Source organism: Chryseobacterium sp. CBo1, assembly GCF_001693475.1.
Lineage (GTDB): Bacteria > Bacteroidota > Bacteroidia > Flavobacteriales > Weeksellaceae > Chryseobacterium > Chryseobacterium formosense.
Window position 1 is genome coordinate 1 of sequence record NZ_MAUH01000015.1, and the last position, 57671, is coordinate 57671.

Sequence of the window (57671 nt, forward strand, 5' to 3'; positions counted from 1 at the left end):
GATGTCTTTTACGAATTTTTCGGAACTTTTCTTTTTAGGTGTTTCCATAATTAAATGTAATTCTTTTTTTGAAAACACTCCTTAACTTTTATACTATATAATGTCTACTTTTTGCTGACGATTTACAGAGTTAATTCATTTTTATTAAATGAATAGTTAGCACCTATTGAATACGAGAAATCTTCACCTACCTTATCCGACCAATTTAAAGATGCTTCTATACCTTTATTGGTTACAGAACCTACATGAGAATTAAATTTATCGCTTTGTCCCGAAGTTAAATAGTTTGAAACATCTAAAATAAGATTTTTTGTTTCCCTATTATAAACATCAAACGTACCCGTTAATTTATTATTAAGCACACCAAAATCTAATCCTAATGATGATTCTTCAGTAATTTCCCATCCCAAGTTAGGATCAAGACCTTTATTAATAGTAACTCCATTACTAACAGGATTAGCTCCAAATGCATAATTATAAGAATTGCCTGAAGCCAAAGGAAGATAGTTTAATGGTACATTCTGATTACCAAGTCTTCCCCATCCTCCTCTTAATTTAAGTAGGTTAAAGAAACCATCTTTCATGAATGATTCTTCAGAAATAACCCATCCTGCTCCGAATGATGGAAAAGTTCCCCATTTGTTACCGTCAGCAAACTGGGAAGATCCATCTCTTCTAACGGTTGCACTTAGAAGATATCGATTCATAAATTTATATTGTGCTCTAGCAAAATATGAATTAGTAGTATTCTTATTGTATTTTACAGAATTAAGAGATAAAATATTATTAATATATTCCGTTCCTGAAAGATCCCAATAGTTAGAAACAGTTCCTAAATCTTTTCTTTTTACAATTAATTCTTCAATTCCATTTTTAACAAAAGACTCAGTTCCTAACATTACATCAATATTATGACTGCCAAACGTTCTGTTATAATTTAAATAATTCGTTAGAGACCAATTATAGTAATCTTGTTTAGTATTTGTCAAAGTATTTTTTGCGTTTCCATCAAATAAAGTAGGAACTCTTGTAGGATCAGCAGCTAACCAAATAGATAAATCATCTGAGAAATTATATGCTTTGTAATTTGAGTATTCTCCGGAAAACTGAGAAGTAAATTTCAATCCCTTCATAATTTCTACATCCAATTTTAATCCCCCTTGCATCAGCATACTTTTATTCTGCTCATTGTTAAAATTTAACTGACTAACAGGATTTCCTACATTATTAAATCTTCCACCTGAATAACTAATGTTCCCATTAGCATCCCAAATTGGCTGTCCATATTGCCCTGAAGGATAATAAACAGGAACTAATGGTGATTGCTTATAGGCATTTGTAAAGGCACTAAATGGTTTTGGAGTAATATTAGTGAATGCAACGCTTAAATTTTGAGATAATGTTATTTTCTTTGAAATCTTAAATTCATTATTTGTTCTAATCGTTGTTCTATTATAATCAGTACCATTTAATATAGATTGTTCATCATAGTTACTTAAACTAAAAAAGTATTTAGCCGCCTCAGATGAACCAGATATAGCAACGTTATGTTGATTGTAAATACCTGTTCTTGTAATTTCTTTAAACCAATCTGTATTATATGGTTGATTTGTTGAGAATGATCTTCCGGGAGGGGTTAGAAAACTGTTCGCGGTATTATTATAATTTACAAATTCATTAGCATTTGCCATCTTTACCGTTTTTAATGGAGTTCTTAGTCCTACAAGACCATCATATTCCACATTAAGCTTTCCTCTACCAGATTTCGTAGTAATAATAATTACACCATTCGCAGCTCTGTTACCATAAATTGCTAATGCAGCAGCGTCTTTTAAAATATCATACGAAAGAATGTCATTGGAATTGATATTATTAATATTTTCCATGAACATACCATCTACAACATATAATGGAGTTCTTCCACCTAAAACAGTACCTAGGCCTCTAATCATCACTGTTGGCGTTGAACCAGGAGAATCTGAAGCCGTGACCTGCACACCCGCTGCTTTTCCCTGAATAGCTTGTGAAGCGTTTAGAACTTTCGTTTTAACAACTTCATCAGCTCCAATTGAACTTATAGAAGTTGTATTATCAACTTTCTTACGGCTACCATACCCAATCATCACAACCTCCTCAATCTTTTGCTCTTTTGGAACGGTGTCTTGAGGAGTAGTCTGTCCATTGACATTCATACCGAAGTAGAGAACAGCAATAAGACAAGAATACTTTAAATTAGTTTGTTTCATATAGTTTAATTTTATCTTGTACATTCATATTATTGGAAAGTCGATTTACATCTTCATCCTTCCATGTCTCAAAAGTAGACATTAATCAAAAATAGAAAAAATATCCAATCTTGTTAAAGTTACTTAAAAAAATTTTGATAATGCGTTTAAGTTTAATTATTTGTTAAGATATTATAATATTTATTTAATTTATTCTTAAAACAGAACATGATTTTTATCAAATTAATATCGTAAAAAATTTCATTTTTTCACATTGAAGCAATAATTTTCGCCAAAAAAGGTAGTCAGAAGGATATTTTTAAGATGATCTTTAAAAAACTTTTAATTATGGTACAGAAATAGTGAATTACCTAAATACACTTTTTGTGAAATTAAAAATTTTGTAACAAGCACATTAAGTAATTAACTTTGGTGCAGTTTAAAATATAAATTAAAATGAAAAAATATATCATCGCAGCAATCGTTATTTTAAGTACAGGAGCGATTATCAATACAACGCTACAGTCTTGTACGTCGATAGCTACCTCGGATTTAGGATTGGCGGTCATAAAAAGAGTTTTGCTGGGCGGAATTAATAAAGGAGCAAACATCTACGGAAACAAAGAAGCATTTCTTCAAAATAATTTAGTAGATAAAGCTTTACCACAACAACTTCGTGATATTAATACGACCTTAGAAAAAATAGCCCCGTCGATCGTGGCAAAAGAAAGAGAATATATTGCTGAAGCTGCAGTTTATACAGTCGGTATTTCAAAGCCTATTTTGGAATCTGCGGTTAATAGCTTAAATGCGCAGGATGTTACAAGAATTATTCAGGGAGAGAAAGGTACGGCTACTTTAATTTTAAAGGAGAAAACCCAGACTCAGCTTGTTCAGGCAATTGCTCCGAGAGTTGAACAGGAACTAAATAAATATGGGATCGTAAAAACAATCAATTCGGCATTGTCCGGAAGCAATTTATTAGGAAGCTTGTTGGGTGGAAACAAAACCAACGTTAACGCAGGCGGATTGAGTATGCTGGCTTCAGAACAGATTGTAAACGGTCTTTTTAATATTATTGAAGACCATGAAAAGCAAAATTCCGGCTCGCTATTGGGAGCGTTTGGAAAATAGCTTTTTTTTCATTATATTTATATAAATAAGGTAGAAAAGATGGATATATTACAAGGAAATCAGCATGCAAATCCTGAAGAATTTTATAATTCTCTAAAGGAAAAACTTGAAGGTCACCACGACTTTCCGGAAGATTATTTATTTAAATTTATCATTCCGACCGATGAGGCGAAGATTACTGAGATTTATAAAGTTTTTGACGGCATAAAGTTCACGATGGGTAACAGGGAAAGTAAAAACGGTAAATATACAGCCTGCAATATCAATGCATTTGTTCTGGATGCGGACCAGGTGGTAAAAATTTATCAGGAAGTTGCGAAAATTGAAAATGTAATTTTACTTTAATTAAAATTTTGCTGCTATAAAAGAGAAAGGTTAGTTTGAACAACTAACCTTTCTTTAATTTATAAATCTAATTTTAATATTTTACTTTTCGATAAAAAACTTCACATTTTCCAAAGGTCTTCCCAACATGGCAACTGATCCTTTAATCAATATCGGTCTTTGGATTAGTGAGGGGTTTTCCGATAAAATCTTAAGCCATTCTTCTTCCGAATAATTTTGGGAAGCAAATTTTTCAAGATACAGTTTTTCTTCTTTTCTTATAATATGAAAAACGCTCTGATTCAGTTTTTTTAAAACCGTTTTAAGCTCCAGAACGCTTAACGGATCTTCGACAATATTAATGATTTCAAACTGAATTCCGTTTTCATCAAGATACTCTAAAACCGCATTTGATTTTGAGCAATTTCCGTTATGAAGAACTTTTACCAACATTTTAGTCTGATTTTAAAGATGAGAATATATTTGCTTCAACAAATTTAGAACCAAATATTATGTTAATTAGAAAATTAAAACAATCCGTTCAGTTCTGTCTCGATCTTTTCTAAAATCAAGCCGAAATCTTCAGGCTTTTCTACGAAATCAAGATCATCAACTTCAATGATCAGCAATTTACCTTCTGTGTAATTGGAAATCCATTTTTCGTATTTTTTATTAAGTTTTGAAAGGTACTCAATACTTATTGTGGCTTCATATTCTCTTCCTCTTTTATAAATTTTCTTTACAAGATTCGGAACATCAGATTTCAAATAAATCAACAAATCGGGTGCTGAGACAAAGCTTTTCATCAGATCAAACAAAGAAGCGTAGTTCTTAAAATCTCTGTCCGAAAGCAGCTTCATATCATTAAGGTTTTCGGCAAAAATATGGGCATCTTCATAGATCGTACGATCCTGAATAATATTTCTCCCGCTCTCTCTGATTTCCTTTACCTGACGGAACCTGCTGCCCAAAAAGTAAATCTGTAAAGCAAAACTCCATTTGCTCATATCAGCATAAAAATCTTCCAGATAAGGGTTGTGATCTACATCTTCGAACTGTGCATCCCAATTGTAATGTTTTGCAAGCATTCTTGTAAGTGTCGTCTTTCCTGCTCCAATATTTCCCGTAACCGCAATATGCATATCTTCTTAATTCTTTATTTGTCGTTATTAAAAGCCTAAATCCTCAATCTCATCCATCAGCTTAATAATATCTGTCTTCTCAGACTTTTCTTTTTCAAGTTTTTCTATGGATTTTTCCAGTTCTTTTTTCTGGTTTTCTGCGTCTTTGAGCTTTTTAATATTTGCTATATTTTCAAGGGTGTAAAGATAGAGTTTGTTGTCTTTTACTTCAAAATAAGCCAGTGAATTTTTATCCACAATCTGTGCATCGGGATCTTCGAAAATTTTGGTCAAACCTTTTTCCGGATTATATTTGAAAATTGTATTCTTTGCGACAATCAGGATGATTTCGTTTTCTCTTCTGAATCGTTTTGCATTTTCAACAGGTGCTTCAAAGAGTTTTTCAAATTTCAGATTGTAAACCCTGAACTGGTTTTTAGATAAAATATAAACTTTATTTTCAAAGACCAAAAGATCGATCAGATCATCAAAACTTGCATCAAAAGGAAAAGAATTGATCGTTGTATCATTTCTGAAATTATACTGAATCAGCCTTTTCATGCTTTCATCCATCAACCAGATCTGCTGAAGATCTTCTGCATAAGCATGTTTGATAAACGTAAATTTCTGTTTAAAATCAAGCTTCTGAATTTCATTCAGATTCTGATCCACAAACTTCATTTCCTGAGCATTTTCCGAGAAAAGAGCTATACTTAAAGGGTTCTGCACTCCCTGAACTTTGAAGGGAACCGTGAACATCATTTTTCCCAACTGCTTTCCTAAGGAATCGTATTTCGTGAAGCTGAAATCTTTGTTTTTGTAGAAATAAAGACTTCCGTAATCATCCGCAAACATATCTCTTGTTTCCTTAAGCTTTAAAGAATCAAAAGGAAGGGCTTTCTGCGCAGAGAATGTACAGAATACCAAAACAGATAAGAATTGTAATAATTTCAAAAAATCTTTTTTACCAAGATAGCGCTCCTTCGGAGCGCTACCAATTTACATATTTTATTTCTGGATGAATGAACAGTCATTCAATTTTAACTATTTAATAGCAACTTCATAAATTGTCGGCCAGTTTTTCCCTGTAACCAACATATTATCCCCTTTGAAAGCGATTCCGTTTAAAACATCATCTTCGCCTTTCGTATTTTTTTTAGCAATTTCTGAAAAATCAAATTTCCCTACCACTTCACCATTTGCAGGATTGATTTTTAAAATATAAGGCTTTTGCCAAACATTGGCATAAATAAATCCTTTGTAATATTCGAGTTCGTTTAGCTTTTCATAGACAGAATTTGTACCAGCAACCGAAATAAACCTCACCATTTTTGAAGGATCTTTAACATCTAAAAAATACAAATTTTTCGTTCCATCAGATGCAATAAGATTTTTCCCGTCATACGTTAATCCCCAACCTTCGCCCATCACATTCGGATAAGGAAATTCAGACTGTAACGCTAACGTGTTCTTGTCATAAATGAAACCTTTTTTATTTTGCCAGGTTAACTGGTAAACTTTATCCCCGACAATTGTACTTCCTTCAGAGAAAAATTCTTCAGGTTGTGTAGTCGATGTAATTGGCTTGGTATCTCCTAAAGTGTATTTTAAAATTTTCGAAGAACCGTGTTGCCCATCACTTTCATAAATGGTATTTCCGTCAATCTGGAAACCTTGTACAAAGTTTTTAGGATCATGTGGATATTCTGCTATAACTTCATAATTGATTGTCGTTTCCGGACTTTTGCTATAGACGTTGATCGTTGCGTCCTGATAAAGGGTTTCGCCGCCTTTTGTTTTAATATTAAATGTAACTGCGTTGTCGCCAAGCGTAAAATATTTCGGATCGATGGTGAGATTTGAAGATTCTTTTTCACCAAAGCTGATAACAATACTTTCCGCGTTATCTGTAACTTCTTTCGGAAGTTCGATTTTGTCACCGAAATGATAACCTTGCGAAACCATTTCATTATTATAATCGGCCAATGCATTTAGTACTTTATCATTATTATTACAAGACATCACCAACATTAAAGCTGCAAATCCTACAATTATCTTATTTTTCATTTGTTATTTCTAAAATTTCATCAAAAATAGCAATTTTTATAACGCTCTGCTAATATGAAACCAGTCGATTACTTTGATTTAACTAAAATTGACATTTTTTAAGTATTTTAATGAGCAAAACCAGTAATTTTCGCTTCATCAAAATCCAGCTGCATTTCAATGGTTCTCATTACATGATCATCGAATATTTTTTCACGTTTCATACGATGAAGTTCATTTCTTTGTGCCTGAATAACCTGTCTTAAAACATCTTTATTTTCATTCATCGCTGCAGCATAATCTACCGTTGAACCCATACATTGAGCTTTATCGGCGATCAGCTTCATCTCGTTTTCGAGTTTGTAAATCTGGTGTTTTACAAGACTGTTGTTTTCAGAGAGTTCAGAGAAATCTGAAGTAAGCTTTTGAAGTGCTGTTTCTTTTAATTTTTTCATTAAAATAGCTTCCTGCTTTTCTTCCGGAAGATCGCTTCCTGCATCTTCAATTTTAAGGAATTTCAAGATTGGTGACAACAATAAACCTTGTCCGACCAAAGTAATCAGAATAATCACAAAGGTTACGAATAAAATAATATTTCTGTGCGGAAAAGCTTCTCCCGGACTGATATACACCGGAATCGAAAGTGCCGCTGCCAATGAAACAACTCCCCTCATTGCCGCAAAACTGATGATGAAAGGTTCTTTCCAATCAGGCTTTGGTTTTTCTTCCCGCATTTTTTTTGACAAAAGCCACGGAATATAAACGATAGCATAGCTGTACGCTAAACGTGTAAAAATAATCGCCCCACCGATAACAATACTATAAAAAATACCTTCTGAAATCGTGTAATCTTTCATTGCTGCCACAACAATGGGTAATTCTAGCCCGATGAGAATGAAAATAATAGTGTTCATCAGGAAAATTATAACACTCCAGACATTTCCGGTCTGAATTCTTGAAGTATGACTTAAATAACAATGTGAATTGTAAGACATCAACAAACCTCCCGCTACAACGGCCAAAACTCCCGAAAAATGAAAATGTTCTGCCGCAACATACATCACATAAGGAACTATAAGTGTAATAACTGTATCGATATTAGAGTTGGAAGGAATTAATCTTAAAAATTTCCCGAAAACCAAACCCGTTCCGATTCCTACAGCCACTCCACCAATTGCCATTGTGAAAAAATCTGTCACTGCCTCACGAAAGATAAATTGTCCAGAAATTACTGCAGCCAGAGCAAATTTAAATACAATTAAACTCGATGCATCATTGATCAGACTCTCACCTTCCAAAACGGTCGTAATTTTTTTAGGAATTTTCATATTCTTTAAAACGGAAGTGGCTGCAACTGCATCCGGCGGAGAATTGACACCTCCCAAAAGAAATCCCATTGCAACAGTAAGTCCCGGAATGATAGATGAAGAAAGGTAAGCAACAACTATTGAAGTAAGGAAAACCAACCCAAATGCCATTGAGAAAATCTGTTTTCGCCATTTATGGAAATCCTGCCACGAAGTAAACCAGGCTGCTTCAAATAAAATAGGAGGAAGAAATATAAGAAACACAAGATCCGGCTCAATTTCGATCTGCGGCATCCCCGGAATAAAGCTCACGAGTAAGCCTGCAATCACAAGAAAAATCGGATAAGCCACTTTGAGCTTCTGCCCTACCATCACCAAAATCATCACTGAAAGAAGTACAGCAATGGAAATAATTACATAGTCGTGAATCATGGTTTGTGATTATTTAGTTATTAAAAAAGTTTTAATTTTTTGAGTTTAAAACTCTTCAGATTCTGTTTTTAAAGACCGAATCTGAGGGTATTTTACTTTAATTTTTTGTAAAAGGAATATTGTTGTAAAAACCGATTTGTATTTGTCCGCGGTTTTTATTTTCCTGAAGCTGATTCATGTAACCTGCTTCAACTCTCATGTTTTTATTAATGACAAATCCTAAAGCTCCATACACTCGGTTTCTATCAAAAACCGGACTGTCTAAGTGAAGGAAAATCTCATTATAAACCGAGGCATAAAAAGTTTTCGGCAACATCTCTTTATTATTGATCGGAATATTAAATCCTAATAGATAACGGAATCTCATCCTGAAATCGTTCTGTAAAAAACGTTCTTCAAAACGATAACGGTGCTGCAGATTGAATCTCCCAAACTTTTGCTTCGTAATATACTGCTGAAAAATACGGTGTTCAATATTTTCCGACTTTTCACCATTGATATAAGGCCGGCTCAGGATAAAACCATATCCCAACAAAATATTATTGTTATTTTCTGTAAGATCATACCCGATTCCGGTACGAATTAATAATTGTTCTAAATCTCCGATCGCTTCAAAATTTCTGTATTGAATCTCATTATGGAAATTCAGCTTTTTGCTGATCTTATTATTCCCGAAATACATATACCAAGCGCCAAGATCATTTTCCTGAGCAAAAGAAAAAATACTTCCTAAACACAAAACTGAAACAGCCAACTTCTTCAGAAACTTCATAAATCTTGTTATTAATTTATACAAACTATCAATAAATACAAAATTAATAATAAAAATCTATAATAACAAGCTGTTTGTTATCTCTGTTTTTTATGAAGGAACTGTTTCCACTAAAATATCATTTCCGTTTTTATCAAAATAAGTACAGGTCATTTCATTTAAATCCATCTTCCAGCCTTCTACTCCGTTCTCTGCGCAATCTTTACAGAAAGTAGGATAATCTGTTCCTCCTTGTTGGTGGAGTTTTAATCTGAATTTAAACTGTTCAGGATTTAAATTTTCAGAAATAATTAAATTCTCATATTTACTTCCTGTTTCGGCAAAATTTTCTTCAGCATCAAAATATTTTGTATTTCCATTCGCCACAAGAGCGGTGTAATGAGAAACGCCAAGATCTTTTATTTCCTGAATGTATTTTGGAAAATCTGCACCGCTTTTTACTTTTTGGTGTGCTTTTTTAATTTCATCAATTGTAAATTTCATTTTGTTTGTTTTTTAATGATATTTTTAACGCTAAGAGCGCATAGTTTTTTATAATTTTTGAAAATATTTTCCGTCCGCAAAGGCGCTTCGCTCAGCAAAGTTTAAAATATTAAGCAAATATATTGTACAATTAAAACCGACAAAATACTCTGTCGGTTATTTATAATGATCAATTACATTCAGAAAAGAATGAATATTAAGGATGTTGCTGCATTTTTGCAGGGTCATCATAATTTACCATCCAGTTGATTCCGAATTTATCCGTGAACATTCCGAAGTAAGCTCCCCAGAATGTATCTGCCAAAGGCATTGTAACATTTCCGCCTTCAGAAAGTCCGTTGAAAAGTTTATCTGCTTCTTCTTTTGAATCTGCATTAATTGAAACCGAAAAATTATTTCCCACCGTCAGACTTGAAGCCCATTCTCCGCCTGTATCGCTTCCCATTAGAAGAGTTTCTTTTGAAATAGGAAGGGTAACGTGCATAATTTTGTTTTTGTCTGCTTCAGACATTTCCATACCTTCCTGCGGTGGCATCTCACCAAAAGTTCCGATGTAAGGATATTCTCCGCCAAAAACTGATTTGTAAAAATCGAAAGCATCCCTACAGTTTCCGTTGAATGTAAGGTAGACATTTACTGTTGCCATAATATATAATTTAGTTTGATTTGAAATACGTGATTTGAGGTTTGAGCTGTAAAACTCGGAACACAAAACTGGGATTAACGATGCTGATCGATAAGAATCATATTTCCGTCGGGATCTTTCAGGAAGATGTGTTCCGGACCGGAAGTGGTTTCGTCGGCTTCCTTATCAATTTCCACCTGATGATTTTTAAGATGCTGCTGAATTGCTCTTACATCATCAAACTCATCAAGATTTTGGGCATTTTCATCCCACCCCGGATTGAAAGTCAGCATATTGCCATCGAACATCGCCTGAAAAAGCCCAATTAATGTGCTTCCGTTTTTCATGATGAGATAATTATTCTCCATACTTCCACCCATCGATGAAAAGCCCAGTTTTTCGTAAAACTCTTTAGATTTTGCAAGATCTTTCACACTTAAGCTCAGTGAAAATACGCCTAACTTCATACTTTTTTTTATGTTTTATTTTTGAACTCACACAGATTTTGCAGATTTAAAAAATCAAAATAAATCAGTATAATTTTCAAAATCTGTGAAAGAAATTATTTTTTATTTAAAGCCAATTTAGCGCCCAGGAAAACAAGTCCCCAAACTACAATCCCGAGAACCCAAAACCAAACAGTCGTTGGCAAAACGGTCATATTATAAATTGTGAAAATCATGAAAATAATTCCACAAATTGCTGCCGATGTAAGTTTTCCGTTTCTAGCGATTTTTGTTGATACAAAACCTGAAACCACTGCTCCTACAGCGTAACCTACAATCACCATAAATTTCCCCAGAAAAGGTAAATTTTCAACATAGCTTTTAAAACCTTCCATATCATTCGGTTTTATTCCTTCCGGGAAAGGATATAAAATATGATTCAGTGTTTCAATCAGCCAGATGCAGATCGATCCGGTAATAATTCCGGCAACTACTGCCAATATATTTCTTAACATAATTATTGGTTTTTTAAACGGGTTTTAAAATCTAAGGTTTTATCATAGCTTTTCCAGTCACCGATCAGCTCGATCTCCTGACTATCAATCTTTTCTGAATTTTTATCCCATTTAAAAGTATAAACGAACTTCCCGGTAAACATACCTGAATGTTTTCCTTTCGCTTCTTCTGCCAATTCATACGTTCCGTACACCACTCCCTTTTTCTTGGAATCTTTGTATTTTGTAATCGTCAGTTTTCCTTCAAACTTTGTGTAATTGGTATCTACCAAAGAATATCCTGCCACAAAATATTCCTGATCATTTTTTTTGTTCTGTTCCGAAATATTGATTTTCAGTCTGATCTCCTCACCTTTGTTTCCGATTGTTCCAATGTAAGGTTTGCTGTTGTTTTTCCACACTGTTTCAATGTTCGGCATCTGAGCAAAGCCGAAATTGGCTGCGAAAATGAGAAATAATAAAAGTTTTTTCATGCTTAAATCTTTAATAAGTTAGGCTAAAGCCAAAAAGAATTTATGTTTTTTTGTAAACGGGCTAAAGCCCATTTCTAATTAATTTATTAATGCCAATTTTTTAAACTCCGAACTGGCTTAAATGGTGGTTTAAATGTTTAGCAAACATATTGTTCCATTGCTGAGAATTCAGTTTTCCGAAAGAGAAAGACTCTTTTCCGTCGAAAGCTTCTGCACCAAGTTGCTGCGTTTTTTGAATATAACCAATCAATCTCTTTTTTTCTTCTTCGAAATTTCTTCTTTCTTTAATCAAAAACTGAGGTGCGGTAGGAGAATCATGAGGGTATGCTTTTTCGCCAACCACTTTTGGCTTTACGAAAGTTTTTAAAATAAATTTGGCAATAGCACCGGGTTTTTTGTGTCTTTCAGGTTCGTAAACCATTTCATAAGACACACAGCAGTGCGCCAACATCTGATCTACCGTCATCCTTCCCCACAAACCATGAGTTTCTTCTACCAGATTATTTATTCTATTGATGTAATTCTGAGCATCTTTTGCATCAAAAACGTTTTCCATAGTTTATTAAATTGTATAAAAACAAATATATCAGTTTTTTTGTTTGATTTAAATATTTTTTTAACATTTGAAAAGGTGAATTATCAAATTTAAAAACTTCTTATTTTGACATAGGTTCATAAAAAAACTCTCTGCATATTTGCAAAGAGTTTGTATGAATAAGTTTTACTGTTTATTTCTGAACCGCTTTTTTCATCGCATCCGGACGAAGAATTCGGTAACGGACTTCCATATCTTTAGGAATGTAGAAAACCAGTGGCAATTTGCTGTTATACCTCACCGTTTCCGGCTGAAGAGAAACAAATTTCTTGGTAAGTTTCTGATCCGGACAAGCCATCAAAGTTCCGCCTGTTTCCCCTTTTGATTCTACTTCGTAATAATTGTAGCCCCATCCCTGAAGATCCAGAGTATTTACTTTTCCGATCAGAAAATGCTTATTACAGTCAAGCATTTTTTCTGTACCTACGAAAAATTCTACTTTAAGGTCATTCTCGTTTTTTGCAACCGGAAGCTGAATATAAACCTGCTTAAATCCTTCTTTAGCCTTCGGAAACATATCAATCTGAAGCTTTTCAAATTTCTCTGTTTTCTTCTGGGCAAAAACATGAGCTCCCATAATCATCATAAAAACCGCCAAAATAACTTTTGAAAATTTCATAATTATACTATTTAAATTTTATAAATTCCATAAAATCAAAAATCATTCCAAACTAAACAGACGTTTAATTTTTAACATCATATTTGATAGTTAAAATGCAGTAAAATCTCCAGCTGAAAAATCAAACAAACAGTAATATGACTACAGCTTTCGTCTATTGATAGATTCATTATTCCGAAATTATCACGTTGGTTCCTTTTGTGTGTGCATTCATTTGCGGTGCATAATAATTTTGGATCGTCGTTAAGCCATTTGAAAAGCTTCCTGAAGCATTACAGATCAGATCATATTCAAACACATATTTCCCTTTTGGCATATATTGAATGTAAAAATTCGTCGAAGCATCTTTTGTAGACTGATAATATCCTAAAGAATTTTTCCACTGATAACCCGAAATCACATCAAGCGGCTCAAATCCGGCTGCTCTCATGTCTTTGATATGAATAAATTCCATAGCACGATCGGTGTTGAGAATCATTCTTACCGTTACTTTATCACCTATTTTTAATGGCGTTTCTTTGGTAATCGGTTTCAACTCTTCACCATTTACCGTTTTTACTTTTTTGTACAGTTCCTTATTAACTGAAAGATAATTCTCAGAAGATTTTATTTTATCCAGATCTTCATAATATTGCCAGAATAAACCACCCTGAACAATTCCTGCACCTGGTTTTGTTATGGTAACGGTGGCTAATTTTCTATCTAAAACATCAGTTTTAACAGCAGATTTCACATAACCTGTTGCTTTTGTTTGCGACTGCAATTCTTTTCCGCCCCAAACAATGGTTGCTTTATCACTTTCAGGATTTGTCCAGGATTTGCCGGAGTTTAAAATTGTGAAAATTACTTCTGAAGTTCCTCTTGAGCTTCCCCAGGAATTCACTTCTTTTTGAGTGATTAACCAGATTTTCATGTCTTCAATAAATTTCTGATCGTTTGATTTCAACTTATTGAAAGCTTCCAAAGCTCCTGCATGATTCACCACTTTTGAACTGAACCAGCCCCAATCATCAAGATTCTGTTTCCAGTAAACACCCTGAGTTTTTGAATCTACCGAAGTTTCTTTTAGATAATTCATAAGTTTATCCGAAACATCTTTCAAACCATAATCGTTCATCAATAAAGCTGCACGATGCAATCCGAAGAATGTAAAATCGGTAAGTTTTGCAGATTTCGCTTTTTGCTTCACAAGGGATTTCAAAGTTGCTCCTTTACCTTTTAGCGGATATTCTTTTTCCCAATAATTTCTGGTATCCAAGTAATCTAAAGACCAATTTGTCCAGATATTTTTTTCTTTAGAATCAACATATTTATTAATTTCATTATCGACATATCCGATCAGCTTTTTCACCAATTCTTTCTGTTCTGAACTTTGATAATCTTTCACATTATCTTTCAACCAGACATTGATTTTTCCTAAATTTTTAAGAATATACAACGATGTCGAATATGAACTCGGGTAACCTTGATACCACGAAAACCCTCCGTCAGGATTTTGAAGTTTACTGAAATCGCTCCAGTCCTGATTGATCGAATTTTTCATGGTATTTGCATCAAACAATAAAGCTAATTTCTGCATTTGTTCATTTTCATTTGTACTTTCCAGAACCCACGGTGTTTCTTCCAGTAAAAGCTGTTTCAATTCCTGATTTTTTTCAAGATTGGAATTTAATAATCCTGCGTTTTGATATTGTTCAAAAACGGTTTTCATTTTCGGATTCGCTTTAAAAATTTCCGAAGCAAGAACATCGGCAAACCACTTATTAAAAATGACATCGGCAGAATTATTCTGATCATTTTTCAGACTTGGCAATGCAAACATAATTTCCCAAATCGGATTCGTCGTTAATTCCAAAGTATTTGAAACGTTGGAAATTGTTGTCGAAGTGGAATTTTTAAGATTTTCAAGTTCAAAAGTTTTGGTTTCGCCTTCTTTTACAAAAACAGGAACTGCTTCGGTTACCAACATTCTATTTGGGAGAACCGCAACTGCTTTTTGCTCGCCGTCTGAATATTGACCTGCTTTTGCCACGACTTTTACAATAATAGATGAAATGTTATTCGGAACTTTCAACCTCCATGTTAAAACAGAATTTCCGTTCTCATCAACAGAGAAAGCCTGTTCTTTATTGTAACCGGAAACGGCAGTTAATGTACTCAATCCAAATTTCTCTGAAATATCTTCGTTGGTAAAGGCATCTAAAATCTGTAATTGAGCAGAGCCATTCAGTTTCTTATTGGTAAGATTTGATAATTTTGACTGTAAATTCAATTCATCACCTTCTCTTAAAAATCTAGGATAATTTGGGGTAACCGAAAATTCTTTCTGCGTTACGACTTCTTTTTCCAAAGTTGCTGCTCTTGCATCTTTTGTATGAGCCAAAAACATCAGTTTCCATTTTGTTAAGGCTTCAGGTGAAGTGAATTCAAAATTTACATTTCCTTCGGAATCTGTTTTTAAATCTGGGTAGAAGAAGGCGGTTTCGTTGAGATTTTTACGAACAGGAACATTACTTAAATCTTCACGATCTAAAACACCATCAGAATCGGAATATTGTTTTTTCTCCTGTTCAGATAACTGTCTTCCTGAGGCAAGAATATCAATCGCTGCATCGTTTACTACTTCTTTAGATAATCTCATCATAGGAGCTGGAGACATAGCAACTTTTGGAGCTCTTACAGGTTCGGGAACAACATTTTGTGTTACTACAAGTTTATCTGAATTCCCACTATAATCACCTCTACCCAGCCTAAAATAATACAAATCTGAATTATCAAACCAGTTAAATTGAGGAACTTCTACATATTTTTGTTCTAAATAATTAAAATCTACACTAAGATATGTTGCCTCCAAATTTTGAGTAATACCATAAGAATTTACTACTAAATAAGGTCTGTACAAGTTTTGCCAGTTGAAACTGTTTACAGAAAACTGATCCAGCGACATATCATACATATTTGCCAATACTTCGGCATTAATCTTTTCTTTTTCGTTTCCTAAAATTTTCACTGCCCATTTCTCTTTCGAATTCGGTTCAATTTTGTCTCTGAAAGTAATGGTTTCAATTTTTAAAGGCTGTTCAGAATTTTTTATTTTCAGATTGACTGTTTCCGTCTGAACATCATTAAACGCTACAAGTTGAAACTGAAGATTCAGACTATTTACTTCTTTATCTTTCGGAATTTCAATTTCATATTCTAAAACTCCATTTTTAAGCTGATGAGTTTCAGAAATTGTTTTTCCTAAACCGTTTTGCACAAAAACATTTACCAAAGCATTCGGAACTGATGAATATGCGTAGATTTTTGCTTTTTCACCTCTCGAAACTTCATCTTTAGAATTTAAAACAGAAAGAAAAGTTTTCTGATTGTTTTTTAAAGCTTTTTTGTCCCATACACTGAAATTCTGTACGGCTTTTATTGTGTCTTTTCCTTCGATATTATACAATTCCAATTTATAATCACCGGATTCTAATTTTCCTAAATCCAGAGATTCTTCATTTCGTTTCTCTCCATTCAGAATGACAGATAACGCTTTCCAATTTTCTTGCTGGTCATTTTTGTCATAAAGATCATGAGGGAATTTAGCACTAAATTCTTCTTTCGAAAACTTCGGCAGATTCTGAACTTGAAATTCAAAATTACTTCTGAAAATTCTCTGTGGAGCTTCCAGTTTTGATAATTTAACCTGATATGATTTTTTTAAATTTTGCTCGTTATAATTTTTAGTTTCTACTTTCAACTTTATGTTTTCATCGTCAAAAGCATTATTAATTTCATCTGCTTTGATATAATGCGAAACCGAAGCAACTCTTAAATTCGTATTTGCAGTCTGCGTTTCACCGTTGATGTCGGTCACCGAAGCATTGATCTGATAATTATCAATCTGAATTCCTTCTAGTTTTTCATCTTTTTTAAGATCTAATTTTATAACAAATTCTCCTTTATCATTGGTTTTTGCTTCACCAAGAATCGAATTTTCATTATTATCATTTTGAGGATACCAAGGAAAATATCTCCAGCGAATATTTTGTTTTCTGATCTCGTAATTGACGTTGTTATTGCTTAATGCAATCCCAGAAAACATCATGGCTTTCCCTTTCAGTTCAATAGTTTGCCCATATTTATACTCATCTTTTACAGGTTCGAAAGTCACTTCAAATTTTGGTCTTTTGTATTCTTCTACCTGAAAATATTTATATCCGTTAGAATTTCCGTCTGTTGAAAGCGTAAAATTTCCGTTTAGTTTTCCTTTAGGCAAAATAAAGCTTCCGTGATAAGAACCAAACTCGTTTGTCGTAAAACTCTGAACAGAAACTTCCTGATTATTGGCATCTTTCAAAGTGATATTTTGCTTTAAACCAGACATTACAGCTTCTATTTCTTTCTCAATCCTTGTATTGATTACCTTAAAGTACACAGTTTGTTCGGGTCTGTAAATTGCTCTGTCTGTGAAAATCTGAGCCTTGTTCTGTGTTTGTTTATTCGGATTGTATTCTTCACGATTATTGTAGCCATACAACTGCATCATCTGGAAATCATTTGTTTTTGGCTGCTGAATTAAGATCGTTCTGTAATATTCTTTACTTTCTGTCGCCGGAAATTTAAAAATTCCTTTATCATTGGTTTTTCCTTCAACTTTATTCAAAGTTTTATTTTGGACGAATTCGTAAAAAGTAAGATTCTCATTTAAAGCAGGTTTTCCGTTTTCAGAATTAACCAGTTTTAGTTCATTTAAAAGCTGATTACCACTTTTGCTGTGATAGATAATTTTATGATTCGAAACTAAAAAATAAAAATTCTGTTCTTCATTTTTCATACCCGAAACCTGGTATTCTGCAACATAAATTCCCGAAGGAAGTGACTTTAGCTCCAATGACGTTTTGTGAACCTGATAATCTTTCGGATCATTCAGCTGAAAAACATCTTTTCGTACCAACGTCTTTTTAACCTTAGAAAAAGAATTATTGTAATGATTTTTTGAATATTGCATGAACGCTAAAAAGTTATCTTTAACTTCATAGATGTTCAGCGAAAATTCATTTACGTTTTTAAATTCAGCAACGAGATGAATCGGTAAATTGGGTTGCGTCTGCTCTTCATATTTAATATTCAGAGAAGGATTTGTGATCTGATTTTCTTTATTTTTAATATTATTGATAAAAGCAGATTTCGGATATTGGTTTTTAATGGAATTTCCGATCTGAATGGCTTCTTTTTCTTTATTTTTTAAAACCAATTCATTCATCATCTCTTCAGCGATCAGAACTTTGTAATCTCCCTCTACATTTGTTTTCATCAGATTCTGAAGCTGTGCTAATTTGTCTTTGCAAGAGCTGAAAATACAGTTTTCCACCACCTTCTGATGCATAAAATAAAGCTTTGAATTTCCGGTATTCTGAGCAATCAGTTCATCAAAAATCGCATCAATTGTTTTTCTGTTTTCGTTAAGCTCATTCTTTGTAAAAAGACCATTATCTGAGAGGAAATTCACTTTTTTAAGAGAATACCAATCGAATAATGTCGGGAAATAACTGATGTTTTCTGTATTCAAAAAGATGTCTCGATACTTCGCAAGAGAAACTTTTTTCATTGCCTGGCTTTGCTGATCAAGATCTTTAAAATTTTGGTTTAAATAGTTTTTAAAATCGAGCTTACTCCATGTTTCAATCTGAGTGAGATCCTGCGAATTGATGTTGGTTCTTCCATTGATTTTCCAGGAATTTTCATTATAATAATCCATCAGAAAACCCGAGAGTAAAGCTTTATACATCAGCTGATCATCATTTTTCAGATCTTTTCCTGTCGAAGTTAGTTTTGCAAAAAACTTTGATACAGTATCATTTTTTTCGTCATCTGTCGTCTGATTGATTAGACTGAACTCAGCTCTTAGTGAACGGATCAGTTGCACCCCATTATTTTCTTTCATAGCTTGTTTTTGAATTTCTAAAACAACAGGAAGATTAGATTTATACGATCCTTTTCTGGAATTCTCTTCTATTTTTTTCCATTGAGCATCATAATTATTCTGGGCAGAAACATTTGAAAAACTCAGTGAAATAAGGATCAGGAACAAAACCTTGGAAAATCTTTGCATAAGTGTTATTTTTGATAAATGAATTGTTTAAAAGTACTGAAAAAATCTGTCATAGACAGCCAAGTTTACGTATCCTTAATGGGAACTCTTTTCGCAGTATTTTTCATGCTTGAGCAAAACACATTCCGTTTTCCGACCGTGTTGCTTTTATTCATCACCTATTTCAGCGGTTATCTTTATACCAAATACCAAAAAACGAAGCATTTTTATAAAATCCTGATTCTGAATTTCTTTGCAGGACTTATTTCGGCAGCTTTGATCATCTTTAATCATAATGAAATACGTCTTTTAAAATGGTTCATCATTGTTGTGTTGGGTCTTCTTTACAACAGCTTTTTCCTCGAAACTTATATCCGGAAAATACCATTGCTGAAAGTATTTTATGTAGGTTTGGTCTGGGCTTTAATGAATTGTTGGCTTACTTTACCTGAGTTTGATTTACCCATTTTTCTCATCAGCTTTCTGTTTATCACGGCTCTAGTTTTACCTTTCGATATTCGCGATATGAAAAATGACACCGTAGAAACTTTCCCTAAAATAATCGGAGTGCAAAACACGAAATATATTGCTTATTTACTGGTGTTTATGGCATTTATTTTATCTGTTTTTTACTTAAAATATGAATTTGCGTTGAGCTTTTTCTTAACCTCAATCTTAACCTTTATATTGATCTATTTTTCTGAAAATTCAAACAAAGATTCTTACTTTTCTTTTTGGGTGGAATCCTGTTCGGCATTACCTTTTTTATTTTCACTAATAATGAAGTATTTTTGACAAATGATTATTAAGAAGCTTTCTTTATACAATTTCAAAAATCATTCAGAAAAGATATTTGAATTTTCGCCACAAATCAACTGTTTTGTTGGCAATAACGGTGTCGGAAAAACCAATATTCTGGATGCCCTGCACTATCTTTCTGTCGGGAAAAGTTTTCTCGGCAATAGTGACGTGAACAATATCCTGCAAGATGAAGATTTTTTTACCATAGAAGCTGAAGTTCAAAATGAAGATTCCGAAGATATTATTAAAATTCTTCAACCCAAAGAATCTAAAAAAACGATAAAGAAAAACGATAAAAGCTACGATAGAATGGCAGATCACATAGGCTATTTACCGAGTGTGATGATTTCTCCATACGATTCTAACCTGATTTCGGATTCTGGGGAGAGTCGCAGAAAGTTTTTAGATTCGATGATTTCGCAGACAGATTCTTCCTATCTATTTGATTTAATACAATATCAGAAAACGATTCAGCAGCGCAATGCTTTATTGAAATATTTTGCCAAAAACAGAGTTTGGGACAAAGATTCTTTAGAAATTTATGATGATCCGATCACCAAATCCGGAACTAAAATCTTTGAAAAAAGACAGGAATTTGTTGCAAAACTGAACCCTATTGTTCAGAATTTTTATCAGATCATTTCTGGTGGTAAAGAAAGTGTTTCGGTAATTTATGAATCACATTTGCTTACTGATTCTTTCGAAAACCTTTTGTCTGAAAGCCTGGAAAGAGATCGAATGCTCACTTACACTTCGAAAGGAATCCACAAGGATGATCTTCTTTTTGAAATGGATGCTGTTCTCATTAAAAAAATTGGTTCGCAGGGGCAGCAAAAATCGTTTTTAATTTCATTAAAGCTTGCTCAAATGAGCCTTATAAAAGAATTAACCGGTAAAACCCCTATTCTTCTTTTAGATGACATTTTCGATAAATTGGATGATTCACGAGTTTCTCAATTGATAGAACTGGTGAATCAGGAAAATTTCGGGCAGATTTTTATTACGGATACGCATAGAGAACGTACGGAAAATGTGGTGAAAAGAATTAATGAGGAAAGTGTTATTTTTGAAGTCTGATACCAGATGTGAGTTTCGAGATTTAGGATTGGAATTAGTAGTTATGGGTTTGCAAAACTATATTTTGATACTTCTGACTTAATAATTTAATTAAAACACAAATAAAATGAGTTATCGAAATTTAGATATTTACAAAATTGCTTTTGAATTGTTTCCAAAAGTTCATAAAGCTTCTTTTCTCCTTCCCAAATATGAACTGTACGAATTGGGAAGCCAGCTAAGAAGGTCTTCGGATTCAGTTATTACTAACATTGTTGAGGGTTATGGGCTTTCGGTTTATAAAAATGAATATTACAGATTTCTTGTTTTCAGCCACGCAAGTAACGATGAAACAATTAATCATTTAGAAAAAATAATAATTTTATACCCTGAATTTTCAGCAGAATTTGAAATATTAAAACAGCAATACGATTTTTTAGGTGGAAAAATTAATAATTATAAAAAATGGGTTAAAGAAAACTGGAACGAAAATAAATTGTAAAACTCTTAACTAATAAAAAACTCGGATCAACGAATCACGAAACCCGTATCTCCTATGAAAAGAAACAAAAAACGAGAATTTCAATCTTCAGAACTGGTAAAATCTTTTGCCAGAATTCATGGTTTTGAAGATAAGCTGATTGCTTTTGAAATTAAAGATTTTCTGGAAGATTATCTTGATGAAAGCCTTTTTCAGGAGGTTGTGAGTGTAAATCTGGATGATAAAATTATTCAGATCAGAATCAATTCACCCTTGCTTAAAAACGATTTTAAAATGCGAAAAAGCTTTTATCTAAAAAAGTTTCAGGAGAAATTTGGTGAAGAAAAATTTAATGATCTTCAGATTTTGTAGGAATTGAATTCTGAACCAGCGTGCTCGATTTCAGATCAAAATTGGATCGTAGCGGAAAGAAAAACTTCATTGGATTTCTTAAAAAATATCTGAAAATCTCTCTGTAAATCTCTCTTACTTCACCAAAGTTCATCTTTCTCGAACGGAATGCCAAAAACATCGACAAGCTGAAGCTCACCAGAAAGTTGAAGAATCCTATCAAGAATACAGTAAAAAAAGCAGTCCAGAAAACAGATGAATCAACGACAAAATCTTTTCCATAAAGACCAATTGCAAAATTTCCGGCAGCAAAAGTAATATGACGAATGTCCAAATCTAAACCGAAAAATAAACCAACAGGCGCAGTGGCTCCAAGAAAAACACCAAACCAGAAATTAGAAATAATTCCGGCCCAGTTTTTAGCATAATATTTTGAGAGATTTTTTGCAAAACGGGCTCCAAACAGCCTTTTTATAGGAAGATTTTTTGCGATTCTATCCGGAATCTGATAAAATACAGAGTTATTGCCAATATTTCCTGAAATAATTCCTGAAATAAAAAGATAAAACCCTGCAATACAGGCATGAAGGATCGCTTTAGATTTAAAGGGATCGAGATCTTTCAGTAACTTGTCTGATTTTTCAACCGCTAAATTCTGTGAAAAGAAAACATCAAGGCCGTACATAATCAGCATCGCAATCGGAAACGAAAGAAGTACATTTCCCACGAAAGCAATAAACTGACTTCGAAATAATTTTGAAACCAGATCGGCAAATTCGGTATAATTATTTTTTATATTTTCCTGTTCAGATAAAACTTTGGTCATTGTTGCAGCCGTCATTGCAGGCTGTTTTGTTGCGAGCGTAAATCCCATCAGATAAATCATTACAAATCCCATCGCATAATTAATCGAGTACAAAAACGCGTGAAAAAAGTCGCTTCCGGGCATAAAACCATACAACATTTTCAAAATACACAATGCACCGACAATAATTCCGCCACCGCTTGCTTTATAGAACATCTTCATGTACTGTTTACGGTTTGAAGTAATATAATGACTTCCGGTTTCTGCGGTATGGTTTGTAATTAAATGAGAAATTAATCGTGTGCTGTCATTGATAAGATCAGAAATATTGTTTTTATGAGATTTATAACTCAGAATATTAAAGATCAACTGTTTAGACTTTACAATAACATCATCAGTCTGATCAATGATCAAAAGATTGATGATTTCTGAAATTCTTTGTGTCTGTTGGCGGATTTTCAGAAGAGACTGATTAATTTTACCTGAAATACCATATTTTGACGAATTTTTAAAAGCAATATTTACAAAATCCTGACATTGTTCCGCATAAATTTTAATCTGCTTATATCGGCTGTCTTTAGAGTTAAGCTGAATTTCAGGGTTAACTTTAAATTCTTCAGCCAAAGCTTCCAGTTCGTTTTGTAAAGCCAGAAAAGGATTGTCGAAATTTCTGTATTCGGGAGCCATTCTTACGACATCAACTTCAAGAGCCATTCCGGTAACGCGCCATGAAAGGATGTTCATTGAAAATATCAGTTCGCTTTTCACATTCGGTTTCAGAATAAAATCTGAAATTCCTAAAATCCGCATCAAATCATTCACTTCTTCTTCGGGAAGATTATGAAGATACTCAAGGTCTTTTTTCGGGCTTAAACTGACGTTGTCGATTAGATACCAAACCGTATTTTCGTTTTCTACGGGCGGCAAAACTTTATTTAAGATTCTTTTTTTAAGCTCAGGAAAGAAGGCATTTTCGGAAAGAATATTGGCTTCCGTTAAAGAAAGATTGAAGGGTCTTCCCTGAAAAACATTGTAGATATAGTGTCTGAAATTCTCTGAAAAATTCTGATGTGTGGTGAAAAAACTAAGAACTTCTTTGAAATCTGTCTTTTTTATAGCCTCAAAAAACTCCGCCAAAGGTTCCAGCGAAGCCGTTTCATTCTTAAAGGAAAAATATTTTTTAAGAACAGCTTCAAAATTTTTTGTATTTGAACTCAGCAGTTTCATGAGTGCAAAGATACTATTTCAAACTCACATTCCTCATCTGTCTCATAATCCAGTTGTGTTTCTTTCTAAGATATGCAGAAGGATTTTTGGGATCATACTTCTTAGGGTTGGGTAAAACAGCAGCAATCCAAGCCGCTTCTGAAGTGGTAAGATCTTTTGAAGACTTCCCGAAATAATATTTAGATGCCGCTTCAACACCGAAAACGCCCTGTCCCATTTCAATAGAATTCAGATATCTTTCAAGAATAATATCTTTTGACCAAACTTTTTCTATGATAAAAGTATAAACCGCTTCAAGCCCCTTTCTGATCCAGCTTCTGCCCTGCCAAAGAAAAATATTCTTTGCGGTTTGCTGTGATATTGTACTTCCTCCTCTCAGTTTTTTACCTTTTTCGTTATTTTTCATGGCTTTTTCGATTGCTGTATAATCAAAACCATTGTGATTGAAAAATTTTTGGTCTTCTGAAGCAATAACAGCTTTTTTTACATTAGATCCCATTTCATCGTAAGAAATATAATCCCGGTGCAATTTTCCGTATTCAAAAAGACCACCAATCTGCGTAATCGTGATGGGTGGATTGAAAAACCTTCCCCAAATGATAAAAACGACATTCAGAATGAGAACAATAAAAATAAGCTGTTTAATTTTCTTCCACATACGCTAAAAAAGTTAGTGCAAAAATATAAAAATAACGGAACTTACCTTAATTCTTTCATATAAGTTAACTGATAATCGGGCAAAAGTTCAGGATGAAAGATTTTGATATAATCTTTTAAAACCAAATCCGAACGAACTACTCCACTTTCAAAAAAATCGTTGGCTTTTTGTTTTTCCCTACCCGAAACTCCATAAATCTTCCCTTTATTAAATACCTCAAGCTTTCTATAAAAAGGATTGATGCTCAACATTTCTTTCTTTGAAAGATGATTTCCGGCATTTACCCAAAACTGAATATTTTTTGATTTCGAATAGACCTCCTCAAAGCTCATCGTAACAGCTTTTTCTTCTTTATTATCTTTTAAAATGTAATGAGCATTGGCGTCTGAAATATAATTTGCCGTAAACGTTTTTCCACCGGGCATATACCAAAAATCACCGTACATTTCGTTGGCTAAAACATTTGGTTTTTTGTTGGATTTTAAAGCGAGTTCTTTTAAATCATTATAATTTTTCTGAATTTCATTAAATTTTGAATCTGCTTCTTTTTCTTTGCCTAAAAGTTTTCCGAAAAGCTTAATGTAAGAAGTTTTCACCATTGGACTTTGCTCTAAATATTCATCCAAAAATATCACCTGAATATTGTTGTTTTTCAAAAGTTGATAAGTATTGTCGAAGCTTGCAATGTAATTGGTGAAAATAGCATCCGGTTTCATTGAAATTATTTTTTCGACATCATATTTCTGTTCATTTCCTACATTCTGAATTTTCCCTGATGCCAGCAAACTCTGAATTTTTTCAGAATAAATGTATTCAGGGCTTGCAATTCCTACCACTAGATTTTCTGCTTCTAACTCGGTTACATAGCCCATTAAACTTGCATTTAAAAGTATAATTTTTTGAAACGGAACTTTGTTTTTGTCGAATTGATAAGTAAAATTTCCCGATTTAAGATCAATTTTACCATCATTGGTTTTAAATTGCACCCTTTCTGATATTTTTTCCCATTCAGAAAACGAATTTTTTTGTTCTCTTTTACAGTTGATTAGAAGAAAAAACGTGATTACCAGTAAAAATTTTGCTTTCATGTTTCAAAGAAACTAAAAAAGTATTATATTTGCAAACCTTTAAACATCGGCCTCGTGGCGCAACTGAATAGCGCATCTGATTACGGCTCAGAAGGTTACAGGTTTGAATCCTGTCGAGGTCACAAGACCGACATTAGAAGATAATTCACTTCTTTGTCGGTTTTTTTTATTCCCTAACTCCTTCTTAATCAAAAAGATACTATTAGCAAAACTATTGATTTTTGTGGTTTGAAAATTCTCTCCATCAAAGATTAACTTTTCAGGATATATCAAACCAACAATAGCCCTTTTATCCATTGTGTTCGCATTTTTATATCTTTCAGAAATATTTATAATGGAATCAAGTGCTTTATTTATCCTTTGTTCAAAATTATTATTTTCAGCTGAACTCTTTAAAGCATTTAACTTAACCTTCAGATTTTCTATTTCAATTTTGTATTTATTTTTTATGCTTCTAAAATCTTCTTCATCTAATTTATCTTCAATGAACATATCTCGTGCTTTTTCAATTCTTTGCTCTATTCCAGTAAGCTTATTTTGAAGTACTTTGCGTTCATCACCAACGCTATTTGACGCAACTGCAAAATTTTGAACAAATATTGCTTTCAATATTTTTGCTGCACCATTGTTAAAGGTGAATTTTGAAAGTTCTTCCACAAATAAATCATTGACAATTTCAGAATTGTGTCTAAAACCACAATCAACTGTACAATGGTAGTAATAATAATGTTTACTTCTTCCCTTTGCACTGCTGGCTGTCAAGTTTTTATTACACTTTGGACATAGTAAAAGTCCTCTCAAAGGATAGCGTTCCTCATTTATTATACGACCAGCAGGTAAAAAGTCATCTTGATTACTTTTTCTAAATAGAATGCTTTGTACCTTCAAGAATAAATCCTCTGAGATTAAAGCATCGTGCTTTCCCTCAATTATTCTCTCTTCTTCATCATTATAAGCTTTTAACAAAAGTTTGCCTGTATATACTATATTTCTTAAAGCTTCCATAAACGAATTTTTTGTAAGTTTCCTTCCTTCACGTTTATTCATTTCTTTAAGAACCACAGCAGTAGGAAGATGTCCTTTGGCTACCTGTTTAAAAGCCCAAATTATATTTGATGCTTCAGGTTCTTTGACTGCAACATATTTTCTCCCGTCCTCTTTACTTCTATTAATATATCCATACGGAGCTATTCCCATCATCCGCCCTTCTCTGATAGCTCTTCTCATTCCATAAGTCACATTCATTGCCCTACGATCATTTTCCACTTCGGGAGTAGACAAATAAATCGCAAGCAAAAGTTTATTTTCCGGCACTCTCAGATCAAGCGGTTGTTCAATAGCTTGTGGAGTAATATTTAGCTTGTTTAAATTGGAAATCATCTGATAGGCTTCACTCGTATTACGACTGAAACGATCCCACTTTGTGAATAATAACAGTCTTCCTTCTTTAATGTTCCTTAACCTTCTAAATCCATACATATACTTTTTCCATTCAGGTCTTTCAAATGTTTTAGCTGAGTGATCTTCATAAATTACATTACCTATAGCTATATTCAAAGAACTACAATGTTTTCTCAATCTTTCCTCTTGATCACGCTGAGAATATCCTTTATCAGCTTGTTCGTCTGTTGATACACGTATATATAAATCAGCAATTTTCATATTCATTTAATTTAAATTGGAAATAAAGCATAATATAAAACTTACAAAGTTGTTAAACTAAGTAATTATGAATCACTAAAATAAGAAATTAATCGTTATTTAAAAGAAACTCTTTGATCGTAACTTTAGCAAGAGTATGTAAAAGTGATAATATCTCGGAAGCTTCTTCCTCCGAAACAAAAATTTCTGAAGCTTTGAGCATTTTAATAGCAACCTCCAAAGGCATTTCTTTAAAATTAATAATCGACTCTACCTCAAATAAATTTGAAGCATTGGCAGACGGCCGTTTATTTTTTTTTGCTTTGGACATTTAAAAAATTTGAATACCGAGGAGATATAATTTCATCCTCTATCTTGAAGTTTGAATAAAATTCGTAATTAATTCGCAGAAAAAAGCCCTCTACAAGTGAGTAAGGGCTATTTAAGATTTGTCTGGTATAAAAAAGAATTCTTCGACAATATTGATTTGATTTTCATGTGATGTCTCTTCTATCTCTTTCGTAAAACATTTATAGGTTGATCTCCTATTTCACTATCTGCTGTTTGCCTAGCAACAACTTTGATGTCGATTGAAGCATCATTATTAAGTTTTCTATTTTTATGTGCAAAGAGCTTAAAATTTTCATCCATCCTCTCCTTTACATTATCTCTATTTTGACTCAGTTCTTGTCTTTTCTCCTTTTCAATTTTGTACTTAGTAATCAGCTGTGTCTTAATAGCTGGGAGCTCTTCCAACTTTTTGTCTAGTTCATCAATCCTGTCATTGGTGGTCATAGTTTGAAATTCTATTTCTGAAACATTCACACCTTTTTCAGCTAAGTATTCGATAGTTTTCTGAACTTCAGCTTTAGCCAAGTCAATAGTTTTCTGGTAAGAAAAAAGTTGGTTTTTCCAATATCCCGAATTTTCACCTTCATCATTTGAATATCCCAAAATCCTGTTATAAGAATGTTGAGCTTTAGTAACCATCTCCTGTACTTTTAAAAAATTCTCATATTTCCGCAGAACAAATGCACTATCAGCCAGGTGCTTATTTTTCTCACTTTCAATCTTTCTTTTTAGCAGTTCAATTTCAATATTTGCTCTTGTTTCAGGATTGGTTATGATGGATGTTTTAAGTTCCTGTGTACTGATATCAGAAATATCCAAAACATTGGCTCCTTTTTTCATTGCTTCCAAATATCTTGCTTGTTTTGATTGAAGCTTCTGAAGCATAAACACATCGATGCTATCATTGGTAAGCATAAAATTGACCCTCACATTTTCGTGCCTGTTTCCCTGTCTCCAGGCACGGCCTTCGACCTGTCGTAGAGTGGTAAAATTATAAGGAAGGGAAAGCATATATAAATCCGTGGTATTTTGCTAAAGATTCATCCCCTCCTGAATACCTTCGCTGCCGAGAATAATTTTGACTTTCCCGGAATTAAAATCATCCTGAATTTTCAGTCTGTTCGGTTTGCTTGTTGCCCCTGTAATGACGCCAATTTCTTCAGGTTTATAACCAACTTCCGTAATGAGATAATCTTTTATTTTCGGAAATTCTGAAACTGCTAATTCTGAATATATGATTTGACCAAAATCAGGCATATCTTTCTTATTTTGTTGTATCAGTTTCATCGTCTCTATCAGCTTAGGGGAATTCTCAATAAATTCTTTTACTGAAGGGAATTCTCCGTCATAATAAGGAGACAGATAAGGAGAAATAGCGATAAGTCGAGCATTGAGAATATGAGTAAGAATTGCTCCCTTTTGAGAATCGTCGAAATTCTCTGTGAGCAAATCATATTGTTCCTTAGTTAAGTCATTCTGCTCAATTTTATATTCTTTATTAATCTTGGTTGGACGGATTAATTCAGGATTATCTTCTTCTCCTTTAATATCAATAAACTCAGATAGGAGCTGTTGAAACAAAGAATTATTTTTAAACCTCCGAACATTAGCCTTGAACTTTACATCTCCTTTCGCATCAATTTCCATATCATTATCTGCCTCCATAAAGGTTTCAAAAAAGGTATTGACATTGAAGTACCCTGATTCTTCAAGACGCTTATTCGCAATTAAGGATAATATCGAATAATACTCCAGAGGTTTATTGGTAAAAGGTGTTGCTGAAAGAAGCGTAACATTTCTACCATCATATTTATCCTGAATATATTGAGATGCCATCCAGGTATTAATTCCTAATCTGGAAGTCTGTTGATTTTGACTTCTAAAATCAGAAGCAAATCTTCGATCCTCAATTCTTACCTTTCCAACAATGTGATTTGCATTATGAACTTCATCAAAAGTAAAATGATCAAAACCAAAATCCTCCCAGTCATAGATTTTGCCACGCTTCATTTTTCCCTGCAGCTCTTTTTCTTTTTCTAATTCTTTTTGAAAATCTCTTTCGCTGATGGAATTAACACTACGCAATTCACTCTCTGAAATGTAAGAAAACTTTGAAGCCAAATCTTGGGTAATATTTTCGGAGAAACCGATATTATTAAAACCCTCATAAGTAACAATTGTGATTTCACCATCTCTGTTATCAAATCGGGAAAGGTCATAATCCTTTCCTAGATTTCCCAAGACATTTACTTTTGCGTTCGGAATTGTTTCAAATATTGTTTCGACCCATTGTTTTAAAATACTGTCATTGGGTACTACAATCAATGGCCTTTTAGAATTTCCACGCTCCATCGCTTCGTGCATAGAAAATATTCCGGAAAGTGTTTTTCCGAAACCCACTTCGTGTGCCAATAAGCCAACTCCTTTTGTCGTCAGCCTTCCGATTCCTGCTTTTTGTACTTCGGTAAGGCTAAGTTCTCTCCTTTTAAAATTGAGATGAATTTTTGAAAATAGAGGAAATCTGGAATAGTCCGGAACGTAGATATTATTATAATTTCTGTTGAATTCTTTTATAAAACGCTCTCTTAATTCGTCTGATAGTTCTTCACGAATGAACTTTTCAAAAAGGTCATTGGCAGCAGCCTTCCTTCTTTCACGGACTAATGCATTCCTTTCTTTATCACTCCCTGTAACCGTTTCGTTATCTACGTAACTTCGAACTTCCCAGGCTGAAGAACCTGCAAAAGCTTCGCTGGATAAATTACCAACAAAATCTTTGAACTTCTCTGCAAGATTATAATCAAAAACAACTGTTTCAACCTGCTTTGTAGAATGATTATATTTTTCTTTCTCTACTTGTCCCAATGCAAATTGGTGTACAAATTCGTGATTAGGGCTGATAGAAATATCATCCAAAGACTTGGGAGTCGGAAGAACACTCAAGAGCAATTCCTTTTGCTTCTCATATTGGTTTTCAGTTCCACCGATGGCATATTTATCTGCAAAGTCTTTTTCCAAATGTTCAAGCTTGGAATAGATATTTCCTTCAGCATAATAAAAATCGTGCACCCATTTCCCATCAATAAAATTGGCAAATTGATAGTGTTCACCTCTATTATTCAACGTCCCATCATAATCTGTATCACGAAAAGCAGCGATTTGCTCTGCTGAAATATCTGAGCTGTTTTGTAATGAAGTGTTGACAATTTCGTCTGACTTTGAAAAAAGATATTTTAAAACACCTTTTTTTATCTCAGGTTTTGTCTGAATTCTGTACTCGGATTCAAGTTTCTTCTGGGATTGGATAAGCTTTTCAGATTTATCACAAATCTCCTTTAGCATTTCTGCAGAAAATGATTTTATATCTTTATCGATTTGCTCTTTTAACTCGAAATATTTCTCAATTTCTTTTACAATAGCAGGGGATTTAAATTTAATTTCTTGAAAGGTTGAAAGAACTTCATCTATTTTTTCTTTAGCTTCGAAAAGATACTTTTCAGCTGGAGTTTGAACTGAAACCTCTTTTTTAATCGCAATTTCCTCTTTTACTTCTGTTTCCGTATTATCGAAAAATAAATCTTCGAACAAATTACCAATGCGCTCGTTTTGCTTTTTAGTTCTGAGTTGTTCTATTCTGGCTAATGCTTCATCCAAAGTACCGTGGACATAATTTTCCATTCGTCCAAAACGATTACTTTTCTCTCGAATTTCCCCCAGAATATTTTCAGGGTTATTCTCGAAATAATCAGAAACATCTTGTGTGATTTTTTGTGAACTTTTTTTCAGAATGACGATATCGGTTCCAATCTGCGTTCCTGCGAAAGCACCTGTTGGTAAACGATAAGCACTGGAAAATTCTGCATTCTCTAATTTCTTTTGTCGATTGAGCCAACCAGAAGGAAGCACCATTGCCAAAACTCCATTCGGTTTTAATGAGTCTAAAGAACGCTTTACAAAATAATCTTCGTATTTGCTTATTTTGGGTTCTTCTCCCAGCCCTTTGTATAAACCTCGGTGTTCTCCGTACGGAGGATTCCCAATTACCAAATCATACTTTTCAGCGAATTCTTTCGATTCTCGCTTAAAACCTTTTTCGTCAATAAATTCAGTTTCAAATGAACGTAGGTTTACATCAGCTTCCGGATGAAGGATCTTAGAAATTTTAGCGGTTGATTCATTAATCTCAAAAGCAGAAATATTGATTTTTAAGCCCAGGTCTTTTACAGCATACAGAAAATTTCCAGTTCCAATACTAGGTTCTAAAACTGAAATTTCTTTTTGATTTTTGAAATGGTCTTTGATTAGGCTGCGAATAGTATCAACAATCTTAGAATCCGTGTAGTACTCATCTAAAATTCCTCGACCTTCTTTTGCAGTACCACCGCTTTTATATTGATTACAGATGTTTTTTAATTCATCAGTGACGTCCACAGCCGGATGAATAATAACTTTATTATCTTTAGAAACAAAACAAGCTGCAGAAACCACTTCTTCAACTTGGTCATTGGTCAGTTTTTGACCTTTGTATCTTGAAATGAGAAATTCTAATTCCTCATTATATTTAGAATTGTCTAATTCTCCTTCGTCTCCGAGGGATATAGTTCTCCCGGATATGATTCTGCCCAAACGTTTTTGCTTGTCTTCATTTTTTTCAACATTTTGCGGTTGTGTTCCGTCAATAGATCTTCCTGTTCCGTTTCCTGAATCGCTCCACTCTGAGCCTGTAAATCCATTTCCAGCATTTGCGCTGCCGACAGTTTTTCCTCCAGTGTAATCTCTGTTTTGCTTGGATTGGCTGTTTTGCAAAGTTCTACCAGAATCTCGTCCAGAAATTTCGGATCCCAGGTAATGAGTGTTGGATATTCTTTCTGATCTAACATTAAGGTTTGCATTGTCTGAATTTTTGGATTCAACTAAAGTACTATTTTTATTCTGATGATTTATTTTGTTTTTAAGATATTCAGTCAAGTCTATATTTCCTTCATCTGAAATCTCATACATCTTACGGATACCATTCCTATCATCAAGTATTTTTCGATTGATTTCATAATTTTATTCTTTGATATTTTCCTTGACTATGAGCTCCACTTCTTTATTGATTTTTCTGAAATTGGTCATCAGAACTTCCTCTTTACGGTTGATACCTTTCTTATCCACGAATGAATAGTAATTTGGCATTGTTGGGTAATTTTGTTCTTCTTCCATAATGGCTTTCATATCCAGATTTATTTTTCCTCTTATGGCAGAGGTCTTATATTCTTCAGTCGTGTTATCATTGCCTTGCGCTATCATTCCCACCATCTCTCCAGTTTTCAAGGCTGCAATTTTTCCCGCAGGAATCATAAAGTCCATTTTCTCATTAATGCTGGTCGTTGTTCCTTGTTGAGAGATAGATTGGGAATAAGATTTCTGCTTAATTTTTCCGAATAATTTTTCAAGCCATTCCAATGTATTCTTATCTCTTGCAGAACCGGAAAGTATGTTTCCGACAATTGCAGAAATGGTATCTGCAACCTCTTTTTTATAAAATTGACGAAGCTGTGGAATTTCCTGAAGTCCTAATACAACAGCAACTTTGTTACTTCGTGCCGTTGCAACGATATTGTCAATTTTATGAATATAGATTGTCGGAAATTCATCAGCTATAACTCCTCCAGGTAAATTATGTTTAGAATTGATCAGACGTAAAGTCCTATTAAGGATTGAAGAATACAAAGCTGAATTGATATCCTGCGTTGCAGGATCTGATGCCAAAATCATAATTGAGGGATTTTGTTTATCAGTTATTTTCAATTCTACTTCATCTCCTGAGAACACCCAGAAACTTTCCTTAGTTGCCAAGCGGGAAAGAAATATTTTCAATGTCCCAATCTGTCCTTCCAACTGATCGAAAGCTTTATTGTCATAAGCCGTTTTGAATGGAGAAAGCAAAGAAAAAATCTCTTCGTTCGTAAAAAGAGTATCAAAAATCTCTTTATAACTACGGTTCATAAAAGATAAGATATGTGGCAGATCCGAATATTTCCCATTCTCGAACGTGGCAAAAAAGTAGATACAGGATGACAGAAAGTTGATAGCTGATTGTGTAAAAAAAGCTTCTGAACCACCTCCAGAACTTGCTCCGCCCTTTTGTAATGATGACACCATTGATTCTGCCATTTCCTGAGCTTCCGCTAATGTTTGAATATATTTTTTATGAAATGCATTGACTCTTTTAGACTTTTCAACTTCGTTCAGATTAATGACGTGAAAACTATAATTGTATCCGGAGTCTTTACTCTTTTTCAGCAAATAATGGTAGTAAGCAATTTGAGCTAAATCTGGAAATTTAAAATCGTAAATACAAAGACAGAAACCTTTAGCAATCATTTGACGTATTGAAGGATTAATTATACCAAATGACTTTCCGCTTCCCGGTACTCCGATTACAATTGTACCTCGAAAAGGGTCTATGTTAATATAGCCATTATAGGTTTTGTTATTATATCGAAATCTGTAAGGAATATTAATAGAGGTTTCCGTATTGACTAGCTTTTTATTTTGATTAAAAGATTCCTCTTCCACATTCCATCGGTCTTTTCCCATCTTCTGCTGCATCAACTTTGAAATACTGTCTGCTCCCATCTGAAGAATGACTGCTCCTAAAAAAGAAAGGACAGCATAGATGACCTGGTAAAGATTAAGTCCCGGAAATATTTTTGGTAATGTGCTGCTTCCAGCTTCTTCTTGCCAACTCAATGACGAGAAAATCATTGCTAATCCAAGCACCATCGGAACAATGATTTCAGTGGCAATATTAAGGTCTCTCTTTTTCTTTGCCTTTGTTCCAATGGCAACAAGCCCTATAAGAATGACCGTTGCAATCTTTGCATTTATCGGTGGATAAATGAAACTCATTTTTGAAAAATTCTTCAATAAGTTCGAGATTACTGGAACGTCAGCATTCAGATAGAACAATGAAGCGCAATCCAATGCCACGACAGCATAAACAACTTTCTGTAGAAAGCCATAAATCTTTATTTGATGTTGTTGCTCTTGCATTTTCTTGTTAAAATTTAATATTTCGAGAATGATTAAATGGAAGTAACACTTTCGCTAGAATGTATCTGCTTTAAGGATGTCTGAATAATTGACTTTCATTTCAATGGTTCTTCCGGAAAGCTGTTCCTCAATCAATCTTATCATCATAACCTTGGAATTCGGATACGTAAATTTTTTGAAAACATAAATATTTCGGAAGTTCTTTTTAAAATGCTTTTGAGGATTCAGCTGAAAAAGTGGCATCATCTCAATACTTTGATTATTGGTAGCTTTATGAATTTTTTTGTCCTCAATTGAAAATTTCAAAGCCTCAATATCATAGCTCAAGTTAGAGTTATTTTTAAAGGTCATATCCAGAAAGATGTAATCGCTGATGACATAAACATTATTGAGCTGAAAGCTTAGATTAAAATCTTTCTCTTGTCTGATCGGATTGTTTTCAGATTTCTTTTGAATGATATCCACTGCAAATTTTCGCAGTTCCAGATTGGAAAATATCATTTTGTCAAATTCAATAGGCTGCATTGCTTCGGCTTGAATATGAATATTTGTAACGGTATTCAAGTTTTCTGAATTTCTGTAAACTGCTTTGTATTGAGCAATGAAAGATTGTCCCATAACAGTAATAATTCCGATTTTATCTCGATCAAGAAATGCACTGTGATTCACTTTCTTTACTTTCTCATCAGATTTTTGCTCATCGGTAATCTTAATCCTTGCAATATTGGTTGTTGGTAAATCACCTGTCAATTGTGCGGTTGATAAATCAACATATTGAATGGGCTCTGGCGAGATAATATGCAGATTTATCCCTTCTGTAATTTCGATTTCTGGTAACTCAGAGATAATCTGTTCTTTGGTTGCGGTCTGTGCATTAACAGTTATAGCAAATAGTAAAAGTGTATATAAAATTGATTTCATTTTATTATGGTTTTGATTGGGTTTGAGATTCTTTCAGCTGTTTTTCGTCAATTAGAAATACATAAGAATTGTACTTCAAATTGGCTTTATTGGTTTTGATCAGATTAGCGATTGATTTGGAGGTGGATGTAAATAATTTGGACCCGATGGTTGTAAAAAATCCTTCTCCTCCCATATCCATCTGGGTTCCCTGAACGGAATTGCTTCCCATCTCGCGAATCATATCTCTGAATACACTTTGTGGAACATACAGACCTTTCATCCCATCAACATCATAGATAGAAAGGTTGATAGGTAAAATCTCCCCTTTAGCAAATACTGAAATGATTTTCAGATCCACTCTTTGCATTGTAAATCCAGAGATCTGACCATATAAAATTGAACCTTTGCTAATTTTTTTATTGCCGACAAAAATGTCTTCGAGTAATCTGAACCGAATCCGGCTTCCTAAAAATCCTTTGTTGTCTTCATCAATAACCGCCTTGATAAAACTGTTTTCCTTCTCCTTATAAACTGCGTTAAAATCATTGTTAATCCCTGATTTGCTGACGTTTACGACTGCATTTCCGATGATATCATCCAGCTCCTGTGTTACCACCACTGCTTCTCCCCAGAATTTCCTTACTGTTTTATACAGATATAAAATATATCCTCCCATCAGCTTACTGGCAATTGCCTTCCAGGCTTCTTCGATAATGAGTGCCTTTCGTCTGTCTTTCCTCAGTCGCATTTTCTGAATGAACGTATCCATAATGATCAGGGTCACAATTGGAAAAAGCTTGGGATTGTCCTTTACATTATCAATCTCAAAAACAATAAATGACTCCTCAAAGAGACTATTGTCTCCTTCATTATTCAAAGTAGTTCCATAACGTCCGCCTTTGTAAAAGTCCTTTAGAACAAACAGAAAAGTTCTCAGATTGAATTCTCTTTCTGTAATACTGTATTTTTTATTATTTAAATACAAAGGCAGAAATTTATCGCAATAATCATAGAATCCATTAAATGAAAGCTCCTTTGCTTCCAGCTTTTCTTCGAGTTCCTTAATTTTTTTAATGATAGTTTTCCTGAACGTTTCACTCCAGTTTTCATCCTTTTCGGGTTGCTTGATGAGCTCATTTGACTTTATTAGAATCAAGTGAGTTTCATTATAAATCCGTCTTCTTTCTTCATCATTAAGCGTATCGTAAGCCTCATAAATTTGATAAAACTGTTCGCTGTCATAATCAGGGTTATTGATATTCTTATCTGGATGATAGAATTTCAACAGTTTTCTCCCCGCATCTTTAATTTCTTCAGAACTTGCATCGAATGCAATTTCTAAAATGTCATAATATGTTCTTTGTCCTTTATTTTCATTTTCCTGCTGGGCATAAATATCCTCTTCGTGAAAATTGTACTTATTAAGATAGAGAATCAATTCCTCAGAACTTTTACGGTCATACCACTGAGTTCCAGAGTTGAAATACTGATGGTAATAAGACATTAGCACATTATCCAAAATTGATTTCTGTGCTGACGACATTGAGGCATCTGGACCTTGCCAGATCAGGAAGATAAGATTGGTTAAAAACTCTATTTTTTCAATATTGAACTCTTTCTTATCCATCAGGAAAGGATTCATTGTGATGGGTTTTTCCTCCGTGTATTGAATGTAGCGCCCTCCCTTATATTTACAGGTTCCCGAATAAGAATCTCCGGTGTCAACGATGACCACATCATAATTATAAGTGAGATATTGCTCAATAATATTATTCATCAGAAAGCTCTTTCCCGATCCGCTAGGCCCCAGAACAAACTTGTTACGGTTATTAATCCGTCCAATTTTCATCGGTAAATCAGCAGGGTCAACCTTTAACGGAACACCCTGCCGATCTGTAAACCTTAAATAAAAGTTGGATTCTTCGTTCACGGGGTAACTCTCTTTAAAAAAAAAACACAAGGCCGCTTCGCTTGTCGTCATAAAAAGGTCATACTCTCTGAGTTCAGTGGCATTTCCTGGAATGGCGGAGCGGAAAAGTTCCAGCTGATTGTAGGCATTCTTGGAAACGATGATTCCTTTCGTGAAAAGCTTATTCTCAATCAGGGACTGAACCCCTTCCATTTTTTCGAGAGTGCTGGCTGAAAATAGTAATGAAAAATGAGCATTCACAACCAATTGCCCGTCAACTGCAATGTTGTGCAAAAGAGTTTGGATTTCTTCAGCTATGATGGCATTGGATGGAGAATTATTAGCCGCTCCCTCGTGCTTTTTCTTTTTCTTGTCAAGCTCCCTCTGCTGTTGTGCTTGAAGAGGAATGGTAATGACCTGATTGTAGATGATGGTCTCATAATCTTCCAGTTCATTGATGAATGTAAAATTATCAACAGCTGTCTCAGAGGCTGCACCGTTTCCTCCAAGAACAGAATATGGTTCTATTTCAGAAGGCAAATCGATATTTTCAACATCGACAAAGGAAATATTTTTGACAAATCGGTTTCCAATCTGTAAGTATTCATTGGTACTCTTGATATTATCAAAACTTGGAACATCGGACAAGTGCATTGATAGTACACCTGATATATAATATTCAAAATCCTTTTCAAACAGAAGCTGCGGTTCGCAATCATTCTGTTTCAAAAGCATCATTACCTTCTGGCATTTATCCCGAAGCTCTTTGTAGCTTTTATCGGAGAAATGATAGTGCTTCATTTTCTTTTTCAGCTTATCATCCACAATATCTGTGAAGAAAAGTACAGTTTCAATCGTTTTGAAAAGTCTACCATCAAAATGCTCTGAGTATTTCTGCTGAAGGAATTGATTGGAATGTTCTGCTGTGTATTTCTTCTTTGAAAAAATATCGAGCTTTTGTACAATCCTACCCTCTCCAATAATGGATACGACTTGATTTAAAACAGTATGAAAATTCAGGTAATTATCGGGATCAGCAGAATATTGCTCAACAGCGTTTTTGATACGGATACCAATAATTGGATTTCCGTACTGCCCAAACAATACATCAAAGTCCCATCCGAAATCTTTCCCGTAGTCAAACCCGATAAATGGGATGTCAAATGCGTGCTTCTTGGTTTTCATATTGATTTATTTAATTGTTGATTTCAAAACCGTCTGGTTTGTTTTGCTTTAAAAGCTTAGCGTTGATTATCCTCTTAGGAAAAATTAAAATCTGATTGAAGTTTTTGGTCTTGGCATAAAGACCGTGCTTATCCTGTCTTTTGAAAATGAGATAAACACCTCCTGCTGTCACTGCAAGTCCGAGTAGCGAACCCAGTAATCCGAATTTTGATAATATCAGTGAAGCAACAACTCCAACACCTATTACTCCAACAGAATAAATGATATACTTGCCTTTGAGTCCGAAGAATACAAGGGGTTTCTTAAGCCCCTTGTAGAGATAGAAACCCATATTAAGCAAAGAATGCTGTTACGAATTCCGGAACTACCAGTAAGAAGATCATCGCTCCTCCATAGCCCAGAATTTCTTTGTTGACATCCTGATCACCATTCGTCCACTTATTATAAACCCTTAGACCTCCAATGAAACCTACCAATCCTCCGACTGCTTTTAGAATAAGCTTGATGGGATCCCAATAATCCTTAATGTCATTTGCTGCATTCGAAATTGCTGTTGCACCGCCCTGAGCAAACATTGGTGTTACTGCAAGAAGCAATAATGTGGCAGTAAATAATTTTGTAATAACTTGATTACGTGTACTTCTGTAAGTCATAATAATTTAAATATTTATGGTTAGAATTGTGTTTATTTTGCTCAGAAAAAGGCATAAGGGGTGTGCTATCCGCCATTTATTAGAGGATCACAATAGAATTAGAAAGAATTGTTAAACTCTTAGATCAGCGACTGATAAACCTTGTAACCATCACGGTCTGCGAGAACCTGTACACTGGTTTCAGCAAGGTTTAAGAACTGATAGAACTGCTTTTGATAGAGTTCATATTTTGATGGAAGCTGATCTTCTATTGGTTCTTGGGGAATGTTTTCAATCTCATCCAAAGTAGCAATATCTTCTGTTTCTTTCTGGTGTTCATCTATTTCAAATCGCTCATCAAAACTGTCAATATTATTTTCAGACTCGAACTTGTTTCGCCAGTATTCTAAGTCTCTATTTTCATCCTGTTCTTCCTCTCTTACGGGAGAAAGTTCTTTTTTGTTGAATGAATTAGGAGTATTTATATTTTCGACATCATCAATGCTGACTTCTTTTATTTCAGTTGTATTATTATCAAGAAAATCATTCAAAGAATATTCTTCGGTTTCATCTTGATTCTTAGAAATATCCTTTTTCAGGAAAAGATCATAGATGATGTTTCCTGCGTAGTATAGAAGATAAACAGAGATAATGCTGATAATTATTTTTGTCATTTGAGATGGTATTAATGATTTTGTTATAAAGTAATTTCAAGGCATTTATTAATATATTCTGTCAGTTCCAAAAAGGAGTTTTTAACTGCATATTTTTGTTCATAGGTAAGTTTCCTAGTATCAATTGTCTGCAAACAATTCCTTTTAAAGACCGGGCGTTTTAACAGAAGACCATATTTACTAATCTCGGCATCCATACCTTCCTGATTCTGGTATTTGTAGCCTTTATCATATTTTGATCGGATAAAAACCCTCTCCGCCTGGCTTTCCAAAAGACCTAAAAAGTTGATAAACACCAAAGTTGATTTTGCCGATACATTGGAGTATTCAAAAGGAATAACTATAAAATCACTATAAATAAGCAGATCACTGTATTTTGCATCCAATGTTCCTGCAAGGTCAAACACATTAACGTCTTCACTTTCCTTCATTTCAATCAAATGTTCAAAATCTGAAAAAGGCTGCTCATTCTCCTCATCAATGATTTGCACATCATAGAGTTTGGGAATTTCGAGCAACTCATCTTCTTTCCATTTGTGGTAAAAAGACTTCTGAAAATCAAAATCGAATACATTAACCTTCCTCTCGGAAGAAAGTGCAATGTAGTTAGCAAAAGCAATAGCTAACGTTGTTTTACCTGTTCCTCCTTTCTGTGTCCCAAAAGTGATTATCATATCGATTGGTTTATATTTTTCAGATTAATAAATAGCCTTCCACTAACGGCGCTTTCTTCTCTTTTTACGTTCATCTTCAGCAGGATCTTTGGCTGTACCTGAACTTTTCATCAGTTCAAAAAACAACTCGTTGACAACTTTATTCAATTGATTTCCTGCCTTGTTTTCAGTTTTTGATGTAGCCTGTATCTGAGGATCAAACAATTTTTGATACTGCTTTTCTCCGATCAATGCCACCACTTCTCCAATATAATGTAGTCTCGAATGGATGACATAATACTTTCCATCTTCTGACTTAATAACATTGATATCTTTATTATTTTGAGTTTTTAGATAGTCTCGAACATCGTTTCTGACAGTATTGTATATTTCTTTGTTTTTAAGTTTTTTATTCCCAAATAGCATAAATGCCTTTAACTCACTTTCCAGTGCTCTAGCTTTGAGAAAATCCAGTAATAGAATTTTACTTTCACTATCTCTTACATTGTAATCCTTCAGACTTTCAAACAGCTTTTTGTCTATTTTTTCAGAAGTGAACTCAAACAACTCCCTCATTTTCATAATTTCGCTACCTTTATAAACTGAGCCTGTTTTATGGTCAATTAAAGTGTAACCAAAAGGCTGATACTCATCTTTGTGATGAAATACGATGTCAATCCCAAAAACATCTCGGAGTTTTTTCTGAAGCTCACTTTCAAATTCAATCTTAGGAACAAGCTGATCTTTTTCTTTTACTTTTTCTTCAGGAAGCATTCCTTCCTGTTTCCTAAAATCCTCGACTTTAAAAACTTTATTGGAATAGATATTTTTATATTTCCACAAAATTGCCCGAAGTTGCTTTGTTCTGTTTTTATCATTTTTATTATCGAAGACCAACTGATTTTCAGATAAAGTCCGTTGAGTAACTCCGTTTTTTAAAATCGTCAAATACTGTTCATCAGGCGCGTTCTTGCTCAGTTTGTATCCATTCCTGATAAGTAAAGTTTCTAATTGATGGATAGAACTTATTTTGTAATTCAGAAGTCTATTCAATTTTTCTTCTGACTTAATTTCGTAAAGCTTTTCTAAAGTATCGCTTAGTGCTTGTTGAGCATTCAGCTTCTCGTAACTGTCATTAATCTTCTTCCCTGTCTCTTTGTCCACACGGGTCGTGACAATATGGACGTGATTATTTTCTGTATCGTTGTGATGAATTACGATAAATGGTTGTTTCCCATATCCCATCTCATCCATAAAATCTTCAGCAATCTTAGTCAGCTCCTCTTTTGAGTGTTCCTGAAATTTAGTAGAGATCATTGCGTGAAACTGAGGTTTCAAAACCTTTTTGTTTCCATTTGAAATCGCTTTCAAGTAATCCCGAACCTTTTGTTTATTGCTATTCTTATTGATAAATGATGGGAAATTTTTCATCTTCATCAACTCGCCTTTTCCTTCATTGATCTTCTTGTCATTATAATTTACTCCCGGAAAACCTGAACCTGCCGGAGCCATAATTTTAATAATCATTTTGCCAGCAGGGCATAAATATTTTCAAATATCCTATTCTGCACCTTTTTCAATTCCAAAATCTCTGTGAGCTTGTCTGAAAAATTATCCAGTTCTTTAGAACTGATAAACTTCTGAGTATTGACAATTTTTGCTACCTGATTAATATTGGTTTCAATTTTAGTAAAGATGTTATCTTGTTTTTCAATGAACTCTAAAACATTTCTTCTCTCATCATCCATCAATCTGTTCTCTACAGAATTGACAATTAGGCTTGTTAAGGAAATTCCTTTATTTAGACAGATTTTTTGCCAATTATCTTTCTGGATAGCAGAAATCCTAATTTTGATAGAATTTTTCTTCTCATTTATCATTCAACTACATTCAGATAGTTTATCGGAAAAGTGGTCATGCCTTTTATCTTACCATTAAATTTTTCAATCTGATTCTTCCACAACAGCAAATGAAAATCGACGTTTGTCAATGAAACTATACCTTGTTCGACACCTAAGCCTCCTCCATTAGGACTTCCGCTTACCAATATATTGTTGAGCGAACCGACACTTCCACTGGTCATAAATCCTAAATCGCGTAATGGTTTTGAGAGATTGAGCATGATGTAGTTTGAATTGATGGGTGCTGAACAAGTGATGCTTACATCTAGGTAGCCAATTGTTCCAATTCTCCTTGCATCAATTTCTCCGGTTATTCCAAGACCAGATGTTCCCAATCTATATATTTTTGTTGATAAAGTATGCTGTCGGGGATTCGTTGGAAATGGAAGATACTTGTTCCAGGAGGTTTGTTCAGAAATAGTATTTATCGGAAGTGTCTCGTCCAATACGACAAGAGCATCATAGTAAGTAGGCTCAGTAAGTATCTGATTCCAAAACTGACCATTAAAATAATAGTAGCCTTCTTCAACAATATGAATAACTTGACCCAAAAGATTAGATGCAGGTTGAGTTACATAGACAATAGCACCTTTTTGCAATACCGAATAATTTTTAGTTGCAAGCTGATCACCTGTAATTCTTGGTGGAATTATGCCGTCATAGTGATTGGGTAAATCTGGCTTGCCAATAATATCCAAAGTTGCTGAAGGTGTCTCCGTATTAATTCCGACCTGAGCTCTAAGGATAATTGTAAAAACAAATAGTAAAAGGCTAAATAATTTTTTCATTTTTGATAAAATTTCTACTGCAAAGTTGAAGCATAAAAACCTCTAAAACAATAGCTTTGACCGGAGATGGGCTAGTTAAGAATACTCTGGATGAGTCTGGAATCTTCAAAGATTGAAAAAGAATAATTTGGTCTAATTTGGAATATTAAACCTGATTTTATTCAAAATAGAAAAACAAGTTCCGCCGTTTTTCCTCCTTTTTGCAGAAAAGGCAAGATCGTCTTTGGACTCAGAAATTTGGCAAAATTTGTGGGTACAAAGACACATCTTGCTACGAAAAGCAGTTTAATTTTTCAGAGATTAAAAAAATTAAATTTAATACTGATAATTAATTGGTTACATATTTATTGCATTCTTAAGAAAAAGACAATCAATTACTTTAAATAAGAAGTTGTGTATTTTTTATGTAGGTGTTACTTTGGATTTGTAAATTTCTACAAAAGTATTATACAAACCTAGGTAAAATTTACGTAGGTTGTTTGAAAGCATTGGTAAATTTTACTTAGGTATAAAAGAAAGCTATTTTTTTTTTGGCGTCTGGAATCACAACCAAGCATAAGATGTTTCGATCTAATTTGGGTCTTTTAATCCGCAAGATATACTTTTCATAATCTGCTCTTAAAATAAATTCAATTTTTCAGGTTAAAAATATTTTAACAACTGCTCATTAAACGGTTATGTATTTATTGCTTATTAACAGAAAAAATAAACAATAAGTTTTAAAAGAAGCTTGTATTTTTTATGTAGGTGTTACTTTGGATTTGTAAATTTTTACAAAAGTATTATAGAAACCTAGGTAAAATTTACGTAGGTTGTTTGAAAGCATTAGTAAATTTTACTTAGGTATAAAAGAAAGCTATTTTTTTTGGCGTCTAGAATCACAACTAAGCATAAGATGTTTCGATCTAATTTGGGTCTCTTAATCCGCAAGATATACTTTTCATAATCTGCTCTTAAAATAAATTCAATTTTTCAGGTTAAAAATATTTTAACAACTGCTCATTAAACGGTTATGTATTTATTGCTTATTAACAGAAAAAATAAAGAATAAGTTTTAAAAGAAGCTTGTATTTTTATGTAGTTAAACTCTGATGTTATAAATTTTTATCAAAGTGCAATTGCAACACACGTACAACTTACGTAGGTTGTTTTCAAATATTAGTAAATTTTACGTAGGTATTAAAAAGCTGGGTTTATCTTTTAATAAAGCGTCTGTATTTTATAACTGAGTTACTATTTAAAAGATAATACCAATCTAATGTGGGTAATCCAAAAAATACACTATTTCACAACCATTTTATAAAAGCAGGCTAAGGAATTGTGATGGTGTATTTTTAAAGTGGTTGTATCTTATTTCAAGCAAAGTTGCGTTTCCGATTATAGGGTAGAAATGCTTTTCCTGCCTTTTTCGTTTTTATAACTATATGGGATTATTATTAAATACCTGATGATTTTTTACTCCAATAAAAATCTTCCAATTTCCAAGTATGATTTCTAATTTGATTAACCAAATCTTTAAGTTCTTCTGAATAATCTGTATTTCCAAGATTCATTTCTACTTCGGTTTGTATTGCCCAAAGAGACCTTCCCAAATAATTGATTTGTTTTTTAAGCTCATTGATTCTTTCTAAAGAAAATGGGGTGTCTATTCCTACGTTATCATCAAATATAATATTTGGGGTAGGTGATAGTAAATATTCTCCATCTTCGGAGATTGTAAATCCCAAACTTATTGCAACTTTTTCGGAAGCTGTAAAATTTTCCTTCCCAATATCATTTTCCTTTATTGTTATCCGTTGTTCATCTCTACTCAAAAATAAATGAGGAATAATAATGTCCTTCATTGCCATTGTCAAATATCCCTTTCCTCTATAATCTGGAAGAACAAACCAATGTAAATCTCTTCGCATATCAAAAACAATTGCAACATATTTCTTATCATCGTTTTTAATTAAATAAAAATTATCTGGTCCATCTGAATTAGTAACACTATCCGTACTTTTTGGTTTATCAGTCCAAATTTTTGCAAAATCTACATTGGGACTTAATGGTCTCAGGAAAAATAAGCTAGATGATTTGTCGTTTGCATTTAACTTTTCCAGTAGAGATTTTAGAGCTTTGTTTGTCATATTTTTTTATTATGTTGCCTTTAAAACTTACCACTCTATTTCATAAATTTTATCGTTATCACTTAATTCCAAATCATCAATTTTGCAATTATGTTTTTTAGCTTCTGAAGTAAGGAAATGTAAGAAATCGTTAAGCAAATAGACGAAAAGGAAAATTTGACTGAATTGGATTTAACAATTATCAATTCTATACAATTATTTGCAAGAGCAATTTATCAAAATAATTTGAATAAAAGAGTAATAGAGTTGTTCACTCAATTAGAGTCAGTAATTTTATCGGATTCAAATGAACCAATTTTGAACTGTTTAACGAAATACATTTCAAAATTAGTAACGAAAAATATCGAAGAACGGAAATTTATTATCTTATTACTAAAAGAAATGTATGGAATCAGAAGCTCGTATGTTCATCATGCTAAACAGCGAGAAATAAACATCCAAAGTTTAGGTAAATTTCAATATTATATTCATAATTTGATAACTATATTAATCGAACTTTCTACATCGCATACAACAAAAGATACGATCCTAAAAGAAATTGATGATGCAATTCTAGCAGCCTACTAATAACACTAGGATTAGCCGTGAGAATAAAATAGCAATAAGTAAATTTCAAAAAACGATAAATAACTATTTTAAAGCCGTTATTAACTAACGGCTTTTATATTAATATCCATATTTTGAAAAATGAATAGATTTGTCTATGGTTGAGCTTATGTATTCGCTAAACGTTTTATTTAACGGATAAATATAATATTCATCATCTCCACGATACGTTACTCCCCAAACATTTGGATTCTCTGTGTTCTCATCAAGATAAAAGAATGTAAATTGGTCAAAATTACCATATTCTGATATTACCCAAAATGGTCTTGTTATGTTTAGCTTATTTCCTTTTAAAGTTTCTTTTAAATAGCCTAATACTTCGTCATGCGACAACATATCTAAAGTACTGTGCCCATCAAAAAGTTGCAAGCCACCTGTATATTCCCCAGCTAGCAACAAAAACTCTTTGTAAGCTAGTGGAAATTTGATATTTAATTTATTTTCCACTTTTGTAATCTCAGATGGAGATACACCTCTTATTTTCTGTGTTCCTATTTTTGGCGTATTTGCCAATTTTTGCATGTATATATAGCTCATAACTATTTATTTAAAAATTCTAATAATTGTTTATTTCCTTTTACATATTCTTTTGCATCAGATTTTACTGCTTCCACGCTCAATTTTTTAATATTATACATTTCTTGTCGTATAATAATTTGCTTTTTGCAAGATGGGCAAGGTTCGTATAGAGATTTAAAATTATTCTCCAAAACTTGTACATTTTCTTTGCCATGTTTTGCCATTAATGTTGCCAAATCGTGATCGTTTTGCGCAAAAATTTTGTGTTCCGAGTCTTTAAATCGTAACATTTTACCATCTTTCTCTAAAGTCTCGTAGTGCAAATCTAATTCGTCCATAGAGATTCCTAGTTGCTTGGCAATGTAATCTTTGTTAGGATTTCCACAAAACCCTGGTGCATTTTCAGTTGCAAAAGCTTTATACTCTAATTCAATTACTTCACCGTTTACTCTCACTTTTTGTTTCATTGTAGCGACGTTTGATGCTTTTCTGTCTCCTAAAAACTTTTTTCTCCACTCCAGCATCATTTCCATATCTTGTTTAGAAAGCTCACGCATGGGTTTAAGCTTATTCCACTTTTTAATTACTTTGGTTACATCTACATATTTTAGAAGTAAATCTTTAAAGCCAGTATAAAATGCTTTCATCAATCTTTTCTGTAAAGCGATCTCTGCCGGTCCTAAAAAAGGAAGCTGCATATTCAAAGAGCTTCTCGTTTCTTTGGAGTAAAGTTTAATGGCATCAAAGATTTCATCAATCATTTTTCTTATCTCATCTTTACCTTGCTTCATGAAATCAATAAAAGCATCTAAAATTCGGATAAACTCATCTATTGCTTTGCTTACAAATTTAGCACTCTTTTGCCAGGCCTTTTTTACTCCTCTAGCAAAACTAGTAAAAAAACCAAATAGTTCCTGTCCTAATCTCCTTATTATTTCTTCTACTGAAAGCACTCCTCCTGTAAGCAAAATTCCTATAACTACCTCAATAAGTAAAGATATAACGAATCCTAGAAATCCACCTATGAAGTAAGCTAAGTGAACGAAATCTATATTTATTGAAGCTGTAATTGCTTTTTGTAAAAAATGCAGTGTAAGTTGCCAAAGATCTAATTTTTCAAAGCTTTGCAACCCTTCTTCTACACGTTCTATTAATCTAGGTAAATGCGTGTCTAGATTTTTCATCAACTCTTTGCTGGAAGTACTAACGTTAATGATCATCTTTACCATGTCTAAAAGACTCGTAACAGCGTCTACCAGAGAATTCCACACTCCACAAACAAAAGCATTCCATGCTCTTATCCCTGTTTTTAAAACGTCAGAAATATCTATGTTTTCTAAATCATTAATAATTTCTTTGCATCTTAAATAAATTTGTTTAAAAGCATCATATACAATTTTATTTAATGAAAAATTTTGGTGATTCTTTTGAGAGACGGAAGAAATATTTAAAAGATTACTAAAATAAGTATCATATACTTCAAAACTATTAGTAAGATCCTGAACAATGGTTCTTATCTTTTTATTCAGCTCATTGTCATCTAACTTATCCAGTTCTTGCTCTAAAACAATGGGATAAAACTTAGGGTCAAAAGGTTTTTGTGCCTTTGGATTCCAACGATGGTCTTCTATCTTTCCTTTGTTTAGAAATTCTATAGCTTTGTCTAATAATAAACATATACCATAGTTTGAAACTTCCGCAAATGCCCCGAATGAAATAAAGTCAATCATCGTGTAGATGGCAGAAATTGTTTTTAATGTAGGATATTCAGCTTTTCCATTTTTCAAAAGCTTTTTTACAAATTTTTCATCTATGTTATATCCAGTTTCCATTACAAAAGAGTCTAGAATCTCACGAATAAGATCACTATTTTCCGTAACGTGACTTGCATAAGTTGACAGAAGATTTTCTCTTAATTTATTTCCTACCGTTACTGCACCATAGATAAAATCTGCTTTGTCGGAAACATTATCTTCTACAAAAATCAGTAATTCATGTTCTCCTGCCAAGGTATTTTTATATGCTTCTTCTAGTTTTTTTGCGCTGGTCGAAATAAAAATCTTCACATGATACGCAAATTTTTTGTTCTTACTTTTTGGATAATAGTAAAAATCTTTTTCTACAATTTTTATTTCATCAGGATCTGTTCCGACATCATTAATTACCATAATTCCATTATAGTCAATAGATTTTGAGTCGATGAAATAAGTGTCTTTTGCTAATATGCTACTTCCTGAAATGGCTCCCATGGCTAGTACTGGACTCACATTATTCATTCCCCTAAAGCTTTCTCCGAGCTGCATGATACTTGTATTATTTTCAGTTTGCAGAAGATCCTGAAACCCATTGTAGCCCATTTGCTGCATCATAGATGTGTTGTCTAATGGAATGAGATTTTGAAAGTCAGAGATAAGCTCCTGTTTTGTGATATCGTCAAAATCTTCTATTTCGTTTAAATATTCTTCGTAAGTCATAATTTTTATGATTTTTTAGCTTTTGGCTTATGGCGGTTAGTTTTTTCCAACCGCCACTTGCCTAAAGCAGGTTAATAATTAGTTGACTATACTTTTATGGAAGATTATTTTTGATGCTCTGCATAGAGATCTGTGCAATTACTTTTCGGGGATCGCTATCCGTAGTAAGCTGTAGATTACCGTTCTTAATGTCGATGTTTTCTACAAAACGGTGCTTTCCTGAGCTTAATTGTGCATCTGTAATAGCAAATTCTGATTTGGTAACCACATCTTCAGGGTTCTCAAACTCTTCAGGATTTTCATGACTAAATGGTAAAGCTGTTGCCGTTTTCAGACCTGCAGAATCTTGCTGCAGTATCGTAAGGGTAGTAGGAAGCTTTGTGATCCAAGGTTTACCTTGTTTTAATCCTACAGGTTCTCTCATTTCATCTACAATACTCATGTACATCGGATCTCCGATTACAGGAACTTCTTCTCCGTTCCAGATCTTACCAGTGCTCAAAAAGAACTGAATCGCATCTTCAAATCCAGGTCTTACCGTTACAATGACTCTTGCCATACCGGATTGTAAGAAACTTCTGAATAACGGATCTACACTTTCGCTGATGTACATTTCCTGCCAGTGTTTTCTATTTGCCCAATAGTAAGGGTAGAAACTGTAGCTCATAATGTTCCATTCGAAAGCCTGTTCCATGAATTTTGCTAAAGCAGTGTACTTATCAAGATTTTCATTTAAGAATACCTGAAAGTTTTCCATTTTATCTCCGTCGGTAAAATTTTGTCCGATAGTATTTGGAGATAAATAATCCTGCAATAGATAAGCAATACAGTTGTGCTTCAGGACATCATTCTCCATATAACGGTAGAAATTACCTGTTTTATCTTTAGCTTCCGCTTCTTTCTCTTTCTGTTCTTGATCTATTCTTGCCTGTTCTTCTTTAAATTTCTCATAAGCTTCTTTATAGGCTTCGATAATCGCATTGAAGTTTTCAGTTTGCCAAGCCATGACGTTTGCATCATTTGGAACACAAGGGAATTTTAAAGCGATATTAAATCCTCCGATGTTCTTTCCGGAAACTCTGTAATTAAATACTCCTGTAAGATTTAATCCGCTTACACCTTCTGTTCCGTTAAGAGTCTGGTTTCGGGTTTCTTTATAATAACTACCTCCTTTTAGGTTACCGAAAGATAAATAAGCAGGTAAAATATAGTTCCCCTGAAAGAATCCTGATCTGTTTCTCTGCTTGTTGTATGCCCAAACGATAGATGCTGAAGTTGCTTTATAACCATCAGGAATTTCAAGGTTTGAATCAAAGAATACACCTTCGCCTTCAGTCTGTGGACTTCCGTTGGCATTAAGAATAACTTCCTTGCCCGGCATTTCTGCGGTCAATGTAACCCCATAAATATCTGCCCAATATTGTAAAAGCTGTCTCGTAGCTTCTTTATGACTTGCCATTGTATAAGGAGCAGGAGCCTTTCGCGGATCGATAGGTGCTGTTAATACATCCGCTTTTGCCACTGCCGTAGCCAAACGGTGTAATCTTGCAGGTTCAGGAATCATAAACTCAAACATTGTACGTTTCCCATAGTTATAGATCTGGTTTTTATATTTCATATCTACCCATCGGTAAACACCTACTACGTGTCGGTCTCCATTTCTGTTATCAAAGCCGTGAGCATTATTCTCTTCATATTCTTCGATGATCTTTTCGATCCTTTCTTCAGAGATTTTCGTAAGAAGCTTATCGGTAGCTTTATTGGTAATTTCCTGTGACTGGGTCATTGCCTGACGAACGCTGTTTTCCTTTGCATTATGGGTTGCAAGACTTCCTCCGACTTCAAATCTACCATAAAGCTCAGTATCTTTGCTCCAGTTTGCATAAGCCTGTGCAGTAGTATCTTTCATGATAACATTGGCAACTTCAGACTGCATATCGTGTCTTGTTGTAGAAGTTGTATCGGTAAGCGTTTCACGTTCTGTAGACTTGGAAGCTGTCGTCTGAATTTCAGTTTTTCTGAGTCTTCTTGTGGATTTCTGCTTAAACTCTCTCGCCATGATATTCTCAATATGGGTGACATCTCCCGGAACATACGCATGGGTGCTCTGTACCACCTTCATATATTCTGCAATCCCCAATCTTTTAAGCCCGAACAGCTTTCTGGAAACCGGTGTTCCTTCTGTTGGTTCTTCCTCTCTCGGTCCTTCTTTTCCGGGTTTTAATGTTAATAATCCTAATTGAGCTTCATTATTAGGAATTTTAAGTAATTCCAGATATGCTTCTCTTCCATTGTTGAAGTAGATATCAATCCTGATCTTGGAAACAGATGAGAATTTATTGACCATTACCGCTGTGAAACTCACCATTCCGTTTAGAACATCTACATTTCCCAATGCTTCTTCGTGATGCCCTGTATTAGAATCCAATATAATTCTGGCATTGGCAACACTCCAAGAATTATCCTGAACCTCAAAGGAGAAATTAATAAATCCGTTATCCGGAACAAAAGCAGACCTTCTCCATACCGCCAATAAGTTGTATGCAAGATGTGTTCTTGTTAATGATCCTCCCACAGGAATCAATGCTCCTGCCAAGTTCGCATATTGTGTCTGGTCTAATACCGTATTGTCTAAAGCTGTCTGAATAGCAGCAGAACTATGATTCTGTATTTGCATAAACACATTATCAAATGTCTGATAACTGTTGTCAATTTGAAGCGCCTGTGTTCCTATTTTTAATTCGGAATCAGACACCACTTCCATTTTTGCACTGGATGGAATTTTAGAATAGAAATCTTCATTTACATTCTGAACAGCACATATGCTTATGAACAATTCAAATGATTCCGGAGAAAGTTTTCTTTGAAGATCTGAAATATCAATCTCATTTTGATAAGAAAATTCAAAAGCAGGAACTTCCAGTTCTCTTAACTGCTCGTACAATTTTCTTAACTCTTCTTCCGAAGCTTTGTGTTCGGTTAAATATTCAATTTCAGAAAAAATCCTGTTATATTCTTCTCTTTGAGACTGATAATTAGCATTATATCGATCATAGGCAGCCTGATAAGCATTTGCACTGGAACTGTTGTAAGATTTTTGAATTTTCTCAAGCTCTGTATACAGTTTCTCCAATTGTTCTTTTCTTAAAAGAGCTTGGGTAACCACAAGATCATTTTTTGCATTGACTTTTAATCTTTCCAATGCTTTTGACGAAAGATCCGAAGTTCCGGATGCTGTTGACCTGCTTGCCAAAGAAGATCCGACCACTTCTTCCTCAACAAAAAGATCTTTAGGCATGACCACTTTGGCATCCAATGCTTTAGTAATTAAATCTGACCCATTAATTTTCACAAGCTCTTCCGTTAAAGATAAGGTTTGCACATATCCTATATGTAACGCTTTTAAAATATGCACAATAGCTTCTTTTGCGTAGAAATCTTTTTGTGTAATTACTTGAAAAATCAAATTATCCCAAAGCTTTTCTATTTCTACCTGTCCTGAAGAGTAGCGTTCCTTTGTTCTGGCAAGCTCTTCAGCTGAAATAGTTTGCTTCTTCGTGATTTTTCTTCCAATTTTAAGAAGAGATACATATTGACTGTTTTCCAGGTCTTTTTCAGTTAACGGTGAGGAAAATGATCTGCACTGATTTTCAAGAGCTCTCAGTTTAGAAATTCCAGACCTGTTTCTTACTGCCTGATCAAATGCATTATTTAATCCGGGTCTGTGTATAAACCCGATATTTTCTTTTTTTGTTTCTGTAAGCTGAGGGTTTCTCATGCTTATGAATCGGAAAAGTGTCTGCGATGTATTATTGGTAGTGTTATTCCCGCTTTCGTTAATATTATTAGTGTCTGACATTTTTTTTGTAAATTTGTTTGATTTTATAAAGGTTAAGATTTGAAGGCTCTTTTTATTAGGGCTACTTCAGGTTTTAGCCTTATTTTTTTAGGTGGTTTCCGGCAAAAGATATCCACCTTTCTCTTTGATAAGGAAAGTCATATTGTACTTTTTAACTGTTGGGTTTAAGACATATTTCTGGCTATTCGGACTTTTCACAAGCCTAATTCAGAAATCTGTCAGTAAAAATCTATGATTGTTTTGCGTTTTTATTGATACTTCAAAAGTACTATGGAGGAGCGACAGAAGTTGACGTATTTTAAATTTTTATTGTGTATTTATTTGTAAAATTCTGTCGTAAAGCATTGCATTCAAACTCTTCCCTCAAGAAGTTTTCAATATCATTAAAATAGTTTTCATTATCTACTTCTATATCTTCAATACCGCTCCAACTAATGGTGTAGAGATTGTGATTGTTGATTGTATCGAAATTGTGATTTGGTGTTTCCATGTTTTGTGTTTTAAAAATTTTTGTTGTTTTTGAATATTATTCTTGCTGTTCAGCATACAGAAATGTTGAATGATATAGTGTTTAAAAGTTTGAGGACTATGTTTTTGTGTCTTTGTTTATAGTACAAAAGTAAAATTGGATAACGACAAAACTCGACGTGTTTTTAAGCAGTTTATAATTTATTTTAGTATAATCAAAATAGCTTATATTGATTGTTTATAAGTTGAAAAGCTTATATTCTATTCTTAATTAATTTCTGCACAATTTGATTCAAAGTTTCTCTGTTGTCATCAATATAACTCAATCCAGCCTGAATAAGATTTTCAATATTTGATCTTCTTACATTATCCATTGCTGGAGAAGCATTCTTTAAAGACGGATTTATTCTGTAATAATTCTTCTGATTTCTTGTTCCTAGAGTCTGAAACATTTGACATAGCTGATAATCTACCGTTTCTGCATTGGCAGACATCAAAATGTCTATAATCGGAGTTACCCAACCAATTTTCCCTGCTTTTTCCATCTTTTTAAATGAATAACTTTTAGATTCAAGCCCGGTTCCGATCGAAATGATAATCATATCATTTACAGTGGGATGATTGGCTTTCTGATGATTTTTTAAAACTTCGGCAAAAGGGATTTTTCTGGCTTCCGCATAAGCGCAAAGTGCAGGATTATTGGCAAACATTCCGCCATCAATTAAACTGAAAATTTGTCCGTACATTGATTTAATCTGAACAGGAGTAAAATAAGTCGGAGCAGCTGAAGTCGCTCTGCAAACATCTTTTACGTAAAAATTATCTGTGTTTAAGCTGGCTTTCCATGAGTTGAACAATTTTGCTCTTCGGTTTTCTATGTCATAGCTTGTTATTAAGCATGGTTTAATTAATTCTTTTAACTCTAGCTTTCCAAAAAAATCATTCAGGTTTTTTTCTAAAGCTTCCTGACAAATTTTTTCATTCAGCAATCCAAAAGGATTTACCAATTTTTCCCAAAAGGAAACCTGAAATATATCTCCTCCTTTTTCAGAATACAATTCCAAACCTTTCTGTATAGAATATTTTGCTTTTCTATGTTCGTCGGGACACAAAATAATCGCTGCTATCAATGCTCCCGTACTGCTTCCCGCAACCAAATCAAAATAATCTCCAAGCTTTGCACTCGGTGTATCGTGAAACTGCAGTTGCTCTTCTATGTAGCGTAGAACAATACAGGTGATAATGCCTCTTATTCCGCCTCCATCTAAAGAAAGTAGGGTTGTTTTTTTCATTTTTCTACTGTTATTTTGGTAAAGTAAAGATAGGAGCGGAAAGCGACAGAACTTGACGTATTAAATAAATTATGATAAATTATTTTTCAAATATTACATATCCATCCTTATCCTTTTTCAGCTTAGAAAGCGCTCTCCAACTCGTTTTTGCCAAACCCTTTTTAGTCGGAAAATTCTTCTTCTCAAAATGAGGAAGGTCTTTGAATGTTTTCCAGTTTCCACCCCAGTCCCAACCGTGTTCTGCGAAAATTTTCACGCATTCGTACCAGTCGGCAATCTTGTCGTTGTCCCAATCTTTTGCAGTGTCCCAGTTTGCGGTTTTTCCGTCAATAATTAAGCACATATCAACCGCCAAACCGTAGTTGTGGATGCTTTGCCCTGCCTTTGCATTGGTTACTTTTTTTCCTGAAGTCACTCTTCCGATAGCATACAGTTTTTCCTGTTCCTCAAAACTTCGCAATCCCTGGGTTATCCTGATCTTGGCTTTTCCTGTTAATTCTTCATCGCATTCTTTAATAATTTGTTTTACCTCTTCTCTTACAAAAGGGTGAAGTTTTTCGATTCTTTGTTGGGTTACTTTATCCATAATTTTTAATTTTTTTCTGAAACAAATGTATCATTGGAGTACGACAAAACATGACGTAAAATATAAGACTTAAGCATTGATTAATTTTGCTTTACGTAACAAAAAAAACGATGCAAAAAGAAACAAATTACATAAAACAACTTTTAAAATTAGCTAACAGCAATTGTATTTAATAAAATTCCTATAGATGGCGCATCCTATTCAGAATTAAATAAGACAGTAATAAAAATGTGACTTCGTCTTAAACAATATTTATTTTAGTTAAATATTATTATTTACTTATTAGCCTTTTGTCAATCCCTACAGTACCATTCACTCAAATCCTTGTAGCCAAGGTAAATATGGGAGCAATCCTCCACATTATTATACTGATTTGCAATTTTAGACTTAACAAGCTGGCCATTAGCATCATTATCTAAAAATAAAGAAATCTTCCGGTACTTTTTTAATTCTTTCTCAACCTTGAACAGCATAGAAGTAGAATTTAGGATCAGAAAATCTAAATTCTGCTCCCTACTTATATTTTTAAACGTCAGATAATCGAAAAAACCTTCGAATACAGCAATTTCATTAAACGTGTTCTGTTGATTTTTGATTAATGTGACATCTTTTTTACCAAGGCAAATCTTTGAATATTTATTACGGATCTCCACTCCACCAGAATCATTAAAGAATCCCAACCCAAAAAACCTCTTTCCATTCGTCTCATAATTTATCTCTTTAACCAAGTGCTTTTGTGCACTCACTTTTCTTGATTCTAAATAGTCAATTAATGCAAAATGTTGGATATTGTTCACTTTTAGAATTTTATATTGCATTTCTTCATCCGCTATCAAATTCCGCATTTTATCACAACTTGAAAACTCATACTTTTCTAAATATTTTAAAGCATCGGAAACTGAGCATTGATTTATCTGCTGGACAATCGAAATGACATCATAACTTTTACCGGTGCCAAAATCAAAAGCTCTGTTTTTTACAAAATCTACAGACAAACTTGGTGTTTTTTCATCCCTGTCGAGCGCAAAGTAAAATGCTGTTTTTCTGTTTTCTTTCGAAGGAAACAAATTATAGTGTTCAAGTACATCTTTGATCATGATGTTTTGTCTGGCTTCTTCACAATTCATTTTTTTTCTTTTTAAAGCAAATTTTTTATCCACATTTTCCTTTTAAATAAAAAAAACTTTTTAATTTCTTTTATTATACTTTTAGTAATTGCGCGGATGTACGATGTATAAAGACTATGGTTCACTTTTGGAATGAGTGCAATTCCGAATTTGGAATCAGCGGAATTCCGAAACTGGAATGAGCGCAATTCCGAATAAAACATCATATAAGGATGAGCGTAATTCCGAAATCACTTTTTCTCACTGTCTACAAAGTCCTGCACTTACTGACAATTTTGAGCTCTTATCTACAGTTTAGAATTCCTGCACAATTTTGAAATGAGTTCAATTCCGAAAACAACTTCTGAAAATAGTATATTTTAAGATACTTTTAACTTCAACGACCGCAATTCCGAATTCCGAATGAGCGCAATTCCGACTTTACAATATTATTGGATAACTATTGGGAAGCATTTTTCCGGCTCTTGTCTCCCGGTAAACCTCTATTAAAAGTTTTTGAATTTCCTTTAAAAATTCCATCCCTTGAATGAGGGTTGATTTTATCCTTTTGAATCTGCAATTTTTTATAAATCTCTTGAAGGCTTTCTCAATTAACAGCCGGGTTTGCGGGATGTTTCGGTATTGATGAAAAAATTGCTTCATTTCATTTTCCTGAAGTCCAAATCTTTTCCGAAAATAACTTAGTCTTTTGTTAACTTCTGTAAGTTTATTGGGATATACTAAAACTTCCATTTCAGAAATATAATTTGTTTTTGATGGAATAATTAAGATAAGATCTTCCTTGTACTTATAATTGAAAGACAGGTTATTATATTTGTCAAGGCTGATCCTCACCTGTTTTAGAAATTTGAAACAGAAATCGTTTGCTGTTTTATAGTTAAGACCAAACTTCTTATTCAGTGTGGCGAGCTTAAGGGAAGTTCCCGTTTCCGGCAGTTTTGCAAGCCACATTGCAAATATGATATGTTTGTTATTCCTGACATTATATACCAAATTGTATAGGACATAATTATACTCCGGAATGACCACAAGCTTTTTAAGCCAATAGCTGCTTACTAAAAAAGTGGTGTAACCTCTTTTATCGTAACTAGGTGTGGAAATCAGACCTCCAAAGGTCTTTATCTCTTTTCCCTTGGCATTTAAAGACTTATACCAACCCATTTTAAATCGGGCCAAAAATTCATAGGCATCAATGACCTGCTTAGTAGAACCACTCGGTGAAATCTTACTATTCCGTATTTTAATGGATGCAAAAATATTGTTGCTGGTTTCA

At 33.6% G+C, this 57671-nt stretch carries 46 protein-coding genes, 1 tRNA gene and 1 pseudogene (1 of these 48 running past the window's edge); 8 read left to right on the forward strand and 40 right to left on the reverse strand.

Annotated features, from left to right (window positions below; translation table 11 throughout):
* Nucleotides 1–122 precede the first annotated feature (122 nt).
* The gene (locus BA768_RS10565; RefSeq protein WP_083206634.1) at nt 123–2246 is read right to left on the reverse strand and encodes a SusC/RagA family TonB-linked outer membrane protein; all 2124 of its coding nucleotides are present in this window, start codon (nt 2244–2246) and stop codon (nt 123–125) included.
* Nucleotides 2247–2681: 435 nt separating this feature from the next.
* On the opposite strand from BA768_RS10565, the gene BA768_RS10570 reads away from it, so the two are divergent.
* Both BA768_RS10570 and BA768_RS10575 read left to right on the forward strand, forming a co-directional pair.
* The gene (locus BA768_RS10570) at nt 2682–3359 is read left to right on the forward strand and encodes a DUF4197 family protein (protein WP_065720713.1); all 678 of its coding nucleotides are present in this window, start codon (nt 2682–2684) and stop codon (nt 3357–3359) included.
* A gap of 39 nt (nt 3360–3398) precedes the next feature.
* Complete coding sequence (locus tag BA768_RS10575) at nt 3399–3704, forward strand: DUF493 family protein (protein ID WP_034675397.1); 306 nt, start codon at nt 3399–3401, stop codon at nt 3702–3704.
* A gap of 81 nt (nt 3705–3785) precedes the next feature.
* Here the strand turns inward: BA768_RS10575 and BA768_RS10580 are convergent, their stop codons facing one another.
* The 14 genes from BA768_RS10580 to BA768_RS10645 form a co-directional block, all read right to left on the reverse strand.
* Nucleotides 3786–4136, reverse strand: coding sequence for an ArsC/Spx/MgsR family protein (locus BA768_RS10580; RefSeq protein WP_065720714.1), 351 nt, complete (start codon nt 4134–4136; stop codon nt 3786–3788).
* 74 nt (nt 4137–4210) lie between these two features.
* Complete coding sequence (locus tag BA768_RS10585) at nt 4211–4825, reverse strand: deoxynucleoside kinase (RefSeq protein ID WP_034675390.1); 615 nt, start codon at nt 4823–4825, stop codon at nt 4211–4213.
* Nucleotides 4826–4852: 27 nt separating this feature from the next.
* Nucleotides 4853–5758: a hypothetical protein gene (locus BA768_RS10590; RefSeq protein WP_065720715.1), complete on the reverse strand. Its 906-nt coding sequence runs from the start codon at nt 5756–5758 to the stop codon at nt 4853–4855.
* Between the two features lie 90 nt (nt 5759–5848).
* Complete coding sequence (locus tag BA768_RS10595) at nt 5849–6871, reverse strand: glutaminyl-peptide cyclotransferase (RefSeq protein WP_065720716.1); 1023 nt, start codon at nt 6869–6871, stop codon at nt 5849–5851.
* Between the two features lie 107 nt (nt 6872–6978).
* A complete protein-coding gene (locus BA768_RS10600) occupies nt 6979–8589 on the reverse strand; it encodes a Na+/H+ antiporter (protein ID WP_034675385.1) in 1611 nt (536 codons plus the stop codon).
* Between the two features lie 97 nt (nt 8590–8686).
* Nucleotides 8687–9361, reverse strand: a complete 675-nt coding sequence (locus tag BA768_RS10605) for a DUF2490 domain-containing protein (protein ID WP_083206635.1) — start codon at nt 9359–9361, stop codon at nt 8687–8689.
* A 90-nt stretch (nt 9362–9451) separates the two neighbouring features.
* Nucleotides 9452–9844 carry a DUF1398 domain-containing protein gene (locus BA768_RS10610; RefSeq protein WP_034675380.1) on the reverse strand — a complete coding sequence of 131 codons (393 nt, stop codon included), beginning with the start codon at nt 9842–9844 and terminating at the stop codon, nt 9452–9454.
* A gap of 196 nt (nt 9845–10040) precedes the next feature.
* Nucleotides 10041–10490 carry a VOC family protein gene (locus BA768_RS10615; protein ID WP_034675377.1) on the reverse strand — a complete coding sequence of 150 codons (450 nt, stop codon included), beginning with the start codon at nt 10488–10490 and terminating at the stop codon, nt 10041–10043.
* A gap of 74 nt (nt 10491–10564) precedes the next feature.
* Nucleotides 10565–10936, reverse strand: coding sequence for a VOC family protein (locus BA768_RS10620; protein ID WP_034675374.1), 372 nt, complete (start codon nt 10934–10936; stop codon nt 10565–10567).
* Nucleotides 10937–11031: 95 nt separating this feature from the next.
* Nucleotides 11032–11430: a hypothetical protein gene (locus tag BA768_RS10625; protein ID WP_065720717.1), complete on the reverse strand. Its 399-nt coding sequence runs from the start codon at nt 11428–11430 to the stop codon at nt 11032–11034.
* A gap of 2 nt (nt 11431–11432) precedes the next feature.
* Nucleotides 11433–11903, reverse strand: coding sequence for a hypothetical protein (locus tag BA768_RS10630; RefSeq protein WP_065720718.1), 471 nt, complete (start codon nt 11901–11903; stop codon nt 11433–11435).
* A 100-nt stretch (nt 11904–12003) separates the two neighbouring features.
* Nucleotides 12004–12459 (reverse strand): DUF1569 domain-containing protein, encoded by a 456-nt coding sequence (locus BA768_RS10635; protein ID WP_034675366.1) that lies wholly within the window; start codon nt 12457–12459, stop codon nt 12004–12006.
* 172 nt (nt 12460–12631) lie between these two features.
* Nucleotides 12632–13117, reverse strand: a complete 486-nt coding sequence (eco, locus tag BA768_RS10640; RefSeq protein ID WP_083206636.1) for a serine protease inhibitor ecotin — start codon at nt 13115–13117, stop codon at nt 12632–12634.
* Nucleotides 13118–13286: 169 nt separating this feature from the next.
* Entirely contained in the window at nt 13287–19214 is a 5928-nt protein-coding gene (locus BA768_RS10645; RefSeq protein WP_065720719.1) for an alpha-2-macroglobulin family protein, read from the reverse strand.
* 78 nt (nt 19215–19292) lie between these two features.
* Here BA768_RS10645 and BA768_RS10650 point away from each other — a divergent pair, with 78 nt between their 5' ends.
* The 4 genes from BA768_RS10650 to BA768_RS10665 all read left to right on the forward strand — a co-directional run bounded on the left by BA768_RS10650 (nt 19293) and on the right by BA768_RS10665 (nt 21903).
* Nucleotides 19293–19988 carry a hypothetical protein gene (locus BA768_RS10650; protein WP_317039954.1) on the forward strand — a complete coding sequence of 232 codons (696 nt, stop codon included), beginning with the start codon at nt 19293–19295 and terminating at the stop codon, nt 19986–19988.
* A 3-nt stretch (nt 19989–19991) separates the two neighbouring features.
* On the forward strand, nt 19992–21071 hold the full coding sequence (gene recF / locus BA768_RS10655; protein WP_065720721.1) for a DNA replication/repair protein RecF: 1080 nt from the start codon (nt 19992–19994) through the stop codon (nt 21069–21071).
* 106 nt (nt 21072–21177) lie between these two features.
* Entirely contained in the window at nt 21178–21552 is a 375-nt protein-coding gene (locus tag BA768_RS10660) for a four helix bundle protein (RefSeq protein WP_065720722.1), read from the forward strand.
* Nucleotides 21553–21606: 54 nt separating this feature from the next.
* Nucleotides 21607–21903, forward strand: a complete 297-nt coding sequence (locus BA768_RS10665; RefSeq protein WP_065720723.1) for a hypothetical protein — start codon at nt 21607–21609, stop codon at nt 21901–21903.
* Here the strand turns inward: BA768_RS10665 and BA768_RS10670 are convergent.
* The 3 genes from BA768_RS10670 to BA768_RS10680 are packed head-to-tail and all read right to left on the reverse strand — an operon-like array spanning nt 21881 to nt 25660.
* Nucleotides 21881–23914 carry a recombinase gene (locus BA768_RS10670; protein WP_065720724.1) on the reverse strand — a complete coding sequence of 678 codons (2034 nt, stop codon included), beginning with the start codon at nt 23912–23914 and terminating at the stop codon, nt 21881–21883. The genes BA768_RS10665 and BA768_RS10670 overlap by 23 nt on opposite strands.
* Before the next feature lie 13 nt (nt 23915–23927).
* Nucleotides 23928–24572 carry a monofunctional biosynthetic peptidoglycan transglycosylase gene (gene mtgA / locus BA768_RS10675; RefSeq protein WP_065720725.1) on the reverse strand — a complete coding sequence of 215 codons (645 nt, stop codon included), beginning with the start codon at nt 24570–24572 and terminating at the stop codon, nt 23928–23930.
* Nucleotides 24573–24613: 41 nt separating this feature from the next.
* Entirely contained in the window at nt 24614–25660 is a 1047-nt protein-coding gene (locus tag BA768_RS10680) for an ABC transporter substrate-binding protein (RefSeq protein ID WP_065720726.1), read from the reverse strand.
* A 48-nt stretch (nt 25661–25708) separates the two neighbouring features.
* Between BA768_RS10680 and BA768_RS10685 the strand changes: the two genes are divergently transcribed.
* Nucleotides 25709–25782: transfer RNA gene (locus BA768_RS10685), tRNA-Arg, on the forward strand.
* On the opposite strand, the gene BA768_RS10690 is transcribed toward BA768_RS10685, so the two are convergent.
* The 14 genes and pseudogenes from BA768_RS10690 to BA768_RS10755 all read right to left on the reverse strand — a co-directional run bounded on the left by BA768_RS10690 (nt 25748) and on the right by BA768_RS10755 (nt 45467).
* Nucleotides 25748–27322: a recombinase family protein gene (locus tag BA768_RS10690; protein WP_165601786.1), complete on the reverse strand. Its 1575-nt coding sequence runs from the start codon at nt 27320–27322 to the stop codon at nt 25748–25750. The two genes, BA768_RS10685 and BA768_RS10690, sit on opposite strands and share 35 nt — an antisense overlap.
* A gap of 88 nt (nt 27323–27410) precedes the next feature.
* On the reverse strand, nt 27411–27632 hold the full coding sequence (locus tag BA768_RS10695) for a hypothetical protein (protein ID WP_065720727.1): 222 nt from the start codon (nt 27630–27632) through the stop codon (nt 27411–27413).
* A 179-nt stretch (nt 27633–27811) separates the two neighbouring features.
* Nucleotides 27812–32674 (reverse strand): annotated as a pseudogene (locus BA768_RS10700) (Eco57I restriction-modification methylase domain-containing protein); the annotation flags it as partial.
* Nucleotides 32675–32704: 30 nt separating this feature from the next.
* Nucleotides 32705–34693, reverse strand: a complete 1989-nt coding sequence (locus BA768_RS10705) for a type IV secretion system DNA-binding domain-containing protein (protein WP_065720728.1) — start codon at nt 34691–34693, stop codon at nt 32705–32707.
* A 54-nt stretch (nt 34694–34747) separates the two neighbouring features.
* Entirely contained in the window at nt 34748–35614 is an 867-nt protein-coding gene (gene traN, locus BA768_RS10710) for a conjugative transposon protein TraN (protein WP_065720729.1), read from the reverse strand.
* Nucleotides 35615–35618: 4 nt separating this feature from the next.
* Nucleotides 35619–38690, reverse strand: a complete 3072-nt coding sequence (gene traM / locus BA768_RS10715; protein WP_083206638.1) for a conjugative transposon protein TraM — start codon at nt 38688–38690, stop codon at nt 35619–35621.
* A gap of 10 nt (nt 38691–38700) precedes the next feature.
* Complete coding sequence (locus tag BA768_RS10720; RefSeq protein ID WP_065720730.1) at nt 38701–39021, reverse strand: DUF4133 domain-containing protein; 321 nt, start codon at nt 39019–39021, stop codon at nt 38701–38703.
* Between the two features lies 1 nt (nt 39022).
* Nucleotides 39023–39343 carry a DUF4134 domain-containing protein gene (locus BA768_RS10725; protein ID WP_065720731.1) on the reverse strand — a complete coding sequence of 107 codons (321 nt, stop codon included), beginning with the start codon at nt 39341–39343 and terminating at the stop codon, nt 39023–39025.
* Between the two features lie 119 nt (nt 39344–39462).
* Complete coding sequence (locus BA768_RS10730; protein WP_065720732.1) at nt 39463–39996, reverse strand: hypothetical protein; 534 nt, start codon at nt 39994–39996, stop codon at nt 39463–39465.
* A 23-nt stretch (nt 39997–40019) separates the two neighbouring features.
* On the reverse strand, nt 40020–40670 hold the full coding sequence (locus BA768_RS10735; RefSeq protein WP_065720733.1) for a ParA family protein: 651 nt from the start codon (nt 40668–40670) through the stop codon (nt 40020–40022).
* A 42-nt stretch (nt 40671–40712) separates the two neighbouring features.
* Entirely contained in the window at nt 40713–42176 is a 1464-nt protein-coding gene (locus BA768_RS10740; RefSeq protein WP_065720734.1) for a relaxase/mobilization nuclease domain-containing protein, read from the reverse strand.
* Nucleotides 42173–42529, reverse strand: a complete 357-nt coding sequence (locus BA768_RS10745) for a hypothetical protein (RefSeq protein ID WP_065720735.1) — start codon at nt 42527–42529, stop codon at nt 42173–42175. The genes BA768_RS10740 and BA768_RS10745 overlap by 4 nt, the downstream gene beginning before the upstream one ends.
* Nucleotides 42526–43338, reverse strand: coding sequence for a hypothetical protein (locus BA768_RS10750; RefSeq protein ID WP_065720736.1), 813 nt, complete (start codon nt 43336–43338; stop codon nt 42526–42528). Before BA768_RS10750 ends, BA768_RS10745 begins: the two co-directional genes overlap by 4 nt.
* 1436 nt (nt 43339–44774) lie before the next feature.
* Nucleotides 44775–45467 carry a GNAT family N-acetyltransferase gene (locus BA768_RS10755; protein WP_065720737.1) on the reverse strand — a complete coding sequence of 231 codons (693 nt, stop codon included), beginning with the start codon at nt 45465–45467 and terminating at the stop codon, nt 44775–44777.
* Between the two features lie 297 nt (nt 45468–45764).
* Between BA768_RS10755 and BA768_RS10760 the strand changes: the two genes are divergently transcribed.
* Nucleotides 45765–46034 carry a hypothetical protein gene (locus BA768_RS10760; protein ID WP_123947098.1) on the forward strand — a complete coding sequence of 90 codons (270 nt, stop codon included), beginning with the start codon at nt 45765–45767 and terminating at the stop codon, nt 46032–46034.
* A 99-nt stretch (nt 46035–46133) separates the two neighbouring features.
* Here the strand turns inward: BA768_RS10760 and BA768_RS10765 are convergent, their stop codons facing one another.
* The 8 genes from BA768_RS10765 to BA768_RS10800 form a co-directional block, all read right to left on the reverse strand.
* Nucleotides 46134–46610 (reverse strand): SMI1/KNR4 family protein, encoded by a 477-nt coding sequence (locus tag BA768_RS10765; protein WP_083206639.1) that lies wholly within the window; start codon nt 46608–46610, stop codon nt 46134–46136.
* Between the two features lie 2 nt (nt 46611–46612).
* A complete protein-coding gene (locus BA768_RS10770; RefSeq protein WP_065720740.1) occupies nt 46613–49066 on the reverse strand; it encodes a hypothetical protein in 2454 nt (817 codons plus the stop codon).
* A 94-nt stretch (nt 49067–49160) separates the two neighbouring features.
* Nucleotides 49161–52925 (reverse strand): hypothetical protein, encoded by a 3765-nt coding sequence (locus tag BA768_RS10775; RefSeq protein ID WP_065720741.1) that lies wholly within the window; start codon nt 52923–52925, stop codon nt 49161–49163.
* A gap of 298 nt (nt 52926–53223) precedes the next feature.
* Nucleotides 53224–53415, reverse strand: coding sequence for a hypothetical protein (locus BA768_RS10780; protein ID WP_065720742.1), 192 nt, complete (start codon nt 53413–53415; stop codon nt 53224–53226).
* A 232-nt stretch (nt 53416–53647) separates the two neighbouring features.
* The gene (locus tag BA768_RS10785) at nt 53648–54685 is read right to left on the reverse strand and encodes a patatin-like phospholipase family protein (RefSeq protein ID WP_065720743.1); all 1038 of its coding nucleotides are present in this window, start codon (nt 54683–54685) and stop codon (nt 53648–53650) included.
* A 79-nt stretch (nt 54686–54764) separates the two neighbouring features.
* A complete protein-coding gene (locus tag BA768_RS10790) occupies nt 54765–55271 on the reverse strand; it encodes a M15 family metallopeptidase (RefSeq protein ID WP_065720744.1) in 507 nt (168 codons plus the stop codon).
* A 293-nt stretch (nt 55272–55564) separates the two neighbouring features.
* Nucleotides 55565–56398, reverse strand: a complete 834-nt coding sequence (locus BA768_RS10795; RefSeq protein WP_065720766.1) for a toprim domain-containing protein — start codon at nt 56396–56398, stop codon at nt 55565–55567.
* Nucleotides 56399–56818: 420 nt separating this feature from the next.
* A protein-coding gene (locus BA768_RS10800; RefSeq protein ID WP_065720745.1) for a hypothetical protein crosses the window boundary here: on the reverse strand, nt 56819–57671 show its 3' portion. The gene runs 245 nt beyond the window's last position; only the last 853 of its 1098 coding nucleotides appear in the window; the start codon falls outside the window, past its right edge; its stop codon occupies nt 56819–56821.

Coding starts and splice junctions, on each gene's coding strand:
- BA768_RS10565 (WP_083206634.1), bottom strand. CDS start 2,246: ATGAAACAAACTAATTTAAAGTATTCTTGTCTTATTGCTGTTCTCTAC.
- BA768_RS10570 (WP_065720713.1), top strand. CDS start 2,682: ATGAAAAAATATATCATCGCAGCAATCGTTATTTTAAGTACAGGAGCG.
- BA768_RS10575 (WP_034675397.1), top strand. CDS start 3,399: ATGGATATATTACAAGGAAATCAGCATGCAAATCCTGAAGAATTTTAT.
- BA768_RS10580 (WP_065720714.1), bottom strand. CDS start 4,136: ATGTTGGTAAAAGTTCTTCATAACGGAAATTGCTCAAAATCAAATGCG.
- BA768_RS10585 (WP_034675390.1), bottom strand. CDS start 4,825: ATGCATATTGCGGTTACGGGAAATATTGGAGCAGGAAAGACGACACTT.
- BA768_RS10595 (WP_065720716.1), bottom strand. CDS start 6,871: ATGAAAAATAAGATAATTGTAGGATTTGCAGCTTTAATGTTGGTGATG.
- BA768_RS10600 (WP_034675385.1), bottom strand. CDS start 8,589: ATGATTCACGACTATGTAATTATTTCCATTGCTGTACTTCTTTCAGTG.
- BA768_RS10605 (WP_083206635.1), bottom strand. CDS start 9,361: ATGAAGTTTCTGAAGAAGTTGGCTGTTTCAGTTTTGTGTTTAGGAAGT.
- BA768_RS10610 (WP_034675380.1), bottom strand. CDS start 9,844: ATGAAATTTACAATTGATGAAATTAAAAAAGCACACCAAAAAGTAAAA.
- BA768_RS10615 (WP_034675377.1), bottom strand. CDS start 10,490: ATGGCAACAGTAAATGTCTACCTTACATTCAACGGAAACTGTAGGGAT.
- BA768_RS10620 (WP_034675374.1), bottom strand. CDS start 10,936: ATGAAGTTAGGCGTATTTTCACTGAGCTTAAGTGTGAAAGATCTTGCA.
- BA768_RS10625 (WP_065720717.1), bottom strand. CDS start 11,430: ATGTTAAGAAATATATTGGCAGTAGTTGCCGGAATTATTACCGGATCG.
- BA768_RS10630 (WP_065720718.1), bottom strand. CDS start 11,903: ATGAAAAAACTTTTATTATTTCTCATTTTCGCAGCCAATTTCGGCTTT.
- BA768_RS10635 (WP_034675366.1), bottom strand. CDS start 12,459: ATGGAAAACGTTTTTGATGCAAAAGATGCTCAGAATTACATCAATAGA.
- eco (WP_083206636.1), bottom strand. CDS start 13,117: ATGAAATTTTCAAAAGTTATTTTGGCGGTTTTTATGATGATTATGGGA.
- BA768_RS10645 (WP_065720719.1), bottom strand. CDS start 19,214: ATGCAAAGATTTTCCAAGGTTTTGTTCCTGATCCTTATTTCACTGAGT.
- BA768_RS10650 (WP_317039954.1), top strand. CDS start 19,293: ATGGGAACTCTTTTCGCAGTATTTTTCATGCTTGAGCAAAACACATTC.
- recF (WP_065720721.1), top strand. CDS start 19,992: ATGATTATTAAGAAGCTTTCTTTATACAATTTCAAAAATCATTCAGAA.
- BA768_RS10660 (WP_065720722.1), top strand. CDS start 21,178: ATGAGTTATCGAAATTTAGATATTTACAAAATTGCTTTTGAATTGTTT.
- BA768_RS10665 (WP_065720723.1), top strand. CDS start 21,607: ATGAAAAGAAACAAAAAACGAGAATTTCAATCTTCAGAACTGGTAAAA.
- BA768_RS10670 (WP_065720724.1), bottom strand. CDS start 23,914: ATGAAACTGCTGAGTTCAAATACAAAAAATTTTGAAGCTGTTCTTAAA.
- mtgA (WP_065720725.1), bottom strand. CDS start 24,572: ATGTGGAAGAAAATTAAACAGCTTATTTTTATTGTTCTCATTCTGAAT.
- BA768_RS10680 (WP_065720726.1), bottom strand. CDS start 25,660: ATGAAAGCAAAATTTTTACTGGTAATCACGTTTTTTCTTCTAATCAAC.
- BA768_RS10690 (WP_165601786.1), bottom strand. CDS start 27,322: ATGAAAATTGCTGATTTATATATACGTGTATCAACAGACGAACAAGCT.
- BA768_RS10695 (WP_065720727.1), bottom strand. CDS start 27,632: ATGTCCAAAGCAAAAAAAAATAAACGGCCGTCTGCCAATGCTTCAAAT.
- BA768_RS10705 (WP_065720728.1), bottom strand. CDS start 34,693: ATGCAAGAGCAACAACATCAAATAAAGATTTATGGCTTTCTACAGAAA.
- traN (WP_065720729.1), bottom strand. CDS start 35,614: ATGAAATCAATTTTATATACACTTTTACTATTTGCTATAACTGTTAAT.
- traM (WP_083206638.1), bottom strand. CDS start 38,690: ATGAAAACCAAGAAGCACGCATTTGACATCCCATTTATCGGGTTTGAC.
- BA768_RS10720 (WP_065720730.1), bottom strand. CDS start 39,021: ATGGGTTTCTATCTCTACAAGGGGCTTAAGAAACCCCTTGTATTCTTC.
- BA768_RS10725 (WP_065720731.1), bottom strand. CDS start 39,343: ATGACTTACAGAAGTACACGTAATCAAGTTATTACAAAATTATTTACT.
- BA768_RS10730 (WP_065720732.1), bottom strand. CDS start 39,996: ATGACAAAAATAATTATCAGCATTATCTCTGTTTATCTTCTATACTAC.
- BA768_RS10735 (WP_065720733.1), bottom strand. CDS start 40,670: ATGATAATCACTTTTGGGACACAGAAAGGAGGAACAGGTAAAACAACG.
- BA768_RS10740 (WP_065720734.1), bottom strand. CDS start 42,176: ATGATTATTAAAATTATGGCTCCGGCAGGTTCAGGTTTTCCGGGAGTA.
- BA768_RS10745 (WP_065720735.1), bottom strand. CDS start 42,529: ATGATAAATGAGAAGAAAAATTCTATCAAAATTAGGATTTCTGCTATC.
- BA768_RS10750 (WP_065720736.1), bottom strand. CDS start 43,338: ATGAAAAAATTATTTAGCCTTTTACTATTTGTTTTTACAATTATCCTT.
- BA768_RS10755 (WP_065720737.1), bottom strand. CDS start 45,467: ATGACAAACAAAGCTCTAAAATCTCTACTGGAAAAGTTAAATGCAAAC.
- BA768_RS10765 (WP_083206639.1), bottom strand. CDS start 46,610: ATGAGCTATATATACATGCAAAAATTGGCAAATACGCCAAAAATAGGA.
- BA768_RS10770 (WP_065720740.1), bottom strand. CDS start 49,066: ATGACTTACGAAGAATATTTAAACGAAATAGAAGATTTTGACGATATC.
- BA768_RS10775 (WP_065720741.1), bottom strand. CDS start 52,925: ATGTCAGACACTAATAATATTAACGAAAGCGGGAATAACACTACCAAT.
- BA768_RS10780 (WP_065720742.1), bottom strand. CDS start 53,415: ATGGAAACACCAAATCACAATTTCGATACAATCAACAATCACAATCTC.
- BA768_RS10785 (WP_065720743.1), bottom strand. CDS start 54,685: ATGAAAAAAACAACCCTACTTTCTTTAGATGGAGGCGGAATAAGAGGC.
- BA768_RS10790 (WP_065720744.1), bottom strand. CDS start 55,271: ATGGATAAAGTAACCCAACAAAGAATCGAAAAACTTCACCCTTTTGTA.
- BA768_RS10795 (WP_065720766.1), bottom strand. CDS start 56,398: ATGAATTGTGAAGAAGCCAGACAAAACATCATGATCAAAGATGTACTT.